Source organism: Peribacillus simplex (assembly GCF_001542915.1).
GTDB classification, from domain to species: Bacteria; Bacillota; Bacilli; order Bacillales; family DSM-1321; genus Peribacillus; species Peribacillus simplex_B.
On record NZ_LNNH01000027.1, the window covers coordinates 57,672 to 115,342 of the forward strand.

At 43.9% G+C, this 57,671-nt stretch carries 54 protein-coding genes, 1 pseudogene and 1 riboswitch (1 of these 56 only partly in view); of the genes and pseudogenes, 40 read left to right on the forward strand and 15 right to left on the reverse strand.

Annotated elements, in window-relative coordinates:
• Positions 1–344 precede the first annotated feature (344 nt).
• Complete coding sequence (locus AS888_RS13695) at positions 345–1,082, reverse strand: pentapeptide repeat-containing protein (protein WP_061142717.1); 738 nt, start codon at positions 1,080–1,082, stop codon at positions 345–347.
• A gap of 16 nt (positions 1,083–1,098) precedes the next feature.
• Positions 1,099–1,377, reverse strand: coding sequence for a PadR family transcriptional regulator (locus AS888_RS13700; protein ID WP_373921359.1), 279 nt, complete (start codon positions 1,375–1,377; stop codon positions 1,099–1,101).
• 266 nt (positions 1,378–1,643) lie between these two features.
• Between AS888_RS13700 and AS888_RS13705 the strand changes: the two genes are divergently transcribed.
• The 4 genes from AS888_RS13705 to AS888_RS13720 all read left to right on the forward strand — a co-directional run bounded on the left by AS888_RS13705 (position 1,644) and on the right by AS888_RS13720 (position 4,198).
• Positions 1,644–2,048 (forward strand): PH domain-containing protein, encoded by a 405-nt coding sequence (locus AS888_RS13705; protein WP_061142719.1) that lies wholly within the window; start codon positions 1,644–1,646, stop codon positions 2,046–2,048.
• A 57-nt stretch (positions 2,049–2,105) separates the two neighbouring features.
• A complete protein-coding gene (locus AS888_RS13710) occupies positions 2,106–2,348 on the forward strand; it encodes a hypothetical protein (protein WP_061142720.1) in 243 nt (80 codons plus the stop codon).
• 18 nt (positions 2,349–2,366) lie between these two features.
• Complete coding sequence (locus tag AS888_RS13715; protein ID WP_061142721.1) at positions 2,367–3,062, forward strand: class I SAM-dependent methyltransferase; 696 nt, start codon at positions 2,367–2,369, stop codon at positions 3,060–3,062.
• Between the two features lie 302 nt (positions 3,063–3,364).
• The gene (locus AS888_RS13720) at positions 3,365–4,198 is read left to right on the forward strand and encodes an STAS domain-containing protein (RefSeq protein WP_061142722.1); all 834 of its coding nucleotides are present in this window, start codon (positions 3,365–3,367) and stop codon (positions 4,196–4,198) included.
• 187 nt (positions 4,199–4,385) lie between these two features.
• Here the strand turns inward: AS888_RS13720 and AS888_RS13725 are convergent, their stop codons facing one another.
• Positions 4,386–5,042, reverse strand: coding sequence for a potassium channel family protein (locus AS888_RS13725; protein ID WP_061142723.1), 657 nt, complete (start codon positions 5,040–5,042; stop codon positions 4,386–4,388).
• A gap of 23 nt (positions 5,043–5,065) precedes the next feature.
• On the reverse strand, positions 5,066–6,403 hold the full coding sequence (locus AS888_RS13730; RefSeq protein ID WP_061142724.1) for a TrkH family potassium uptake protein: 1,338 nt from the start codon (positions 6,401–6,403) through the stop codon (positions 5,066–5,068).
• 172 nt (positions 6,404–6,575) lie between these two features.
• Positions 6,576–6,718: riboswitch (cyclic di-AMP (ydaO/yuaA leader) on the reverse strand.
• A 256-nt stretch (positions 6,719–6,974) separates the two neighbouring features.
• Here AS888_RS13730 and AS888_RS13735 point away from each other — a divergent pair.
• A complete protein-coding gene (locus AS888_RS13735; RefSeq protein ID WP_061142725.1) occupies positions 6,975–7,166 on the forward strand; it encodes a hypothetical protein in 192 nt (63 codons plus the stop codon).
• A 218-nt stretch (positions 7,167–7,384) separates the two neighbouring features.
• Positions 7,385–8,634, forward strand: a pseudogene (locus tag AS888_RS13740) (MFS transporter).
• 46 nt (positions 8,635–8,680) lie between these two features.
• On the opposite strand, the gene AS888_RS13745 reads toward AS888_RS13740, so the two are convergent.
• The gene (locus tag AS888_RS13745) at positions 8,681–9,280 is read right to left on the reverse strand and encodes a TetR/AcrR family transcriptional regulator (RefSeq protein WP_061142726.1); all 600 of its coding nucleotides are present in this window, start codon (positions 9,278–9,280) and stop codon (positions 8,681–8,683) included.
• A 125-nt stretch (positions 9,281–9,405) separates the two neighbouring features.
• Between AS888_RS13745 and AS888_RS13750 the strand changes: the two genes are divergently transcribed.
• Together AS888_RS13750 and AS888_RS13755 are read left to right on the forward strand one after the other, a co-directional pair.
• Positions 9,406–10,128: an ABC transporter ATP-binding protein gene (locus AS888_RS13750; protein ID WP_061142727.1), complete on the forward strand. Its 723-nt coding sequence runs from the start codon at positions 9,406–9,408 to the stop codon at positions 10,126–10,128.
• Positions 10,128–11,144: an ABC transporter permease gene (locus AS888_RS13755; protein ID WP_061142728.1), complete on the forward strand. Its 1,017-nt coding sequence runs from the start codon at positions 10,128–10,130 to the stop codon at positions 11,142–11,144. Before AS888_RS13750 ends, AS888_RS13755 begins: the two co-directional genes overlap by 1 nt.
• A gap of 162 nt (positions 11,145–11,306) precedes the next feature.
• Here AS888_RS13755 and AS888_RS25770 read toward each other — a convergent pair whose 3' ends face one another.
• Entirely contained in the window at positions 11,307–11,489 is a 183-nt protein-coding gene (locus AS888_RS25770; RefSeq protein WP_100532893.1) for a hypothetical protein, read from the reverse strand.
• A 151-nt stretch (positions 11,490–11,640) separates the two neighbouring features.
• Between AS888_RS25770 and AS888_RS25775 the strand changes: the two genes are divergently transcribed.
• Positions 11,641–12,210 (forward strand): hypothetical protein, encoded by a 570-nt coding sequence (locus AS888_RS25775; protein ID WP_155645494.1) that lies wholly within the window; start codon positions 11,641–11,643, stop codon positions 12,208–12,210.
• Positions 12,211–12,346: 136 nt separating this feature from the next.
• Here the strand turns inward: AS888_RS25775 and AS888_RS13765 are convergent, their stop codons facing one another.
• Positions 12,347–12,796 carry a GNAT family N-acetyltransferase gene (locus AS888_RS13765; protein ID WP_061142730.1) on the reverse strand — a complete coding sequence of 150 codons (450 nt, stop codon included), beginning with the start codon at positions 12,794–12,796 and terminating at the stop codon, positions 12,347–12,349.
• A 103-nt stretch (positions 12,797–12,899) separates the two neighbouring features.
• On the opposite strand from AS888_RS13765, the gene AS888_RS13770 reads away from it, so the two are divergent.
• From AS888_RS13770 to AS888_RS13790, 5 genes are all read left to right on the forward strand, one after another.
• Positions 12,900–13,724 (forward strand): MerR family transcriptional regulator, encoded by an 825-nt coding sequence (locus AS888_RS13770; protein ID WP_061142731.1) that lies wholly within the window; start codon positions 12,900–12,902, stop codon positions 13,722–13,724.
• A 108-nt stretch (positions 13,725–13,832) separates the two neighbouring features.
• Entirely contained in the window at positions 13,833–14,444 is a 612-nt protein-coding gene (locus AS888_RS13775) for a VanZ family protein (protein ID WP_061142732.1), read from the forward strand.
• Positions 14,445–14,492: 48 nt separating this feature from the next.
• Positions 14,493–15,956: an aminoacyl-histidine dipeptidase gene (locus tag AS888_RS13780; protein ID WP_061142733.1), complete on the forward strand. Its 1,464-nt coding sequence runs from the start codon at positions 14,493–14,495 to the stop codon at positions 15,954–15,956.
• 34 nt (positions 15,957–15,990) lie between these two features.
• Complete coding sequence (locus AS888_RS13785) at positions 15,991–16,890, forward strand: DMT family transporter (RefSeq protein WP_061142734.1); 900 nt, start codon at positions 15,991–15,993, stop codon at positions 16,888–16,890.
• 157 nt (positions 16,891–17,047) lie between these two features.
• The gene (locus AS888_RS13790; RefSeq protein WP_061142735.1) at positions 17,048–17,860 is read left to right on the forward strand and encodes an ABC transporter ATP-binding protein; all 813 of its coding nucleotides are present in this window, start codon (positions 17,048–17,050) and stop codon (positions 17,858–17,860) included.
• Positions 17,861–17,919: 59 nt separating this feature from the next.
• Here AS888_RS13790 and AS888_RS13795 read toward each other — a convergent pair whose 3' ends face one another.
• Positions 17,920–18,687, reverse strand: coding sequence for an SDR family oxidoreductase (locus AS888_RS13795; protein ID WP_061142736.1), 768 nt, complete (start codon positions 18,685–18,687; stop codon positions 17,920–17,922).
• A 267-nt stretch (positions 18,688–18,954) separates the two neighbouring features.
• Positions 18,955–19,461, reverse strand: a complete 507-nt coding sequence (locus AS888_RS13800; RefSeq protein WP_155645495.1) for a hypothetical protein — start codon at positions 19,459–19,461, stop codon at positions 18,955–18,957.
• Positions 19,462–20,434: 973 nt separating this feature from the next.
• Between AS888_RS13800 and AS888_RS26815 the strand changes: the two genes are divergently transcribed.
• The 8 genes from AS888_RS26815 (at position 20,435) to AS888_RS13830 (ending at position 31,354) form a co-directional block, all read left to right on the forward strand.
• Positions 20,435–23,239: a bifunctional metallophosphatase/5'-nucleotidase gene (locus tag AS888_RS26815; protein WP_260320205.1), complete on the forward strand. Its 2,805-nt coding sequence runs from the start codon at positions 20,435–20,437 to the stop codon at positions 23,237–23,239.
• 45 nt (positions 23,240–23,284) lie between these two features.
• Positions 23,285–27,619, forward strand: a complete 4,335-nt coding sequence (locus AS888_RS13810) for an endonuclease (protein ID WP_081092447.1) — start codon at positions 23,285–23,287, stop codon at positions 27,617–27,619.
• Between the two features lie 30 nt (positions 27,620–27,649).
• The gene (locus AS888_RS25780) at positions 27,650–27,811 is read left to right on the forward strand and encodes a hypothetical protein (protein WP_155645496.1); all 162 of its coding nucleotides are present in this window, start codon (positions 27,650–27,652) and stop codon (positions 27,809–27,811) included.
• A gap of 293 nt (positions 27,812–28,104) precedes the next feature.
• A complete protein-coding gene (gene sdaAB / locus AS888_RS13815) occupies positions 28,105–28,767 on the forward strand; it encodes an L-serine ammonia-lyase, iron-sulfur-dependent subunit beta (RefSeq protein WP_061142738.1) in 663 nt (220 codons plus the stop codon).
• 41 nt (positions 28,768–28,808) lie between these two features.
• Positions 28,809–29,684: an L-serine ammonia-lyase, iron-sulfur-dependent, subunit alpha gene (gene sdaAA, locus AS888_RS13820; RefSeq protein WP_061142739.1), complete on the forward strand. Its 876-nt coding sequence runs from the start codon at positions 28,809–28,811 to the stop codon at positions 29,682–29,684.
• A gap of 302 nt (positions 29,685–29,986) precedes the next feature.
• On the forward strand, positions 29,987–30,133 hold the full coding sequence (locus AS888_RS27210) for a hypothetical protein (protein ID WP_464684209.1): 147 nt from the start codon (positions 29,987–29,989) through the stop codon (positions 30,131–30,133).
• 62 nt (positions 30,134–30,195) lie between these two features.
• Positions 30,196–30,825 carry a GNAT family N-acetyltransferase gene (locus AS888_RS13825; RefSeq protein ID WP_311316482.1) on the forward strand — a complete coding sequence of 210 codons (630 nt, stop codon included), beginning with the start codon at positions 30,196–30,198 and terminating at the stop codon, positions 30,823–30,825.
• A complete protein-coding gene (locus AS888_RS13830) occupies positions 30,791–31,354 on the forward strand; it encodes a DinB family protein (RefSeq protein ID WP_260320207.1) in 564 nt (187 codons plus the stop codon). Before AS888_RS13825 ends, AS888_RS13830 begins: the two co-directional genes overlap by 35 nt.
• A gap of 273 nt (positions 31,355–31,627) precedes the next feature.
• On the opposite strand, the gene brnQ is transcribed toward AS888_RS13830, so the two are convergent.
• Positions 31,628–32,962 carry a branched-chain amino acid transport system II carrier protein gene (gene brnQ, locus AS888_RS13835; RefSeq protein ID WP_061142740.1) on the reverse strand — a complete coding sequence of 445 codons (1,335 nt, stop codon included), beginning with the start codon at positions 32,960–32,962 and terminating at the stop codon, positions 31,628–31,630.
• A gap of 311 nt (positions 32,963–33,273) precedes the next feature.
• Between brnQ and AS888_RS13840 the strand changes: the two genes are divergently transcribed.
• A complete protein-coding gene (locus AS888_RS13840; RefSeq protein WP_061142741.1) occupies positions 33,274–33,762 on the forward strand; it encodes a hypothetical protein in 489 nt (162 codons plus the stop codon).
• Positions 33,763–33,811: 49 nt separating this feature from the next.
• Here the strand turns inward: AS888_RS13840 and AS888_RS13845 are convergent, their stop codons facing one another.
• Positions 33,812–34,678, reverse strand: coding sequence for an SDR family oxidoreductase (locus AS888_RS13845; RefSeq protein ID WP_061142742.1), 867 nt, complete (start codon positions 34,676–34,678; stop codon positions 33,812–33,814).
• 215 nt (positions 34,679–34,893) lie between these two features.
• Here AS888_RS13845 and hpaB point away from each other — a divergent pair, with 215 nt between their 5' ends.
• From hpaB to AS888_RS13870, 5 genes are all read left to right on the forward strand, one after another.
• The gene (hpaB, locus tag AS888_RS13850; RefSeq protein ID WP_061142743.1) at positions 34,894–36,351 is read left to right on the forward strand and encodes a 4-hydroxyphenylacetate 3-monooxygenase, oxygenase component; all 1,458 of its coding nucleotides are present in this window, start codon (positions 34,894–34,896) and stop codon (positions 36,349–36,351) included.
• A gap of 401 nt (positions 36,352–36,752) precedes the next feature.
• Complete coding sequence (locus AS888_RS13855; protein ID WP_061142744.1) at positions 36,753–38,024, forward strand: ABC transporter substrate-binding protein; 1,272 nt, start codon at positions 36,753–36,755, stop codon at positions 38,022–38,024.
• A gap of 81 nt (positions 38,025–38,105) precedes the next feature.
• The gene (locus tag AS888_RS13860) at positions 38,106–39,008 is read left to right on the forward strand and encodes a carbohydrate ABC transporter permease (RefSeq protein ID WP_061142745.1); all 903 of its coding nucleotides are present in this window, start codon (positions 38,106–38,108) and stop codon (positions 39,006–39,008) included.
• Positions 39,009–39,839, forward strand: coding sequence for a carbohydrate ABC transporter permease (locus AS888_RS13865; RefSeq protein WP_061142746.1), 831 nt, complete (start codon positions 39,009–39,011; stop codon positions 39,837–39,839).
• A gap of 146 nt (positions 39,840–39,985) precedes the next feature.
• Positions 39,986–40,975 carry a LacI family DNA-binding transcriptional regulator gene (locus tag AS888_RS13870; protein ID WP_061142747.1) on the forward strand — a complete coding sequence of 330 codons (990 nt, stop codon included), beginning with the start codon at positions 39,986–39,988 and terminating at the stop codon, positions 40,973–40,975.
• 423 nt (positions 40,976–41,398) lie between these two features.
• Here AS888_RS13870 and AS888_RS13875 read toward each other — a convergent pair whose 3' ends face one another.
• Positions 41,399–41,608: a hypothetical protein gene (locus AS888_RS13875; RefSeq protein WP_061142748.1), complete on the reverse strand. Its 210-nt coding sequence runs from the start codon at positions 41,606–41,608 to the stop codon at positions 41,399–41,401.
• A gap of 205 nt (positions 41,609–41,813) precedes the next feature.
• On the opposite strand from AS888_RS13875, the gene AS888_RS13880 reads away from it, so the two are divergent.
• The 4 genes from AS888_RS13880 (at position 41,814) to AS888_RS13895 (ending at position 47,534) form a co-directional block, all read left to right on the forward strand.
• A complete protein-coding gene (locus tag AS888_RS13880) occupies positions 41,814–43,616 on the forward strand; it encodes a glycoside hydrolase family 2 protein (protein ID WP_061142749.1) in 1,803 nt (600 codons plus the stop codon).
• Between the two features lie 79 nt (positions 43,617–43,695).
• Positions 43,696–44,868 carry a galactokinase gene (locus AS888_RS13885; RefSeq protein WP_061142750.1) on the forward strand — a complete coding sequence of 391 codons (1,173 nt, stop codon included), beginning with the start codon at positions 43,696–43,698 and terminating at the stop codon, positions 44,866–44,868.
• A 111-nt stretch (positions 44,869–44,979) separates the two neighbouring features.
• Positions 44,980–46,467, forward strand: a complete 1,488-nt coding sequence (gene galT, locus AS888_RS13890) for a UDP-glucose--hexose-1-phosphate uridylyltransferase (protein WP_061142751.1) — start codon at positions 44,980–44,982, stop codon at positions 46,465–46,467.
• Between the two features lie 17 nt (positions 46,468–46,484).
• Positions 46,485–47,534 carry an aldose epimerase family protein gene (locus tag AS888_RS13895; RefSeq protein WP_061142752.1) on the forward strand — a complete coding sequence of 350 codons (1,050 nt, stop codon included), beginning with the start codon at positions 46,485–46,487 and terminating at the stop codon, positions 47,532–47,534.
• Between the two features lie 274 nt (positions 47,535–47,808).
• Here AS888_RS13895 and AS888_RS13900 read toward each other — a convergent pair whose 3' ends face one another.
• Positions 47,809–48,258: a YfmQ family protein gene (locus AS888_RS13900; RefSeq protein WP_061142753.1), complete on the reverse strand. Its 450-nt coding sequence runs from the start codon at positions 48,256–48,258 to the stop codon at positions 47,809–47,811.
• A gap of 269 nt (positions 48,259–48,527) precedes the next feature.
• On the opposite strand from AS888_RS13900, the gene AS888_RS13905 reads away from it, so the two are divergent.
• From AS888_RS13905 to AS888_RS13915, 3 genes are read left to right on the forward strand one after another with little or no spacing between them, the layout of a single operon-like run.
• The gene (locus tag AS888_RS13905; RefSeq protein ID WP_061142754.1) at positions 48,528–49,535 is read left to right on the forward strand and encodes a phosphotransferase enzyme family protein; all 1,008 of its coding nucleotides are present in this window, start codon (positions 48,528–48,530) and stop codon (positions 49,533–49,535) included.
• Positions 49,536–49,554: 19 nt separating this feature from the next.
• Positions 49,555–49,929, forward strand: a complete 375-nt coding sequence (locus AS888_RS13910; protein WP_260320208.1) for a bleomycin resistance protein — start codon at positions 49,555–49,557, stop codon at positions 49,927–49,929.
• Positions 49,930–49,985: 56 nt separating this feature from the next.
• On the forward strand, positions 49,986–50,507 hold the full coding sequence (locus AS888_RS13915; protein WP_061142755.1) for a GNAT family N-acetyltransferase: 522 nt from the start codon (positions 49,986–49,988) through the stop codon (positions 50,505–50,507).
• A gap of 94 nt (positions 50,508–50,601) precedes the next feature.
• On the opposite strand, the gene AS888_RS13920 is transcribed toward AS888_RS13915, so the two are convergent.
• Entirely contained in the window at positions 50,602–51,399 is a 798-nt protein-coding gene (locus AS888_RS13920; protein ID WP_061142756.1) for a peptidoglycan-binding protein, read from the reverse strand.
• A 336-nt stretch (positions 51,400–51,735) separates the two neighbouring features.
• On the opposite strand from AS888_RS13920, the gene AS888_RS13925 reads away from it, so the two are divergent.
• From AS888_RS13925 to AS888_RS13945, 4 genes are all read left to right on the forward strand, one after another.
• Positions 51,736–52,389 carry an HAD family hydrolase gene (locus AS888_RS13925; protein ID WP_061142757.1) on the forward strand — a complete coding sequence of 218 codons (654 nt, stop codon included), beginning with the start codon at positions 51,736–51,738 and terminating at the stop codon, positions 52,387–52,389.
• Positions 52,390–53,554: 1,165 nt separating this feature from the next.
• Positions 53,555–54,487 (forward strand): ABC transporter ATP-binding protein, encoded by a 933-nt coding sequence (locus AS888_RS13935; RefSeq protein ID WP_061142759.1) that lies wholly within the window; start codon positions 53,555–53,557, stop codon positions 54,485–54,487.
• Positions 54,484–55,443: an ABC transporter permease gene (locus AS888_RS13940; protein WP_061142760.1), complete on the forward strand. Its 960-nt coding sequence runs from the start codon at positions 54,484–54,486 to the stop codon at positions 55,441–55,443. The genes AS888_RS13935 and AS888_RS13940 overlap by 4 nt, the downstream gene beginning before the upstream one ends.
• Positions 55,444–55,645: 202 nt before the next feature.
• Positions 55,646–56,308, forward strand: a complete 663-nt coding sequence (locus tag AS888_RS13945; protein ID WP_061142761.1) for a lytic polysaccharide monooxygenase — start codon at positions 55,646–55,648, stop codon at positions 56,306–56,308.
• A gap of 360 nt (positions 56,309–56,668) precedes the next feature.
• Here AS888_RS13945 and AS888_RS13950 read toward each other — a convergent pair whose 3' ends face one another.
• Positions 56,669–57,049: a hypothetical protein gene (locus tag AS888_RS13950; protein WP_061142762.1), complete on the reverse strand. Its 381-nt coding sequence runs from the start codon at positions 57,047–57,049 to the stop codon at positions 56,669–56,671.
• Between the two features lie 209 nt (positions 57,050–57,258).
• On the opposite strand from AS888_RS13950, the gene AS888_RS13955 reads away from it, so the two are divergent.
• Positions 57,259–57,671: the 5' portion of a hypothetical protein gene (locus tag AS888_RS13955; RefSeq protein ID WP_185113092.1), read on the forward strand. Its footprint extends 244 nt past the window's final position; 413 of the gene's 657 nt are visible here — the first part of the coding sequence; its start codon is at positions 57,259–57,261; the stop codon falls past the right edge of the window.

Here is a 57,671-nt window from a genome sequence, read left to right on the forward strand (position 1 = left end):
CCGTGAGCCTCCCGGGCTTCCGGCTTGCCCGATCTTAGGCATTTTAGCTATATGGAAGGGAATGATCGTTCATGTAGCCGCCCTCGCGATGATGTTGTTTTTCCTTGGTCAAAACAACACATTTGGGTACTCTCCCTTACGATTGGTTATTTATCGAAGCGATGAAGAACAAGATGTCTCCTGAAATCTCTCAAATCGTAAAACCCCTGTGCCAAGAAGATTCAAGTCCTGGTACAGGGGTATAATCAATCAGTCACCCATGCTCATCCCTTTTAACACGACCGCAGTCAGAAACACGGTCACGCAAATGATTGAGGTGGAAACGACAATCGCAATCGGTAAAGTCATTGTAAATCGCTCCTTCCAATGATGGTTGCCCCGCTAAGATCAACCTTTGCCCCGTATAAAAAGTTGTAAGTGAGTTTGTCCATGGAGGCTCCAGTAAAGTCGATTTTCTTTAAATCGGACATTCTGAATTGAACACTGATGAGAGTGGCATCGCGAAATGATGCTTTTTTCAATGAAGAGCCCTCGAAAATGGTTTGGTTGAATGATTCGCCATCAAAAATGAGCCCCGATAAGTTGCAGCCTTTAAAATGGGTTTTATTATAAGTATTGTTTTTGAAGGTGACGCCTTTTAAATTGGCACTTTTAAATAAGGTACTTGTTAAGTTGACGTTTTCAAAGATGCAATGACTTAAGTTACTGCCTTTGAATGTACTGCCTGTCAGATCGGAATGGCTGAAATCAGAGCGGCTTAAATCGCAGGAATTGAATTTTCCATCATGGACGGAAACGGAGCGAAAGTCGGAATCCAATAAGCGTTGTTTAGAATAATCCATCTTTATCGCCTCTTCAAGCTCATTATATTGAAGGTTGAGGGCATCGACGAGCTCCGATACCTCACCTATGGAGTCAACGGTTAACTCATACGCCTCATCTTCGCTTGCGCCCTTCCTTTTATGATCATTATATTTTTCGAGCAGGTTTTGCAGCAGTTCTTCTTCCAACTCTTTAGCCGTTCTGGCGTTTTGATACGGTGCGAAAATGCCATGAACATGTGCATGCAGTTTTTCAATCACATTTACTCATCCTTTCTTACAGCAGGCTTTCAAGGATTCGCTTAGCCTGCTCCCAGTCATTTTTATTTTGCCGATATGTGTCTTCCCCGAGAGGAGTGATTTTATAATATTTCCTTCTGCCGCCTTGGGTGGCGTCTCCCCAATAAGAGAGGATGCATCCGTCTTTTTCCAGACGTTTTAAGCTGGAATACATCGTTGCTTCCTTTATTTCATATTGCTCATTTGAACTCACATATATCAGTTTGCTGATCTCGTAACCATACTTATCGCCACTTTGCAGGAGTTTTAGAATCATTGTATCCACATGTCCGCGAAGCAGGTCTGAGGAAAGTTTGCGTTGAATCAAATCCTCACCTCCTTTTGTATATCCTATAGCATATTACTATGACAGTCAAGGTACTTTGCGCAAAAGGCAATCCTGCATGATGGGACGCTTACAAATTAATGGAAAGGAGATGTATTGATAGGTGAAAATTATTAGGAAAAATACTATAATTGGAAAAAGATACCTAATTTAAAAATGAAGGCTAACTTGCATTTGATTTCAGAGGAGTGAAGTTCATGAAATACCCATCAAAAAAGGATTGGTGGATGTACGTCGTTTTTCTCGGGATCTTCCTGGCCATTCTTTCACCGGTGGTCATGGCTGAAGATTTTTCCAGTCTATGGGCGGCCATTCCCATCATCTGTTTACTGCTATGGATTTGGTTCACGACGTATTATGTCATTGAGGATAAGACCTTGCTCGTTCGGTCGGCATTCATCCGGAAGACGATATCCATCGATGATATCCAGGCGATTGATAGGTCGTTCAATCCGTTATCGTCACCGGCGCTTTCACTGGATCGTATAAAAATATCCTATGGCCCCCATCAGTACATTCTCATTTCCCCCTTGCATCGTGAAATGTTCATTGAAGAATTGTTGAAGCGGAATCCTTCTATACGAACCAGTCTGAAGAGGTAATCGTGAACGGATTGATCCAAGGGGAAAAGCTGGTTAGGGTTATGGAAAACGGAAGAAGTGAACCTCCATCAGCATGTCGCCCTGCAGGTCGTTAGGGTTGATATGGAGGATGCTCGAAGAAAAGGGAATGCAGATAAAAACCGCTTTTGGATTTCCACCTGTTTGCCTCATGCACCACCCGCACACGGAGCGGTTTATTTCCAAGCCCTGATGGAGTTTGATGAAGAATTCGAAAGGATGACTTTGGAAGCTTGGAAGGACCGTACGCTGCATCCATATCAAAAAAAAATATGGAGTTAACCGGGAGGAGAGCTGAAGTTGTCTGAGACGATTACAAACTATGAAGATATATTGAATATGCTCGACTCGCTTTTACGGGAGCCAACTGCATTTTGGAATGGTTTTTACGAAGATCGTGAAAAGGGAATCCCTTTTTTCGAAAACCTTCCTGATGAAAATCTAGTAACGTATTTTGATGAGGGACTGCTTGGTCCAGGGCAGGTTCTTGAGCTAGGCTGCGGCCCTGGAAGAAATGCCATTTACCTGGCTGAAAGGGGCTGTTCCGTCGATGCGGTGGACTTGTCACAAGAAGCCCTGAAATGGGGGATGGAACGAGCGGCAGAAAAGGATGTGCATGTGAACTTCATTCAAAGGAACCTATTCGACATCGAGATCGTGGAAGGAAAATATGATATCGTGTATGATTCTGGCTGTTTTCACCATATAGCCCCGCACCGAAGGCTGAAATATCTGGAGATGGTCAAGAAAGCGCTAAAACCTAAAGGGGCCTATTCGATTACCTGTTTTGTAGAAGGCGGCGAATTGGGTGGTGCCGCCATTTCGGATTGGGAGGTTTATAGGCAACGAAGCCTTATGGGAGGATTGGGCTTTACGGAAGAAAAGCTTAGGACCATTTTCAAGGATTTCGAAGTTGCGGAAATACGTAAAATGAAGAAAACGGATGAAGCATTTGGAATGCAAGGCCTCTGGACGGGTTTGTTCATGAAAAGGTGATGTTCTAAAAGAAATGGCTGCGAACGCGGGATCTGGGAGCAGATCCTTTTTTTGAGTGCAAGTGGATTTGTTAACTAAAAATAAAAATGGTAAACTATTAAAATGAATTGATGCGAACGAATAATGTCCCAAACAATAGAAAAAATTTCAATGTTCATCTTTTTTTCGAAAAAATCAGTAGTTGTATGGTTTCAAAAACAGCAGGGAAGGTATAGGGGAAGAGGACTGCCAACTCGCGGTACCAGCAGACTTGAGACCAATTGAAATGAGTTCTTATAATAAATAAATAGGTGGAGACGTTTATGCATAGAAATAGAGAACTATATTCCTTTTTATTAAATAAAGCAAAGCAACTGACTGAAGATTGGTATGCAACCTTGAATAAAAACGATACGGCGGGGGTATACAGTTCTCCTGATCCCCAAGTTATCGAAAAACTGAAGCAGCAAAACTATCAATTTCATTTACATTTCTTTCAAATCTTCACGTTAGAAGAAAGCCAGTTCTTTAATGAGCTAGACGAATGGATTGAAGATATCGGTCAGGATGAGGAACATTTAAATACGCCCATCTATTACATATTGAGGGAATTTTTCCGGACACAAAAACAATATTTGGATTATATCGAGCAGTTTGCGGCATTGCATGAAGAGGAATATACCCAAGCGGAAATCAACTCCTGGTATAAGATCGTGGTTAGGGTGTTCAGTGAAGTGATGGAAAGGTTCACTGAGGCAAACCATAGATATGCCAACAAAATCATGAAAGCCCAGCAGCAAATGATCGATGAATTGAGCTCGCCCATCATTTCTCTTAATGATCATACAGCGTTACTCCCGCTGATTGGTGATATCGACACGGCGAGGGGCATGTCCTTGCTAGAGACCACGTTACAACAGTGTGCCGAAAAAAATGTCTCAAGACTGTTCCTTGATTTATCAGGCGTCCATTCCATAGATGGTGCATCCGCACATCAGCTGTCACAATTGATCGAATCCTTGCATCTCATCGGCATCCATACGACCCTTTCAGGACTTAGGCCGGAAATAGCGATGAAAGCAGTCAAGCTTCAACTGCCTTTTGAAAAGGTGACGGTCAAATCGACTTTAGCCCAAGCGATCCATACGATAAAATGATACATACATAAGCGCGGGGATGCTAGCTTTTAAAGAAACTTCGGAGTGCCGCCAAATGGCGGTCTTTTTGAATGATAGGATGTTAATACTGAAACCACATTTGATAGATACGCGCAAGATGGGAAACAATAATAGAGGGTGAAAGCTATCATTCCTCATGGATTCCATGACATAAACAGTCAGTGGATCATTCATTATTGGCAAAGACGGCTAGATCTTCTTTATTGCCAACGACTAGAAGCATATCTTTTTCATGAATATCCTGATCCGGTGATGGTGCTATGATGATTTCTCCATTACTGACGATGGCAATGACGCTGATATTATATGTTGCACGTAAATCGAGCTCTCTGAGGCTTTTTCCCTTCATGCTCATGGGGAGGATGATTTCCTCGATATTGTATTCTTTAGAGAGCTCTATATAGTTCAGCATGTTAGGGGAGAGAAGCTGATTCGCGACCCGTTCCCCCATATCCCTCTCAGGATAGATGACCCAGTCGGCACCGATTTTCGAGAGCACCTGGCCGTGATTTTTATTAAGGGCTTTGGCAATGACTTTTTTGACCCCAAGCTCTTTTAAAAGCAAGGTAGTTAAAATGCTCGATTGCATGTCATTTCCGATGGCTACGATGACACAATCGAAATTACGGATTCCGATCGATTTCAATGTCTCTGCTTCGGTTGTATCCGCAATGACTGCATGGGTAACGCTCAATTCCGCATTCTCGACACTTTCCTCATTGATATCAATCCCCAAAACCTCTTGGCCGGCAGTATATAATCTATGTGCCACACTGGTTCCGAATCTGCCTAATCCGATTACGGCATATTGTCGTTTGCCCATCTTCTACACGCCTCCTTTTATGATTAACCAATCATGATTTTCCCTTTTGGCCGACGGAACGGATCTGGTTTGCGCCGCATGGCGATAGCAAAGGCCAAAGTCAAAGGGCCCACACGGCCTGCAAACATCGTAAAAATGATGAGCATCCGGCCAAGCGGTGATAATTCTGGGGTCAAGCCCATTGAAAGTCCCACGGTGGCGAATGCTGAAGTGGCTTCGAACAAAATCATCAAGAAGTCACTTCCGCATTCCGTGATGGCCAGCAGAATGGAGATGCTTGAAACCATGAATACGCCAATGAATGAAACGGATAATGCTTTGAAAATCGTTTCACTCACAATACGGTGACGGAATAAGACCACATCATCCTTTCCTTTAATCTGTGACCAAACCGTTCCGATAAGCGTCGCCAATGTAGTTGTTTTAATCCCGCCGCCAGTCGATCCGGGAGAAGCCCCAACGAACATCAAGAAAATGATGAGCAGCAAGGTAGGCTGAGTCAAATCAGGAATATCCAACGTATTAGAGCCTGCCGTCCTTGGTGAAACCGACTGAAATAAAGACGATAGCGTTTTACCCATCAAGGATAAAGGCTGCAATGTTTTGGCGTTGCCGAACTCGAATATAAAGATTAAAATTGCGCCGGCAATCGTAAGGATCAAGCTTGTCGTTAGAACGACCTTCGTATGTACGGATAAACGCTGGATATCACGATATTCGTATAGTTCATTCATCACGATGAAACCTATTCCGCCAAACGTGATGAGGAAGACGACCGTAAGGGTTATGAATGGATCCGATACATAGGGGGTTAAACTCCTGAATTCCCCCATTAAATCAAAGCCGGCATTATTGAAATTCGATATGGAATGAAAAACCCCATAATAAATCGCTTTGCCGATTGGCATGTCAAATGAGAAGCGAATCGATAAGATAAGGGCGCCCATGCCTTCAATGATGGCGGTGAAAATCAAAAGTCGTCTCACTAACCTGACTACACCTGCCATGGATAGATTATTTAAGGACTCCTGCAAAAGTAACCTGCCTTTTAAGGAAATTTTCTTGCCTAAAAGGAAAAAGAAAAACGTCGCAAATGACATGAATCCTAAGCCGCCTATTTGAATCAGTGTCAAGATGACCAACTCGCCAAAAGTGGTGAAAGTCGATCCCGTATCCACTACGACAAGCCCTGTTACACAAGTAGCGGATGTTGCGGTGAAAAGAGCATCCAGAAAAGAAAGACCATGCCCGCTTTCAGTGGAAATCGGCAAGGTCAATAAATAGGACCCGATCAGTATCAGGATGCCAAACCCGAGTACAAGTATTTTTGGCGGATCCAATAAATTTTTTGCTTTTATCAAATTGATCATCCCTGCCTATGATAATGTAATGTGTAACATTATATGAATATATGAACCATCAATCTTTCATTCCGAAGCTTTTAGAGCATAATAAAAAGACCTGCGAAAAACCTCGAACGGCTAATTTGACACAAATAACGTGCAAAAAAGCTTCCGAATTAGGCGGTCTTATGACCTCCTTCGCTTTAGCCGACGAAGTTAGCTGACGGGTAGGATGGCGAAAGAGCTGATCTCATCCCTTCTGCAAGGCAGAATTAACCCCAAATGATTGGGTCCTCCGTACTCAAATCCTTTGAGTTTTGGCCGAATTATATTAAATGGATAAAACGTATTCTACTCCCATCATTTAGCAGTTGTAAACCCCTAAATTGTAAAAAAATATTTCTTTAACAAAACTGAAAATTAACATTTCATTTACATTTTGAAAACGTATTGACAAATATTAGTTAGCACATTATGATAGGTTCGATTCATTCAAAAAATAAAATTCAGACAATATATATAATCGTTATTTTGGGGAAATCCTAAATAAAATCAAACACACTTTACAAAGAAGGCGGGCAAGGCAATTATGGAGAAGACGTTCAATCGATATGTTATCAATGCTACAGGCAAGGGCGGCCAGACATACTTAACACAATGCCAGGATAAAGATGCACTAAGGAAATGGATAGCCGATCATGAGGATCAAATCATCATGAATGAATTAAGAATAACCGACAAGAAAAAGAATCCTTTGTTAAAATTCTTTTCCCAAAGGTGAAAATCGTCCATTTCTTCTGCGGTAATATAACTTGAACGAGCCGAAAAATCCATATCTTGTTTCGCTTTCAAACTCATTGCCGATCAATGGGTTTTTTTGCGTTGGAATCATTTACATGTCGGAATGGATAATGTTAAAATTTAGGGAAAAAGGACTTCGTTGTAATACCGGATAGGGAGGCCATTCAGCCGGGCATGACAACCAGGGGTGGGGAATAGATGAGATTCAAACATGTAATGTCATCATGGAAGTATCCTTCCATTTTATTGTGCGGAATCGGGATTTCGAACTTCGGCGCATGGGTGTATTTCATCGCCCTTAATTTGATCGTTCTTGATTTGACCAAGTCTCCCTTAGCAGTGGTTTATATATGGTTAAACCGTTGGCGGTATTGTTGACCAATGTTTGGGCTGGCAGCGTCATCGATCGGAGAAATAAGCGGAATATGATGGTCACACTTGATCTATTCCGGGCGGCATTCATCGCTTTGCTGGCATTGACTTCCTCCATTTGGGCGATCTATTCGCTCGTATTGGTGATCAATATGGCAGAGGCCGTGTTTGGTACAACATCAAGGACGTATATAACAAAATTAATACCAATCGAACAAAGAAAACGATTCAACTCATTGCGAAGCTTGATCGATTCAGGGGCTTTTTTGATTGGACCAGCGATAGCGGGTCTCCTTTTCATAATCGGCACCCCCGTCGCTGCCATCTATATCAATGCTCTAGCCTTAGTATTATCAGGCGTGATCACGCTATTCATGCCAGATCTTGAAAAGGATGATTCCTTTAGCCTTATCGATCGCCACCTATCCTGGGCCATCGTGAAAAAGGATTGGGGCATCGTCCTCGATTACAGCCGGAAAGCCTCCTATGTGATGCTCATATATTTCTTGTTCAGCTGCATGGTCGTAATGGAAACGGCCATGGACTCCCAAGAAGCAGCATTTGCCAAAAGCGTGCTTTCTTTGTCGGACAGCGATTACGGATTCCTCGTAAGCATCGCCGGGGCGGGTATCATTGCCGGAGCAATCATAAATGCATTATTCATCAGTAAAGTGCGGATATCCTATCTGATTGGCCTGGGTTCCGTATGTGTTTCGATCGGTTATATGATTTATGCCGTGTCGACTTCGTTTTCAATCGCGGCCACGGGATTTTTCCTTATTGCCTTTTCATTGGCTTTTGCTAATACTGGCTTTCAAACTTTTTATCAGAATAATATCCCGTCAGACATCATGGGGAGGGTGGGCAGCATGTTCGGTTTGTTGGAAGCATTATTGATCATTATGACAACAGTGATTGTCGGTGCTTCTGCGCATTTCCTTTCGATTCGGTTCGTCGTGATTGCAGGTTCCGTGATGCTTCTTGCGTTTTCGATTTTATTATGTGTACTCAGTATGAAGCCAGTGAAAAGCAAGTATTATTCCAGTGAAGGGGGATTGGCAGAGGAAAAGGGGTAAGCGACCTTTCCAACAAGGCATGCGGTGAACATGCCTTATATCCATTTCATTTAATGAATGTGCGTAATTGGCTGATGAAGTTCAAGATTTGAAAATGTATCTTTGCCATTTCCTCCACTGATTGCTCCTCGCAATTCTCCAGCCACTCCTGAATCACCCCTAAAATCGCTGATGTCAAAAAGGCATGCATATATGTTCGAAATGCTTCATTTTGAGCTGCTGGATGCTGGCTGATCAAGCGGTCCAAGAGGACTTCACCGAATACTCGCTTTATTTTTTTCGCAAAAGAAGGATCACCCTGATCACCAAGTATCGCTCTCAATGCTTGGGCATGCTCACCGATGAATTGGAAAATCGCGACGAATGGCGGATATAGCTGTTGCTGATGAAGGGCAAGGAGTGCCTCTTTCGGTAAAATTGCCGTAATGCGTGCTTGAAGTTCATCCAGCAAGTCTTGCTGCAATTGATCCATCAACGCATATTTATCTGCATAATGAAGATAGAAGGTGCCTCGATTGATGTTCGCACGCTCTGCAATCTTCTTTACCGACACATGCGTGAATCCTTCTGCTTCAACGAGTGCAACGAAGTGATGCTGGATATGCGCTTTCGTTTTTTGTATCATTTCTTCATGAATCGATGCCACTCTGAATATCTCCCTCACTTCACTGAACATTTTTCAAAATCTGTTTATTGTATTGAAACTCATGCTACCTTAATATGATGATACATTCAACACCGTGTTAATTAAAGTGGAAGGGAGTGCGTCCAATGAAACATGCGATTATCATGGAAGGTATTGCCAAAGGCTTTCAACATAAAAGGGTCATTCAGCCCTTGGACCTCACGATAGAAAAAAGTGGTATATTCGGCTTGTTAGGTCCTTCAGGATGCGGAAAGACGACCTTGATCAAAATGATTGTCGGCCTGATTAAGCCGGATGCCGGGAGCGTCACGGTTCTCGATCATAAGGTGCCAAATGAAACATTATTGATGAAAATCGGCTATATGGCACAATCCGATGCTTTGTATACTGAGCTGACTGGTGCTGAAAATCTTGCGTTTTTTGCGAAGCTATATCGGTTATCGAAAAAGGAAAGAAGCGAGCGGATTCGATATGCAGCTGAAATCGTCGGATTAACGAATGATTTGAACACTCGGATTGCCCATTATTCCGGGGGGATGAAGCGCCGTTTGTCCTTGGCGATCGCCCTCATCCAAAATCCCGAAATCCTCATTTTGGATGAACCGACGGTGGGGATCGATCCTATGCTAAAACGAACCATTTGGCAGGAGCTGGAGCGGTTAAGAGATGAAGAGCACAAGACGATCGTGATAACGACGCATGTCATGGATGAGGCAGAACGATGCGATGAACTGGCGATGCTGCGTGAGGGAGCTATCATTGCATCGGGAACGCCTGCCGCTTTAAAAGGACAATTTGGGGCGGAAACGCTTGATGATGTATTTTTAAAGATTGGAGGCGGACGGTAATGCGGATTTCCTCTCTCGTGACGCGAATCATCCAGCAGCTGCGCCGTGATCGAAGGACCCTCGCTTTATTTTTCCTCGCCCCCTTGCTCATCTTAACGCTCATGTACTTCATTTTTGGCACAGAAGCGAGTGAGTTGAAAATCGTCGTAACCGGCAGTGATCAAAACACGATCGCGGGATTGAAACAGGCCGATTTTCAAGTAAAGGCAGCTGAGGAGTTTTCAAGGAAACGAATGATTGAAACCAAAACGGATGGCTGGTTGCACGTTGAACATGGAAAAATGGAGCTTACGCTGTTGAACGACGAACCAGCACGCGCAAAAGCCGTCCAAATGCAGCTGATGCTGGGACTGCAGGGACATGCAAGCAAAATGCCTTCCATTGAATCGCAATATGTGTACGGAGATGAAGATACAAAGGGCTTTGACACCTTCAGTCCGATGCTCGTGAGCTTTTTCGTTTTTTTCTTCGTGTTTTTGATCGCGGGAATCGCGCTTTTGAAGGAGCGAACAAGCGGAACGCTGGAGCGGCTGCTGGCCACGCCGATCAAGCGGCATGAAATCGTCGCCGGCTATGTGATCGGCTATGGTTTATTCGCCCTCATTCAGACGATCATCGTCGTCCTCTATGCCGTCAACGTACTGGATATCGTGCTCGTGGGCTCCTTATGGCTCGTGTTATTGACGAATATACTTGTCGCACTCGTGGCCTTATCGCTTGGCACGCTGCTGTCCAGTTTCGCCACCTCCGAATTCCAAATGGTGCAATTCATCCCGCTCGTCATCGTGCCGCAGATTTTCTTCACAGGGATATTCCCCTTGGATGCTATGACGGACTGGCTGCAAAAAATCGGCAAAATCATGCCGCTTTATTACGCATCGGATGCCATGAACGGCATCATGTATAAAGGTTTTTCTTTCGCTGATGTATTCCTGGATCTTATCGTACTCGTGGCATTTTCGGCCGTGTTCATAACGATCAATATCATTAGCTTGAAAAGATACCGTTCCTTATGAATGAGTGCAATGGTTGTCCCGAAAGGATAAAATCAGCCAAAAGAAGCAAAAAAAATTCAAGAATGCATTTAAATCAGCATTCTTGATTTTAAAGAAGGGGCGTCAAAAAGTCGAAATCGGCCTAATTGACGCCCTTTTTAGCCTAAACATTTTTATTTTCTTTCAGTCTTTGTTGTTGTTTACCATCAATGATACAAAACAAAATAAGGCTATAAAAAATAGAAGTGCGGGAAAAGTATAAAATGTTGCATTGTATTTAATAGAAGAATCAACCTTTAAACCATATAAATAAATAAATAGTATAAAAGAAACGGATAATGCTAGAGTACCGGTTAATAATTTCATTATTTTACCTCCACTTGGTTAATTTGTATTATTTTTTAAAAAATGTATAATGATATTATACAGAAAATATAGGAAAAAAGGGGAGATTTAAAAATGAGAATTTATAACCAAAAGTTTTACATTCGACTTCTTTATTTTATTAATCGGATCTTTGAACCTATCAAAAGTTTCTGCAGATAAAGGAGCCGATTCTGTTTTTGATATTGAAGAAGCCAATGTAGGATTAACAGTTGATACTCCGTATAGGTTAACAAAAGACGATGGGACTTTAGTGTTTTTTGATACAGTAGAAGATTATAATGCCTATTTAGATAACCAAATGATTAAAATTGTTCCTAGATGCGCAACGTGCAATAAAACTACAACTACTACTATTTCTACTAATACAACAAAAGAAAAATGGGTGAACTATCATCCTCTTACAAATGCTTGGATTAAAGCTAGCAGTTATACTATTTCTCGTGGGAAATCTTATACTATTTCAGGTTCTTATAGTTATAGTGGTTATAATGTGGGGGTTAGTGTATCTCATAATACATCAGTTTCTGCTACCATCCCAGCTAATTCAAAAAAATATAGTAGATTAGGTGTTTGGTCAGACATTACTTTCAAAAGATTTAAGCATGTAGTAAAAAGCCCTACTGGAAAGGTTATAAATACGTATTATTCAAATACCGCATATGCTGTAGGTGCTCCTTATATTAAAGTGAAATATAAATAAAACACGATATATTTTTATTAATCAATGGAAAATAAAACAGTATATCTATTCAGGGGCTGTCCCAAAAGTCAGGAATAAGACTTCTAGGGGGCAACCTTTTTCATTTAAGGACTTTTTTCGCATGTTTCCTCCATGCTCATATTTTCTTGACCATGACTCTTTCATTGTTGAAATCTGCTTCGCCATTGAAGGCAAAGCCGAATTTCCTATACAAGTGAGAAGCAGCCTGATTCTCTTCGACTATGCTCAAATAGACCTCGGGGCAATCATACTCCATGGTTAACCGTTCGATCAAAGCCTCGAGCAGGATTGTTCCAAGGCCCTGGCCCTGATGCTTTGCGTCAATGAAAAAACGGTCGAGCCAAACTCGGCCATGCTCCCCTTCGCCAGGGAAAAAACCATACATCGCAAAACCGACCAAGGTATCTTCCGTATAAAGACCGACTGGCCTGTAATATTTACATTCCCGTGCATCTTTCAAACATTGCTCGGTCGTTTCGATAAATGTTCTTTGCTTTTCATGGATGTGCAGCTTCAAAATCTCCGCTCTATTTTCGTTCGTGACTTCTTTAATATGGACTGTCATATAATTTCCTTCCTCAATTCGCTCCGGTTTATCCGTTTTGTTATGATGATATACTAATACCCTAAGGTATCTGGTTACCATATAGTCAAGAGGAGAGATCAAAATGTCCGAGCTAAATATAGGAAAATATTTCACAACCGGTGAATTCGCCAAATTATGCAATGTAAAGAAACAAACGCTCATCCATTATGATGAAATTGGGCTTCTGACTCCCGACATCAAAAACGACAAAGGGTATCGATATTATTCCTATCAACAATTTGAAGTTTTTTCTGTCATTTCATTATTAAAGGAATTCAATATGCCATTGAAGGAGATTAAGTGGTTTCTTACCAACCGGTCACCTCTGGAACTGATCGAGCTTTTCAAAGAAAAGTCGCTGGAATTGGAAAAAAAGATAAGAAATCTTCATCGTATGCAGAAAATCATCGAAACGAAAATCTCTCTCACTGAAAAAGCGCTATGTATGGATGACTCGCAAATCACCTTGAGACTCGAGGAGGAAGAACAGCTTTTTCTCAGTGAATCCATCCTGAACTCTTCTGATGCCGAATTCTTGAAAGCGACTTCGGACTTCATCGATTTCTGCAATGACAATGAATTTTACACCGGATTCCCTATCGGGGCGATGATAAGCAAAGAAAGAATCCTCGACGGAGATCATGATAATTATTCGTTTCTTTACACGAAAGTAAATGATACGCATCATACCCCTGCCTTCCATGCCAAACCGAAGGGACTTTATATCGTTGCCTACCATAAGGGAAGCTATGAAAATATTTCCGAAACTTATAAAAGAATCGTCCGCTTCATGGAACATGAAAACTTGAACATCAAATCGTTTGCCTACGAAGAATACATCCTGGATGAAGTCTCGGTAAAGGGATATGAAAATTACCTGACCCAGATCATGGTGGAAGTCGAATAAGGGAGCGCTTTTAACCCGGCATCACACGATTGAGACGTTTGTTGACGGTTTGTGGAAGATGCCCTAGGATAAAAAGATAGGTATGATTTGGAAGGAGGATGAACGCATATGTCGCTAAAATCGGTCCTGCTTTCCTTGTTTCTGTCGCAAGCGTTATTTTTTTGCGGTCTGCCTTTGTTTCTTAAGCTTTCCTTATATTTGAATCCTTTGGCAATCCTGGTTGTCTGGTTTTGTATCCTCATGCTCGTTTCGTTCGCCGTTGTTTATTTTCGCAGAGAAGTGATCACCGTCCGGCGTTTTTTATGGCAGGCCGCACTTGTCGGCTACAGTACATCACTATCGGTTTTGCTGTTTTTTCGGCCAAAAGGGCAGGTCTATTCCTATAATCTGATTCCATTTTCCACCATTCTATCTTATGCATCGAACGAAATGGATGGGTTTGTGTCATTTTATAACCTTAGTGCCAATGTGGGACTCTTCATTCCGTTCGGGCTGTATTTGTTGTCCAGGGAAGGGAAAGAGCCGACCGCCTTAACGAAATTTCTTCATCCGTTCACCTTGATTTTCATCATCGAGATCAGTCAGTTCGTTCTGCGGCGCGGAAGCTTGGATGTGGATGACCTTATCCTGAACATGAGCGGTGTTTACTTGGGATACCTCCTATATCCCCTTTTCTCCAGGGTGGTTAAGATCCTGCCTGGGAAGGGAAGATGCTGGTGACGAAGTGTTCCAAGTTATATAAATAGGTTGTATGAAAGGGTGTTTTTCATGTATCGCACGTTGGAAGAATTAACGGACCATCCCGTGTTTCATTATTTTGCAGAGATTTCGAAAATCCCGAGAGGTTCGGGAAATGAAAAAGCGATCAGTGATTATCTGGTTCGTTTTGCGAAGGAAAAGGGCCTAGAGGCAATCCAGGATGAAGCCCTCAATGTCATCATTAAAAAGCCGGCAGCACCTGGGTATGAAAGCGCTCCTGCCATCATCATCCAGGGACATATGGATATGGTATGCGAAAAGAATAAGGGGACCCTTCACGATTTTGAGAACGATCCCCTCCAATTACGGGTAATCGGCGACATGCTCTATGCGACGGATACCACTCTAGGTGCGGATAACGGCATTGCGGTTGCTTATGCATTAGCTCTCCTGGATGCGAATGATATCCCGCATCCTGCGCTTGAAATCGTGATAACGACCGAAGAAGAAACGACGATGAACGGGGCCCTTGCCGTTGATCCAGCTCACTTCAAGGGGAAAATGCTGATCAATATCGATTCGGAGGAAGACGGAAAGCTGCTCGTCAGCAGTGCGGGGGGAATCCGTGTCAGACAGATCCTCCCGATCACATGGGAAGCCGCCCCTAACGATGCAGTTCCCTATAGTATCAGGATTAAAGGGCTGAAGGGCGGACATTCAGGTATATCGATCGATAAGGAAAGAGGGAATGCCAATAAACTGTTGGGAAGATTATTACAAGATTTAACGATGGAATTCCCATGCTTTATTGAGCAAATGAGCGGGGGGCTAAAAGGGAATGCGATCCCTCGTGAAGCAGAGGCAATGGTACGGTTTCATGTTGAGGATGAGCAGAAGGTAAAGGAGAAAATCCAGCAATGGGACGAAACGTTTAAAAATGAAAGGCAATCCTCCGATCCTGAAGTGTCGATAAAGTTTGACCGGAGCTTCGCCGTTTCTGACACCGTTTTTTCCAAGGAGACGGCGGCTAAAGCCATTTCCTCCCTATTGATCATCCCCCATGGCGTACAAGGAATGAGCATGGGCATAAAGGGATTGGTCGAGAGCTCGACGAATCTAGGGGTCGTTACTGCCAATGAGGCCGAATTGACATTCGAAAGTGAAATCAGAAGCTCGATCAAAAGCATGAAATACCATATGGTCACCCAGGCAAAGGCCATCGCGGACATGCTCGGCTGCGACCTACTGATTGATGCGGATTATCCGGAATGGCCTTATAATCCTGATTCGAAACTCAAGAAATTATTTGAAGCAGCATATCAAGACAAATATGATGCGGAGATTGAAATCATCGCTGTCCATGCAGGAATTGAATGCGGGGTGTTCATCGATAAGATACCAGGATTGGATGCCGTTGCGATCGGGCCGGATATATTTTCCGTCCATACACCTGATGAACATCTCAGCATCCCCTCGACGATAAATAACTGGGAATACTTCCTATACACATTAAAAAGGATGAAGGACCTTTAGGGTTGTATATAAAAAAAGGAATGGAGATCTGGTTATGAATCTGAAGATATTCATGATAGCGGCGGTAGCCATCATCTTATGGGGATCTGCTTTTGCGGCCATTCGTGCAAGCCTCCATGGCGGTTACTCCGCAGGGCATTTAGTGCTGATTCGTTTTCTTATAGCATCAGGCGTTTTCATCCTTTATGCTCTATGGCCTGCGAGCAAATTCCGTTTACCGCGAAAAGAGGACGCGATAAAAATAGTGATCTTGGGCTGGATCGGCATCAGTCTCTATCAATTGGGTGTAACATTCGGTGAAGAAACCGTTTCAGCGGGGACGGCAGCGATGCTCGTTGCCTCTGCCCCCATTTTTACGGCGGTAATCGCTGCCATGGTCTTAAAGGAGCGTCTAGGTTTGTTTGGCTGTGCCGGGTTAGTGATAGGTTTTGTCGGAATCTTCCTTATTACGTTGGGAACGGCCCGTTCAAGCTTCCATATTTCTAACGGAGCTTTTTTAGTATTATTCGCATCCGTTGCCACTTCGGTTTTTTTTGTTTTTCAAAAACCATTATTGCTTCGTTACAAGCCGATTGAATTGACGGCGTATTTTACATGGGCAGGTACATTGCCTTTTTTCATCTTTTCTCCAGGCCTTATACATACAGTTCAAGAAGCGACACTGGAAGCGAATGTCTCTGCTCTCTATATCGGCATTTTTCCGGGAGCCGTCGCTTATGTCTCTTGGGCCATCGCCCTATCATTAGGGAAAGCCAGCTCCGTTTCGAGCATGATGTATATTGAACCGGCATTTGCTATTATCGTTGCTTGGATCTGGCTCCAGGAGCTTCCGAGTGTCCTTTCCACAATAGGCGGACTGGTTGCGGTTTCGAGTGTCGTCATCATCAATGGATTTGGAAAAAAGACAGACCAAGCACTAAAAAATAGTGCCTGAAAAACAGGTCATGGATTTTTGGAAACATGTACGGTGTGAATATTCACACCGTTTTTTTGCCTTTCATGAAATACCTGAAGATTTTGAGAGGTAATGGTAGAATGGAACAATAAACATATTATTCAGACAATGGGTGTTCCGATAAGGAGGAAAAACGATGGACCAAGTCACTAGCATCATTACGCTTAACAACATTAACTGGCGGAGAAAAGGGACAACGATTTTGAATGAAGTGTCGTGGGAGGTTCGGCCAGGAGAGCATTGGGCCCTTCTAGGACTTAATGGATCAGGGAAAACATCCCTGCTGAAGATGATTATAGGGTATCAATGGCCAAGCAGCGGTCAAGTGTCCGTGTTGGGACATATTTTTGGCAAAACGAATATACCCGAGCTGCGGAAGTCCATTGGCTGGGTAAGTTCTTCCCTGGATCAAGAGTATCAAGCAAGGGCAAATGATTCGGCCCTCGAAGTCGTCATAAGCGGCAAGTTCGCTTCGATCGGAATATATGACAAGATCACGGACGTTGATCGCAACAAGGCGATGGAACTGCTCGAGCAATTCAGGATCAAGCCTTTGGCCGATCAACTCATCCATACGCTCTCTCAAGGTGAAAAAAGAAAAGTGATGCTTGCAAGGGCCCTAATGTCTTCACCGAAGCTGCTGGTGCTGGATGAACCATGCAATGGACTGGATATTCACGCTAAGGAAGAATTATTGGCAGCGATCGAAAAAATGGCGAACTCCCCAGTCGCTCCAACGATCCTATATGTTACCCACCATATTGAAGAAATCGTCCCATCGCTCACACATGCGTTATTGATCAATTCCGGCACCGTAGTGGCTAAAGGTGAAAAAATGGAGGTCTTAACGGAGCCTATATTGGAAAGGACCTTTCAAGTCCCCGTCACGGTGAAATGGGAGAACGAGCGTCCCTGGATCCGGATCAAATCCTTATTAACCCAAGGCTGAGCTTGCAGTTTCAAGAGTACTAGTGTCCAAGTTTTAGAGAGTATGTGCAGGCATCTTTATTATTTAATCGTATTGCCACCATCCATTACGATATTTTCACCAGTAATTAGATTTGTCGCCTCGCTGGCTAGGAATAAGGCAATGGCTGCCACTTCTTCGGGATATCCAAAGCGTCCAAGCGGAATTTCTTTTTTCGCTTGTTCCCCTTTTTCTCCAGCCCAAGCCTTTTTCCCTAATTCAGTCAAAATAACGGTAGGTGAAATAGCGTTTACTTTAATGTCAAATTGAGCCCATTCATAAGCAAGCACTTTCGTCATTCCAAGAATGGCCGCTTTACTTGCAGCATAAGCTACATGATTATCCAATGCAATAAGTGCTGCCTGAGAAGCTAAGTTGATTATCTTCCCGCCTTTTCCTCGTTCAATCATTAAATGGCCGACCTTCTGGCACATTTTAAATGAACCAGTTAAGTTAACCTCCATCGTTTTTTGCCAGTACTCATCAGAAATATTTTCGGCATCATCGAGTAAAGCAATACCAGCACAATTGACTAGAATATCAATCTTGCCGAAGTGTGCTTTAACTTTCTGAATGGCTTGGTCCATACTTTCGTTACTAGTGATATCGCATTGCACGCCGATGGAATCTTTCACACTCCATTCCTTAGCTATATCTGCCACAAAATCTTTTTGATCAAAAATAGCGACTTTTGCCCCCTTTTCTATGTATAATTCCGCTATAGCTTTTCCAATTCCGCTTGCTCCGCCTGTAACAATAGCAACTTTGTCTGTAATATTGAAGTTTTTATCATATCCTTGAAAATCCATAAAATAGAGCTCCCTTTCATCGTATATTTTTGACAACGCTTTCATTATTGAATGCTGAATTAACTGTTTTCAGTTTATTACAAATGCAATTGATTATTCAATAGTTTTTTTCATTTATTTTTATATTTTTTCATTTTTTATCGTTTGTTATTGGATTTGATGGCCCGTAAATAAGACAGAAAAAAACTTGGTAATGATCCCACCCCAAGCTCATGCATGTAGCTCTCATTTTTTATTTAAAGCCCTCGTTATTTCTGTAAGGCCTTATTATAGCCCGCCATCTAAACCGTCAATTTTCACGCCTCTACTCCATTCACGGTCGATTTTCAATCCCTTATTTGTAATGGATATGGTTAATTCTCCTTCCTTCTCATAAACCTTAGATGAGTTCCCGTCATAAACTTTAAATTTCGTTGTATAAAAATAATCTATTGTGCCATCATCATTTTTGCTTTGTTCTTCAAGGGTCACATCTTTTACTTCAATACTTTTGTTAAGCTGCTTGGATACCAATTCCGGTATCTGATATTTACGGTTATCGATCTCCGCCTTATATTGTTCGTCTGTTAAAAATACTTTCATATTTTTTGCAATTTCATCAAAAGTAGGGGGATCGGATGCATCTTTAATGGTATATAGCTCTGTACTATACCCTTTAAATAATTTTTCTGCATCCTCCAGACTGACCTTTTCCCCCTCATTAATAGGTATCCCTTCCTTCACCGCATCCTTGCTACAAGCAACTACACCATTAAACAAAACAAATAAAAACAATAAACTGAGAATTTTCTTTATGATAGCCACCTCATTTCCTTTCAATGTCCTTACACTCTACATATTGAAGCAAATCGTTTCATTGAACGTTCATTATCATTAATTTTAACATAAATATCCATCTTGTATTTACACTACATATCAGGGAACAACCCCATCACCTCTTTGAAAATAACAGTGCTTGTGACAGCGGGTGAAGCTGAACCCTTGTTGAACCTAGCCGCACCTGATCAAGGAATCGGTGCTCATGTTTCCAAAAGCTATTTTTTAAAAAAAGTGTCATTATTTAACACATTTATACTAGAACGCTTGTTCTGTATGTGTTATTATAATAAAAACAAAAGATCTTATCGCTGCAAATGACTAGATTCGCATTGATAATGAAAGGTCGGTTGTATCCGCGGGCCTCACACGGTTGTACCGCTGAGCCGAACCAATCAAAATCCTTCATTTAACAAAGGGTTCTTACAGCCCCCTCTTCAGTTCATTAAGTAAAACCATCAGCTTCAGCCAGCATCCACATGACAAAAGTAAAACTCTGTCGCTTTAGAAGAAGCCCTTCCATCATTGATCCCCAATCAACAAGTGGGTCAATAGAACGCCAAACAGAAATTCATCTTGTCGATTATTTGCGAATTCAGGGGTAAAGTCCAACGGTCAAATGAATCAATCTTCATACTATTAGCCTGTTTAATAATTTTATTGGGATAACTTCAGCCGAAGAATAGGTATGATGTATGAAAAGTAATGATAATATTCTGTTAATATTTCGTGTGATATTGTAAATTTGTTTTAAAATTGGATTATTTTGTTGTAATATAGGATATACACGAATCTTTACAGGAAAAAAGTAGGGGGATTTGTGTAAATGATGAAGTTTTTTCAGATATAATTTTTTGAAAAGCGTGCCAATTCAAGGGCCGTGTTAACAAATTATTATGTCAGTATAGAACTTATGGGAGGATATACTCTAATGGGGAAAAAGAAAATCGTGAAAATCGCATCTGCTGCGATGATGGCTGCGACAACGATCGTGGCAGTAGCACCGGCACCATCAGACGCCGCCACTAGCCTGAATGCAAAAATCAAAGCAGCTAAGGCCACCATCAAAAAACCATTCGATACCTATTTCTACTCTTCTAAACTCGCTTCCGTGTCCACTGTCGAGAAACAAATCAAGTCAGCCAAGCAAGCTAAAAAAGACATCAACTCTTCAATTAAAAAATCACTATTAAGCAAAAAAGAAAAAGAAGCCAAATACAAAGAAATCGAAGCTTATGATAAATATATCACCCGATCAGAGGGCTATGTAAAAGGATATAAAGACGCTGAAAAAGCGAAAGCGGCTCATGATAAGACGATCAATTCCCTTACGAACGCGGTCATTGCCAAGAAATCCAATGATATCAGAGATCAATACAACGCACTTGATAAAGCCGTGAAAAAGGCAGACAAGGCCATAAAGGATACGGTGTACGGTGCGAAGATCGAAAAGCTTTTATACGATAAATTCACAAAGTCGGCAAAAACGGCTTTGGATGGTGACCTTAAAGTGCCGTTTTACTATGAAAAAGCTGAGTACTGGGTGAAAAAAGGCGATTTGAAAACGGCAGACCAACGGATGAAAACCGTTTCGGCACAGCTGAAAAAGGTCAGTAAAACATCCAAACTCGGCAAGGGCATCCATGCTTACGTAAAAGAAGTAACCGCTAAGTATGATGCTGCGGTATACGCAGAAAAGAAAAAGGAAGTCGCCAAAAAAGTGAATGCCTATATAACTCTTGCCAACGGGGAGCTTAAAACGAAAGAACAGATAGACGCGGCTAAAAAAGCCAAGGCCGCCATCAATTTAAGTGGAATCAAGGATGCCGATCGCAAGGAATTCGAGGCGAAGATCACCCTGGCGGATAAAAAGGTTGCGGCTGCCGAAGAGGCTTTAAAGCCGAAGGCGATCACGCTTTCCTTGATGCACACGAATGACACGCATGCCCACTTGGACAATGTGGCCAAAAGGGTGACGGCTGTTAAGGAAGTGCGTCAAGAAAAACCCCAAGCGTTGTTGGTGGATGCCGGGGACGTATTTTCGGGAACTCTCTATTTCAATGAATTCAAGGGACAAGCAGATCTTCAATTCATGAATCTCATGAAATATGACATCATGACCTTTGGAAATCACGAATTTGACTTGGGTTCAAGTGCGGAAGGGCATCAAGCTTTGGCCGATTTCGTCAAAGGGGCACAATTCCCATTTGTCAGTTCGAATGTGGATTTCTCCAAAGATAATAAATTTAAGGGACTCTTCTCTGACTTGATTTCAAGTAAACCGGAGCAAGGGAAGATTTACAATGGAATCGTGAAGGAAGTGGACGGTCAAAAGGTCGGGTTCTTCGGGCTTACAACGGAAGAAACGAAAGATATTTCAAGTCCTGGAAGCATCCAGTTCGAAAACTATCTAGAAGAAGCCGAAAAAGCGGTCAAGGCATTCGAGGGCATGGGTGTGAATAAAATCGTCGCCATCTCCCATATTGGCTATGACGACAATGCAGCTTACGACAACGATCTTACATTGGCCGCAAGCGTAAAAGGGATCGATGTGATCGTGGGCGGCCATAGCCATACGCAATTGGATAACCCTGTCGTTATCGACAAGGATGCAAAAGGGAACGAGAAGGATCCTACTGTCATCGTTCAGGGCTATCAGTATAGTGACTTTTTGGGAACGGTCGATGTGAACTTCGATAAGGACGGCAAGATTGACGGCCATGCAGGCAAGCTGATCAAGCTTGCCGATAAACAGGAAGATGCCGAAGCGGCTAAAGTGCTTGAAACATACTCCTCGAAGATTAAGGAGCTGAAGGAAACGAAGACAGGGGCAACCGCCGTGAATGCTTTGGAAACCCCTCGTGATGGAGGCGTCGAAACGAAGCCGAGTGTACGTAAAAATGAAACGGAACTAGGTAACTTGATTACGGATGGCATGCTTAGCAAAGCGAAAGAATTCAATAATGCTGCAGTCATCGCGTTCCAAAATGGGGGAGGGATCCGGGCCGGCATCGATCAAGGCGATATCACGCTAGGGGAAATCCTGACCGTTTTACCATTTGGCAATACGCTGGCGACGATGAAGCTGACTGGTGCCGAAATCACGGAGGCATTAGAGCATAGTGTCAGCCTTGCACCTAAGGAAAATGGTGGTTTCCTCCATGTAGCCGGAATGAAATTCAGCTACGACAGCTCGAAGCCGGCAGGCAGCCGTGTGAACAAGGTTGAGGTATTGGGCCAAGATGGAACATACTCCGAATTGGAGGCAGCGAAGCAATATGTCGTGGCGACCAACGCTTTTACAGCCAAGGGCGGAGATGGCTTCACCGTTTTCAAGAAGGCTTATGAAGAAGGACGGGTGACGGATATCGGGCTCGCCGATTGGGAAAATTTACGCGATTATGTAAGCGGACTGAAAAACATCTCTCCAAGCATGGAAGGACGGATTAAAGACGTGGCTGGAAACCCTGCTGATCCAACCGTAGTATCTGCTAAGGACTTTGGGGGAAGTGCTGATGCACCGAAGATCCATAACGGCGATGTGGTTGTGGACATTACGGATATCGACTCTTTGAAGGATGCGGAAGTTAAAGGCAATCTTACATTGACGGGTACTCCTGCGGATGACTTCACTTTTTCGAATGTTACGGTCGAGGGCGATCTGGACGTAGCAGTTGTTCAAGGTAAAAACGTGAACATGAGCGGCATCACCGTGAAGGGCGAAATCATTTTTTAATTCGCATGAAACAGATATACGTAAAAAGTCGGAGGGGTTGAGATCTTGAAGAAGAGTGGGATGAGCAAGCTTTTCCTTGCCATATTGTTTGTGCTATCAACGGTTTTGCCATACGCCGCCGTTGCAAACGCGGAAGGGACGACGATAACGGTGGCGGAAGCCATTACCAATAACAGCGGGACGGCAACCGTGAAGGGATACATTGTCGGAGTCGCAAAAAACGGGACAAGCTATCAGCAGGCACCGCCTTTTACTGAAGGGACGAATATTGGGATAGCGGACAGCCGGGATGAAACGGATGTAAAGAAAATCATGCCCGTTCAGCTTCCAGCCGGAAGCATCCGCACGGCATTGAATCTAGTCGATCATCCGGAATTGTTGAAGGCACAAGTGACGATTACCGGGAAATTGGAAAAATATTTTTCCGTACCTGGTCTGAAATCGCCGACCGCATACACCATCATCACGGATGGCGGAACTCCTCCTGAACAGCCAGATGTGAAGGTTCTGGATTCCATTGCCGAAGCCCGCACGAATACCGAAGATGTTGTGCAGGTGGATGGCGTGGTGACCACAGGGCTGGGATATTGGGGTGGTAAAGGATTTTATATCCAAGATGAGACCGCTGGGCTATATGTGTATGGTTCTTCATGGCCTAAGGATGTGAAGCAAGGGGATAAGGTTCGTTTAATTGGCAAGGTTTCGGCTTATAATAAGGAATTGCAAATGCAGCCGACTTCCTTGGATATCATTTCTTCCGGGAATGAGCTTCCGAGGATCCAAAAGCTGGACGCAACTGGCGTCAATGGGGACACACAAGGGGAGCTGGTCACCCTTGAAAACGTGACCATTACAGGATTGGCTGCATCGGGAACATACGGAACATTCGAATTTCTGGCGAAGGATGCAAACGGAAACACGGTGATTGTCCGTCATGATAACCGCAACGGTTCGACTTATGACGATTTCCTGAAAAGCTTTAAAGACGGCGATGTCATTTCCGTTACCGGAATCGCCTCACAATTTAATGACATATACCAACTGAAGCCGCGTGGCCTTGAAGATTATGAACTACTCAACAAACCGGCCGTTTACACGGATATTTTCCCTGGAACGGTGAGTGAACATACGAAGGTAATACTTAATACCGGCTGGAAAGATGCGAAGATTCATTATACGCTCGATGGCTCAGAACCGACTTCAGCAAGCACGCTTTACACAGAGCCCATCATCTTGACGAAAGATACGGTCATAAAGGCAATGGCCGTTAACGACAAAACGTCTGAGGTTTTCTCATTTGCCTATACCGTCACGAAAACCAATGAAGTGAAAATCCGTGAAATCCAGGGGATGGATCATTATTCATCGTACGAGAATCAACTCGTCTCTGGTGTCGAGGGTGTCGTCACGTATGTAAAAGATGCGAATAACTTCTACATGCAGGATCCGAATCCGGATCAGGACGTAACGACTTCGGAGGGAATTCTTGTATACAATAAAGCGCATGGTCTGAAAGCGGGAGATCATATCAAGGTGGCAGGTAAGGTCGTTGAATGGTATATCGAGGGGTATGCCGAGATGAAAACGACAGATTTGCCAACAACGGAGTTGACGAACACGACCGTTGAAAAGCTCGGCACAGTGACTGTACCGAAACCGATCGTCATCGGCAAAGACGTCACTCCGCCTGCGGAAAACATAGATGATGATAGATTGACAGAATTCAATCCAGGCGAAGATGGCATTGATTTCTACGAGAGCTTGGAGGGTATGCTTGTCCAGGTATCCAATCCAAAAGTGGTTGCTCCACAAGACTATGGTGAATTGGTCGTGGTTCCTGGGAATATGGAAACGACGACTGCTGTTGGAGGCGTGAAAATTACGGAAACGGACTACAATCCAGAACGGATCATCTTGGATATAGATGATGAAAAATTCGTGGCCAAAACCGGTGATTCCTTTGAAGGATCGGTTACGGGTGTACTCAGTTATGGATTCAGCAACTACCGGGTGCTGACGGATAAAAATCAGCTGCCGACATTAAAGGATGGCGGCACGGCCCGGGAAGTGACAGCGTTAGAGAAGGATTCCGATAAATTATCGATTGCTTCCTATAATATCGAGAATTTCTCGACGCAAACGGCTAACGCGAAAGTGGAAACGATCGCAACATCCATCATTACAAATCTTAAGCAGCCCGATATCATCGGCGTTACCGAGATGCAGGATAATGATGGGGAAACGGACAGCGGGACAACGGATTCTGCACAAAGTGCCAAGAAGCTAACGGACAAAATCAAAGCATTGGGCGGACCGGACTATCAATTCATCGATATCGCTCCAGAAGATAGACGCGATGGCGGAGCGCCAGGCGGGAATATCCGTGTCGGCTTCTTATATAATGCCGACCGTGTCAAGTTAACGGAGGGAACGAAAGGGTCGGCGACGCAGTCGGTAGCCTTCAAGGATGGAAAGCTTACCTTGAACCCTGGACGGATCGAGCCTGCTGATCCTGCCTTCGCTTCAAGCCGGAAGCCTTTGGCCGCTCAATTCGAATTCAAAGGCGAAAGTGTCGTGGTAGTCGCCAATCATTTCAATTCAAAGGGCGGCGACCAGCCATTATTCGGAAAGAATCAGCCTCCTGTGCTTTCAAGCGAGACGCAAAGGCTTAAGATTGCTTCCATCGTCAACGGATTTGTCAGTGATATCAAGGCACAGAATGCCAAGGCGAATATCGTCTTGCTTGGCGATTTCAACGATTATGAATTTTCGGCACCGCTTAAAACATTAAAGGGTAAAGACTTAACGAATATGATCGAGAAAGTCCCTTTTGAGAAACGTTATTCATACACCTATCAAGGGAATTCCCAAGTATTGGACCATATTCTCGTCTCGAATAATATGGCCGCCGCGACGAAAGTCGATATTGTCCATATTAACTCATCCTTCATGGAAGTGCATGGACGGGCAAGCGATCATGATCCTGTATTGATTCAAACCGCTTTATCCGGATCGGGCGGAGTTGAACCGGTTACGCCAGATAAAACGTATCATCTGCAAAACGTTAAAACAAAAAAACTTACGATTGCATCCCCTAGTGTTTTGGTGGATCTGGACGAAGCATCCAAAATTGATGAAGGCATCATGTTAAAGAGTTCCTATGCAGTATTCAAAGGCTTGGGGCTCAAAAATGCAGCAGTCACGATCAAGCCGGATAAGGAAGGCGCAGTCATTGATTTTGGCGGCATGGCGGTGAAGGAAGTCATCATCGATAATGCTCATGTAAAAGAAATCCGCGGCGCTGAGAATGTCCAGAAGTGGTCAGTAACCAAAGGCGTCGACACAAAGAATATCAAGTTTTTCGATTCGAAAGGGGAAGCCATCGCTTCCCCTTTTGGGATTAAAGAAAATCAAGCGCCAGTCGTGACGAAACGTTTGGAAAACGTTAATGTGCAACTAGGGTCTAAGGTAACGATCGATCTGGATGAACATTTTACAGACCCCGATGGCGATCCACTGACCTTTTCATCGACGCTTGGTATGGTTGCCGGCTCCACGTTAACTCTCCCTACGAATGAGGCGGGGACAACCATTGTGGCAGTCAAGGCCGAAGACAAACAGTCGGAAGCGGTTGCCCGTTTCACGTTGAACGTCTCGGATGACTCGACGCTTGAAGCTTATTATGAAAAGGCGGCAGGAAAAACAGGGACGGAATTGAAGGCTGTGCTGCACTCCATCATCAAGGGACATACGATGGTGTCTTATGATCAAGTATGGAATGCTCTTAAGGAAACGGATGAAGATCCGCAAAACAGCAATCATGTCCTTTTGCTGTACTCTGGAAAATCGATTGCCAAGAACGCCAATGGCGGCAATGTTGGGCAATGGAACCGTGAACATGTTTGGGCAAAATCCCACGGTGATTTTGGAACAAGCAAAGGCCCAGGGACCGACCTGCACCATCTCCGTCCCGCCGATGTGACGGTGAATGGCAAACGGGGCCACCTCGATTTCGACGATGGCGGCCAAACGTACAATGGCTGTGAATGCAAATTCGATGCAGATTCATGGGAACCGCCAAACCATGTGAAAGGCGATATCGCCCGGATGCTGTTTTACATGGCCGTCCGTTATGAAGGGGACGGGGAGCTGGATCTGGAATTATCCGATTCGGTCAATACGTATCCGAAACCGCTCCATGGAAAGCTTTCGACACTACTGAAATGGAATCAACTCGATCCAGTCGACGATTTCGAAAGCCATCGCAATCATGTCATTTATGGCTGGCAGCATAACCGCAATCCATTCATCGATCACCCTGAATGGGCGTCCAAGATTTGGGGTGCCGTGAATTCGAAGGATGAGAAAAAGGCTAGCTAGTATTTTTAAGTTATTGGAGGAGCAGCTGGCATGTACACAGCTGCTCCTTTTGCCCTCCCATGTTCCAATGGGATAGGCTTTGATCTTCAGTATGCCAAAAAGATCAAAAGGGTATCGATCGAATCAATGGTTCTCTCCTTATTTAAAATGAGAATGGGAAGAACCGTAAAAGAGATTTTCGAGCATTGCTAAATTATGTAAAAATACTGAAAAATTAATCTTTATTTTTATTTTCTTAATAAGAAATTTTGTTAGGTATGCAGTCTAATATATGGTAAGATGAAATATGCAATGAAAGGGTTTACATTTCTAGGAAAAATAAAGATATTTTAATATAATAAAGAGGTTGTCCGTTTCGACAGCTTTATAGATGCTCGGCTTTAATGGAGGCTTTGGCAGAAGCGGTTACGCCGCCAGTCCATGAATGAAGAACAAAAAGCGGCATAAACAATGTCGGTTTAGTGCCAGAAAAGGAGCGGTACACAATGAAATACAGATCTGCATTTGATATAATCGGTCCCGTGATGATCGGACCTTCCAGTTCACATACAGCAGGAGCTGCCAGAATAGGCAGAGTGGCAAGGACATTATTCGGGAAGCAACCTAATAAAGCCATCATTTCTTTGTACGGTTCTTTTGCAAAAACCTACAGGGGACACGGCACGGATGTTGCTGTCGTTGGCGGGATATTGGATTTCGATACCGATGATGAAAGGATCCCTTCCTCCTTAACCATTGCGGAAGAAGCGGGCATGGAGGTTACCTTTACAATCGAGGATACGGTGATGGACCATCCCAATACAGTCAAGATCAGGCTATTCGATGAAGAGAAGGAATTGGAGCTTGTTGGAATCTCCATAGGCGGGGGTACAATCGAAATAACGGAGCTGAATACATTTAAGCTTAAATTGTCAGGCGAAAATCCAGCCATTCTGGTTGTGCACAACGATGTATTCGGGATCATATCCTCCGTTTCAACCGTGTTGGCCAATCACGAAATTAACATCGGTCATATGGAAGTTTCACGAAAAGAAAAAGGCCAGATGGCCCTCATGGTGATCGAAGTGGATCAGAAGATCAAGCTTGAAATCATGAAAGAGCTTGAGGGATTGGAAAACGTTTTGCAAGTCATAAAAATGGTCGAATAAAGAAAATTCAAGAATGTTGGTATAGATGTGGAGGTAGAGATATGTTCCGGAATGTAGCAGAGTTGGTTGAACTAGCTGAAAGTAAGAATGTTAAAATCGCAGAGATCATGATTTTGCAAGAAATGGAGTTCTCAGGCTTGTCGAGGGAGCAAATCATTGAAAAAATGGACAGGAATCTGACGGTCATGGAACAAGCGGTCGAAAGAGGACTTAAGGGAGTGCAATCCGTTACAGGCCTAACTGGCGGAGATGCGGTCCTGTTGCAAAATTATATGAAGACGGGCAGGGCTCTCGCAGGCAATCTGCTCTTGGATGCCGTCAGCAAGGCTGTTGCCACGAACGAGGTGAATGCAGCGATGGGAATGATTTGTGCCACTCCCACTGCGGGGTCTGCAGGTGTGGTTCCCGGTACCTTATTTGCTGTGAAGGAAAAACTGAATCCGACGAGGGCAGAAATGATCGAATTTCTCTTCACCTCGGCAGCGTTCGGTTTTGTCGTTGCGAACAACGCCTCGATTTCAGGGGCAGCTGGAGGCTGTCAAGCAGAAGTCGGTTCGGCAAGCGGAATGGCGGCAGCTGCGATTGTGGAGCTAGCCGGAGGTACGCCTAGTCAATCTGCAGAGGCGATGGCGATTACATTGAAAAATATGCTTGGCCTTGTTTGCGATCCCGTGGCTGGTTTAGTTGAGGTTCCTTGCGTGAAACGTAACGCGATGGGAGCATCTAACGCGATAACGGCAGCAGACATGGCACTGGCAGGCATAACGAGCCGCATTCCATGCGACGAAGTGATCGATGCGATGTATAAAATTGGGCAGACCATGCCAGTCGCCCTTCGCGAAACGGCAGAGGGAGGCCTTGCGGCTACTCCGACAGGCCGGAGATTGGCAGAGGAAATATTCGGGTCCTATAAATAATTATCCAACCCCCATTAACGACAGTCGTGGTTCGTGGGGGTTTTTTACATTGTTTACCTGTATAAGCCATGCATCACAAAAATCAAAAAAGGAAAATAGAGGAAATTAGAGAGATTCGGCGTTTCCATGCTCCGTGAGCTGAACTGGCGGCCGAGAATCTGGATTATCAATGAATATGAAGGCTGAGTCACTTTGTCAGTTATCGGGCGGAATGATAAGATGAAAACGAAATTTAAACTGGAAAGGATTGATTCTTCATCAATTTTCTCGAATTAACGTACACGTCGGCAATGGAAAAAGCAATGTTTCAGGCTCATGGGATCGGTTATGCACTATATGCTCAAAAATTGGAGCAACGGATAATGGTTGAACAAGAACGGGAACTGGATCATCTACTAAGCAGGCGTATATCTGAGGGAATGAGAGCCAATCTTTTTTTGGGAAATTAAGAGCGAGTGCCAAAAAGCGAATAAGCGAACGAGAGGGCAATCTGAGGATTGCTCTTTTTGTTTTGTTATGGAATAAGGAAGGAAAAGAGGAATACCCATATCCTTCAACGAATTTCACTATAAAGGATACAGATGAGGGGGTCGATATGCTGATAAGGGAGGCAACGGTCGCCGATGCAGAAGGGATAGCGATCGTACATGTAGACAGTTGGAGAACGACTTATAAAAATATCATTCCGAACGATTTTTTAGCGAAACCGTCCTACCACAAAAGAAAGGCTTCATGGATAGAGAATATATCGAATGAAGGGAATCACGTTTACGTAGCAGAAAATGGCGATGGAAGGATTGTCGGGTTCATTAATGGCGGAAAAAGGGCAAAAAATCCGGTTGCAGATTCCGGTGACTTAACCGCCATATATATCGTCGAAGAATTTCAAGGAATGGGCATAGGCAAAAAGCTTCTGAAGCAACTGTTTTTGAAATTGGAAGAGCTGGGATTTCATTCGATTTTGGTCGAAGTGCTGGATGGAAACAAATCCCGATTTTTTTATGAAGCATTTGGAGCAAAGGTGATTAAGTCGGAACCCATCAAAATCGCCGGCGAAGCATTAACGCTTTTGGTTTACGAATGGAAGGACACGGCCCTGGTATTGGATGCCAAGAATGTACGTGAAAGCGGAGGGAATTGAATTGGAGAAAAGGGAATTAAGAATCACTGCATTACCGGGATATGAAGGAGAAATTGGGCGGTGGCTCTGGTGTTTGGAAGATGTACGCCGTACGATCCTATCGCAATTAACCGGCGTCAGCCAAGCTATAATCGATACGAAGACGGCTGAACGGCAAACGATTGGCTCGCTGCTTTATCACATTGCATTGGTCGAGGCGGATTGGTTATACGAAGAAGTGCTTGTCAGGGAATGGGACCCGGAAATACTTGCGCTGTTTCCGGCAGACAGCCGTTCAGCGGATGGCTCCCTGACCCATATGGAGGGACAAACTGTAGAAGAACACGTGGACCGCCTGAACCGGGTACGCAAAGTTTTCCTCTCATATTTCCAAACAATGGACCTGGATGACTGGCGTAAACCAAGAATACTTGAAAAATATGACGTCACACCTGAATGGGTCGTTTACCATTTGATTGAACACGAATCCCATCACCGCGGACAAATCTTTCAACAACTGAGGCAATTACGGAACGAAATAAAAAGTTAACGACCGATCAAACTGGCGATAATCCGTCCGAGTGGAGTGAGAATTCGCCCCAGCTGGAGATAATTCGTCCAACCCGCATGAGAATTCGCCCCAGCGCGCGATAATTCGTCCAATCCGCGTGAGAATTCGTCCCAGCGCGGGATAATTCGTTCAACCCGCGTGAGAATCCGCCCCAGCACGCGTTAATCCGTCCCAGCATAAAAAATCCAGCCAACTGCAAAAACAAAAACAATCTGTCCAGGATCCTGGACAGATTATTTTGCTGTTTTTTTATTAGTCGATTTGATGGTTGTGGCTCGGGCGTATGAGGCTGCTGGCGTAACCGACGAGTCCTCCTACGATGGCCGGGATGATCCATCCTAGTCCTTCCCCATATAAAGGAAGGATTGCATTAAAGAAAGTATCGATGAATGAAATGTGAATGCCAGCTCCGCTTAATCCATCAAATAAGCTGACGATGAAGGTCAGCAGTAAGCTGCCTTGATACACTTCCGGTTTCCCTTTGAATAGAGAATGGAAGAATGTTAAGAAAATCAATACGATGGCCAACGGGTAAATGGCTGTCATCACAGGTACGGAAATGGCAATGAGCTGGGTCAGGCCGATATTGGCAACTATTGCACTGAAGACCGATAAGCTGATCGCAATGGTTTTGTATGGCAGATTCGGGAATAGCTTATGGAAGTATGTCGAGCAAGACGTTATCAGTCCTACACTTGTCGTTATACAGGCTACCGTAATCATTAGTCCCAATAGGATTCCGCCGTACGCCCCAAAGTAGTAATCCGATACTTTGGCCAAGACGATCCCTCCGTTGTCCAGATGTCCCAGCTTTTCTACGCTGGAAGCTCCCATATAGGAAAGGGCCGTATAAATCGTTGCAAGGATGATGGCAGCAATGGCGGTTGCTTTTCCGCAAACGATCATGATTTGTTTTTTTGTTGTGGCGCCTTTTGCTTTGATGGCATTAATGATGATGATACCAAAAACAAAGGATGCAAGTGTATCCATCGTTAAATACCCTTCTTTGAATCCATTGAAAAATGGTTGAATGGTATAGTTACTGGCAGGTGCTTGAAAGTCCCCGATTGGATGAACGAATGCGACCACCACGAGAATTCCAATGAACGTTAACTTGATCGGTGTCAAAACTTTCCCCACAATTTCGACAATTTTCGCAGGATTGAGCGAAAGAAGACACGTTACTGTGAAAAAGATGATGGTGAAAATGATTAAAGGCAGTGGTCCTGGATTTTCGGGTAAGAAAGGTTTCACACCGATTTCAAAGGATACGTTACCTGTTCGTGGTATTGCGAATAGCGGCCCGATCGCTAAATATAGAACGGTTGTGAAGACAATCCCAAACACCGGATGTACGCGACTCGCTAGCGACTGTAAATCATCTTTTCCTGAAAAGCCAAGCGCCATTACACCGAGTAAAGGCAGTCCGACTCCCGTTACCAAGAACCCGGCATTGGCAATCCAGACATTCATTCCTGCCGATTGACCAAGCATTGGCGGGAAGATTAAATTTCCTGCCCCAAAGAATAAAGCGAACAGCATGAAACCGATCACTACTATGAATGAAGATGGCACTTTATTAGACACATTAAAACCTCCATGAATTTACCCATAATTTACTATTTTAAAAAATAATTAAATTTTCTAAAAATTGTAGACAAACTAATATTTAAGACCATTTCGTATTATATCTAAATAAAATTGATATTTCAATATATTTTTTGAATTTTATTGCCAAATCTTTTGCCCAGGTCTCCGTTTCCAGCTTTCCTTATCTTATTTTGAGCATCTAAAAGCAACTCATACCATTAAGTTGCAATCAATCATGAACGATAGGTAATCATTGCACATAAATTAAAAGGATATCATTTTGGGACGTTTATTGGAGGGATTGGGTCATGATTAGTTTTAAACCGTTTCATGGAATCGTCACCATGGTCAGTGATTTTCCAACCGGGCAAAATGGTGAGCGGGAGGGCTGCTATAAATTAGTATCGGTGGAAGATAGGGGGACATCCGTGAATTTCGTCGTGTCACCCCGCACGTACTTCGTCGACCAGGCAATGGTGTCGGTAGGTGATCGGGTAACTGGATATTATGATGAAAATGCGGCTGTTCCTCTTATTTACCCGCCGCAATATCGGACACTTATCATGGTGAAGGATCGTCCATATCAAAACGTGAAGGTGGATTATTTTAACGACCAGCTGGAGAGCCGGGATGGTCAATTGAGATTGAATCTTTCCTCGTTCACGCAAATCGTTTTACAAAACGGGCAACCTTTTTCGAGATCTCCTGAAAACCGAAATCTCATTGTCATCTATGGACCTGCCACCAAAAGCATCCCTGCCCAAACCACGCCATATCGAATCATCGTTTGGTGTTAAGGAAAAAGAAACGACCGGAAGCATCAGGCTTGCGGTCGTTTGGGGCTTGTTAAGAAGACATCGTGATGCCGCCGTTGATATGGATGCACTGTCCTGTTATATACGCTCCTTCATCAGATGCGAGCAGTACATAAGCCCCGGCGTGATCTGCCGGCTGCCCAGGGCGGCCAAGCGGTGCCTCCGTGCCGAATTCAGCTACGCTTTGTTCGTCGAACGTCGCCGGTATGAGCGGGGTCCAGATTGGGCCTGGGGCCACCATATTGACGCGGATCCCTTTCTTTGCCACGTTCTGGGCGAGACTGCGTGTGAAGCCGACGATTGCCCCTTTTGTCGCCGTATAGTCCATCAATGTCGCGTGTCCTCTGTAGGGGTTGATGGAGGTCGTGTTAATGACGGAATTACCTTGCTTCATATGCGGAACCGCATGCTTGCTCATGTAGAATACGGAATATATATTGGTGCGGAACGTCTTGTCCCATTGCTCGTCCGTGATATCCTCAATATTTTCCGTCGGGTATTGCACCGCAGCGTTATTCACAAGGATATCCAGCTTGCCGAATTCGTCGACTGTTTTTTTGATCAATTCCTTGCAGGTCGCTTCCTCCGATACATCTCCTGGCAGCAAGAGGCAGCGAACGCCTTCCGCTTCAATCAGCTGCTTCGTTTCCTCTGCATCACTGTGCTCATCCAAATAATTCACCACGACATGAGCCCCTTCTTTTGCATACGCCATCGCAACCGCACGCCCGATGCCGCTATCGCCGCCAGTAATCAGTGCGACGCGGTCCTTCAGTTTATCGCTTCCTTTGTAATCTTTCGGCTGAATCGGCAGTGGATCCATCTTTGATTCGATGCCGGGCTGCCTTGGCTGTGTTTGTCCGGGCTGTCCATTTTTTTGCTGTTCATATATATTCAAGAAAATCTCCCCTTATATGATTTGATGTATGGATACTTTAGCCGTTAAGAAGGGCAGATAAACATCATGGTTGTGTAAGGGTCCCGTTTAAGGGCATACCAAACCAAGCATGAGAGGGAATGGTGCAATCATGAAAGTTTCGCCAAATCACCCCGAATTTCCGTAACAAAGAAAAATACAGCTTAATATGATATCACGAAGGAAGGGGCGGAAAAATGGCAGCTATTAACGGAAATCAGTATATTGATCGGATTGACCGGCTAAAAGCGACTGTATGGATCGATGGAGATCTTGTGACGGGAAAGATTTCGGAGCATCCTGCATTTAAGGGTGTCATGAAAAGCCAAGGAAAATTATATGATTTCCAGCTTGAAGACCGAATCAAACAAAAAATGACTTATCTATCCCCCTTAACGGGAAAACCGGTGGGAATGTCCTACTTACAGCCAAAGACAATCGATGATTTAGTCAACAGGCGCACCATGATTCAAGATTGGGCGAAGCTGAACAATGGGATGATGGGCAGAAGTCCGGATTATATGAATACGGTCATCATGGCATTTGCGTCTTCTGTAGGCTTATTGGCAGGCAAAGCGAATTGTTATCCAGAACATATAACGAATTTCTATGAATATGCACGCGAAAATGATTTATCGATCACTCATACATTTATTGATCCGCAGGTAAATCGGGCCCACTATCATTTTGAAAATGCGGAGGAGCCGATTGCAGCAAAAATCGTCGAAAGAAATGCTGAGGGAATCGTGATCAACGGTGCGAAGGTATTGGCGACACAGGGCGGGATAACGGATGAAATATTAGTATTGTCAGCAGCAGGATTCGGGGGGAAGGATCAAGGTTTTTCATTCAGCATTCCCAGCAACAGCAAGGGCTTGAAATTCATCTGCAGGGATTCCTTTGTTGGCGGGGAATCTGCATTCGATCATCCTTTGAGTTCGAGATTTGAAGAAATGGATACGATTGTTGTTTTTGACCATGTATTGGTCCCCTGGGATCGGGTATTTTATTTTGATAATCGTGAAATCTCCAATACCTTCATGAATTCCAGTTCATTTTCCGCTTTCACCATGCATCAGGTTGTAGCCAGACGGATCGTTAAAACTGAATTCATTCTAGGCATTGTGCAATCCATCATCGAGACGATAAATATTGGCGCCTACCAGCATGTCCAAGAAAAAGCGACCGAAATCATCGTTGCCCTGGAGACGATGAAAGCCTTGCTGTTTAAAGCGGAAATGGAAGCGCAAGTAGATGAATGGGGTTACATGAGGCCAGATCAATTAACGCTTCAAATTGCCTGTAATTTGTTTCCCAAAATTTATCCAAGGTTTACGGAAATCATTCAATTGCTAGGTGCAAGCGGGTTAATGACGACCCCTACAGAAAATGCGTTCCGATCCGGGATCAGAAAAGATTTAGATCGATATTTGCAAGGCGCATCCAAAAATGCAGAAGATCGCACTAAGCTTTTTCGTTTGGCATGGGATATGTGCATGAGTTCATTTGGTACAAGAGAAACGTTATACGAACGGTTTTTCTTTGGTGATCCAATCAGGATTGCAAGCCAATTGTATTCTTCCTATGATTCTACACCCTATGTAAAACGCGTGGAATCCATTTTGTCGTCCACTGACCGCTTAGCCGATGATTGATTCGGCCTTTCGTCATTTGCTTGACTATCATCCACATCAAGTAGCCCAAAACACGCAATCGCTAAGGTGTTTGATGGACTACTTTTTTTAGTGTCTTTTACATCCCAGCCAATGGCGGCGGGCGAATCTGGCATCGGCAAACCGACTCCATTGTAACGGCACCCTTTTTCAAAGTTGTCTGAATTTTAATTTTTGGTGTGGGAAAAACCGTTGACAACAAATAGGTCCAAGTATATATTTATTTTAAGTAAAAATTTTACTTAAATTTTTTTATCGGTAGTTGAAAGCGCATTCATCAAAACGGGAGGTGTGTTGCTGATAGAAGGGGAACGATGTCTTACGATCATCCATTCCTGATTGTATTCAAGTGGATCGAAATAAACATAAGGGAGTTAACCTAGATGAAAAAGAAAAAGCTAATCGGCGCTGTCTTGGCAACAGCGCTTGCGATAGGATCTTTGGCTGCTTGTTCCAATGAAGATAAAGCTTCGACCTCCGGTGATGAAGGCAACGGTAAAAAGATCACATTTTGGACACCATTTTCTGGTGCGGATGGCCCGAGAATGAAGAATATTGTCGAGAACTATAATAAATCGCAGTCTGAATATGAAGTGAATATGCAAATCGTTCCGCAATCGGATTATTATAAAACGGTCGATGTAGCATTTTCCGGTCAAAAAAATGCTCCTGATCTATTAATCATGCATACCGATCAGTTAACGAACTATGTGGAAAAGAATCTAGTGAAAGATGTTAGCGAGACAGTGGCATCTGCAGGTATCAAACAAGAGGACTATTCCGAAACGGCCTGGGGAGCCGGGACAGTGGACGGAAAGCAATATGCGATCCCGTTGGATATCCATCCCCTGCTTCTGTATTACAACAAGGACTTGTTCAAGGCTGCTGGTTTGGATCCTGAAAAGGCCCCGGTGAATCGGGACGAGTTCCTCCGTTTTGCGAAAAAGTTAACGGACAAGTCAAAGGGACAATATGGCTATGTCGTGCCGACTCTTTGGCCGAATCAGTTCATTTACCCGACGATCTTCTATCAAAATGGCGGGGAATTCTTAAAGGATGGCAAGCCTGATTACAATAGCCCGGCTGGTGTTGAAGCATTGACCTTCCTGGCGGATCTTATCCACAAGCAGAAGGTGTCCCCGGCCAATGTTCAGCAAGATGGAGAAGTGAACCTTTTCCTTCAAGGCAAAAATGCGATGCAGTTCAATGGACCGTGGATGATGGAGCAGTGGGACAAGGCAGGCATTAATTATGGGGTTGCCGAAGTGCCGCAATTGGGAACGGAAAAACAAGCGGTATATGCAAATGGTCATAATTTTGTCATACCCGCTACTGTTAAAGATAAAGAAAAGTTGGCCGCCATCAATGATTTCCTGAAATTCGCTGCCAAGAACACATTGGAATGGGCAAAATCAGGTCAAGCCCCTGCTTCCAAGGCAATCTATGAGCAAAATGAAGAATTTAAAAGCATGGTTCAACAGCCTAAGGTTGCCGCTTCGTTTGAATACGCCAAGTTTGCCCCAAGAATTGCAAACTGGGGCCAGATCTCAGATCCATTATGGGCTGAAGTGAATCTGGCGTTATTAGGGAAAAAAGATCCAAAACAGGCGTTGGATGATGCAACGAAAAAAGCCGACCAGATCTTGAATAAATGACTTGAAGGGGGCGGCAGGTGAATATCACTTGCTTCCTCCTATTATTATATCGACCGCAGAGATTAATAAGGAGAGAAACCTATGCAGCGAACATCGTGGAAATCGAAAGCCACTTCCAGTTTATTTGTCTTACCGTACTTGATCTTGTTTACTGTTTTTCTCATAGCACCGATTGGATATGGGGTCTGGATCAGTTTGCACGATTGGGATTTGCTGAATCCGGTCAAAGAGTTCGTCGGGCTTAAAAACTACCTGAATATTTTTGACTCTGAATCCTATCTGCACAATTTATTTTTTGAGGGACTGAAAAATACGTTCTTGTTCGTCCTCTTCAGTGTGCCATTACTTGTCGCCGTCGGGCTTGGTTTAGCGCTGCTGCTGAATGCCCTGCCAAAGAAACTGACAGGTCTATTCCGAACTGCTTATTTCATCCCCTACTCTGTATCCGTTTCCATCGTTGCCATCATCTGGCTTTGGATATTTGATACGAACAGTGGCTTAATCAATCAATATCTCCAGAAGGTAGGGCTTTCGGCAATCCCTTGGCTGACGGATATCCCTTGGGCCTGGGTTTCCATCATCATCGCGACGCTTTGGTGGACGATAGGATTCAATATGGTAATCTTTACCAATGCCTTGAATGAGGTATCGGAGGAATTATATGAAGCCGGTTCATTGGATGGGGCCAACAGATGGCAGACCTTCTTTCACATTACGCTGCCGACCATCAAGCCAACGATGCTATTCGTCACCCTTACCTCGACGATCGCATCCTTCAATATCTATGGCCAGCCTTATTTGATGACCAGGGGCGGTCCCGGCACATCAACGCAGGTCCTCCTGATGAATATTGTCGAGGAGGGCTTCAATCAGCGGCAATTGGGAAATGCCGCAGCGATGTCGATATTGATGGCCCTGATCATGATCATCATCTCACTCGTTCAATTTAGACTGACTAGGGAAAAGAAGGAGGCAATGAAGTAAATGAGAAATAAAGGGTTCAAGATATTTATAGTCACGATAGCGATTGTCGTTTCCATCTTCTTTATCGCTCCTCTTTTTTGGATGCTGGCTACTTCCTTTAAAACGGATCAAGAAGCCTTCACCTCTGGAATTAAATGGATACCGGAAGTATTCACGCTGGAGAATTATACGTATAGCCTTAGCGGCGGCTCGGATACGCCAGTCTTTACGTGGATGTCAAATTCGCTATTTGTCGGAATTGCAGGCACGTTGATCGTGTTAATTGTCGATACCCTTGCTGCATATGGTTTGGCGAGGCTGGACGTGCCTTTCAAAAAGCTATTGTTCGCGATGTTCATTGGCTCATTGACGATTCCATGGGTGATCACGTTTTTACCTTTATATATGGGGTTCAACCAGCTAGGTTTATTGGATACATATGCCGTGCTCATTTTGCCTTATTCCGCCAACGCATTTGGCGTGTTTCTTTTATATCAATCCTTCAAGGCTTTCCCGAAGGAATTGGAGGAGGCAGCCCATCTGGATGGAGCGAACAAATGGCAGGTGTTCACCAAGATTGCCTTACCATCTGCACGCCCCATTATTTGGACATTGGCGATTTTCACCTTCATGTCGATTTACAACGATTTCCTTTGGCCATTGCTGACGACAAGCTCGCCGGAAATGCGAACCATCACGACCGGCATTGCCATCATGCAGCAAGGAAGCTTCGTTTCTTCACCAGGAAGGCTAATGGCGTTAACGGCGATTGCCACCATTCCCGTTATCCTTATCTTCATTTTGGGTCAGCGCTCGTTCATCAAGGGAGTCACCCAAACAGGCATTAAATGAAATGATTGCAGGGGAGCGGGAAATGGGCAGGTATCCCGGAATGATTTACGATTCCCTTTAGGAATAGCCCCTTTCTTTTTTATGGATAATATGAAATTATTAAGATAAGGCACATACAGAAATTATGTAAGAATGGATTGATTAGAATGGCCACGATAAAGGATATAGCTGAAAAAGCTGGCGTTTCCATTGCGACCGTTTCAAGAGTTCTGAATTATGACGATTCCCTTTCCGTTACGGATGAGACAAGGAAAAGGATATTTGAAGCAGCAGAAACGTTATCATATAAACGGCGGGCTATACGAAAGGCAGCACCTTCCAAATTTGCGATTATCCATTGGTATACAGAAAAAGAAGAGCTTGAAGACTTATACTATATGTCGATCCGCTTTGGAATCGAAAGGCGCTGTCAGCAACTGGAGGCCCAGCTCGTAAAATATTTTTATAATGACCTGGAGGAAGTGAAGCTTGAAAATATCCAAGGGATCATTGCAATAGGGAAGTTCAGTAAGGAGCAAGTCCTTGCACTTGCGGAAATTACGGAAAACATCGTCCTCGTTGATCATAGTCTTGAAGATGATTCATTTGATTCCGTCAAAATCGATTTCGAGAAAGCCACTAAAAAGATCATTAACTATCTAATTGAAAAAGGACATACCTCGATCGGCTACATAGGAGGAAAAGAGTCCTATAAAGACAAATCCGGCGATATCAGGGATTTGCGCGAACAAACCTTCAAAATCTATGGAAATGAAAAGCAAGTGCTTGAAGAAAAGTTCATCTATATGGGGACTTTTTCCGTGGAGGACGGATACCGATTAATGAAAGCGGCCATTACCGAGCATGGTGACGAACTGCCTACGGCCTTCTTTGCCGGGAATGACTTGATTGCGATCGGTTGTTTACGTGCATTGCATGAAGAAGGCATACCGGTGCCCGAACGAGTCAATATCATTGGGCTCAATGATATCAGTGTTTCGAAATATGTCTATCCAGCGCTAACGACCCTTAAGGTGCACACGGAATTGATGGGGGAAACGGCAGCCGACTTAGTGATGGAGCAAGTGATGGGTCGCAAAATCGTCAAGCAAGTCTTGATCGGTACGGAATTGATCATCAGGAGCAGCAGCTTCTGAATGAAATGATGCAGAGTGAATCGTGATTCTTCAATTTTTTTGAGGAGTGCACATAGACCGTTACATTCCACTGCAGGTGCTCCCTTTCCGCGGGCGGTCCTTGAGCCTCCTCGGCTTTCAGCCTGCGAGGTCTCACGTAGACGCGCATTTCCCGCAGGAGTGTCGCGCCTTCCGTTTCATTCCACTCTGCGTGAAAACGGAGATGGAAACTTCATTGCCCACCGAACTGATGGTTATAGAACGAACGTTACATTCCACTACAGGCGATCCTTATCCAGAGGCGGTCCTTGAGCCTCCTCGGCTTTCAGGTGGGCACTGAAAAAGTCCGTTTAAAGAGAAAAAGAAGCTAATTACCTACTGCATATAGGTTGTTAGCTTCTTTTATTGTCAGTATATAGATGAAAATTTAAAAAGCGTTATTTTTCAGCAGCCTCTTACAGCCTGCGGTGTCTCACGTAGACGCGTATTTACCGCAAGCAGGAGTGTCGCGCCTTGTTTTTCATTCCCCTTTGTAAGAATTTGAAGATAGCATTCCATTGCCCATAGCTCTGGATTATCTGTTCTTAGCCCGTTTCTTTTCACTTCAACCGGAAGTCTTGCATCCATCGTTCCGGGATCACGATGTTTTAACAATTACCTTTAACTCCCATTACTTTTAGCTTGAAACTATGGAATCCTTCCATGGTTTTTTATTTTGGTAAGAAAAAGGATTGATAAAAATTTTACTAAAATTATTGACGTTATTTTACTGATTATATAAAATGGTGTTGTAGGCGCTTTCAATAATCGTAATGACTTTTTTTATAAGGAAATCAATCATCTATAGGGAGAGAATGCCATGACATATCGCCAGGAATATCCAAGACCTCAATTTGTTCGCAAGGATTGGCTGAATTTAAATGGGGCCTGGTCATTTGCTTTTGACGATCAAAAAATTGGTTCCGATCAAAAGTGGTATGCGCAGGATGCCGCGGTTTTTGACAAGGAAATCCAAGTCCCCTTCGCCTATCAAACGAAGCTGAGCGGCATTGAAGATAAAAGCCTTCACGATATCGTTTGGTATAAACGGCATTTCGAACTGTCCGATCTATGGAAGGGAAAACGGATCCACCTTCATTTTGGAGCGGTGGATTATCGATCATGGGTATACGTGAATGGACAGTTTGTGGGATTTCACGAAGGTGGTCACACAAACTTTAAGTATGACATAACGGAGTATTTAACTGGCGGGGAAGAAACGGTCGTTGTAAAGGCAGAGGATCCATCCACGGATGAAACGATCCCGCGCGGCAAGCAGTTTTGGCTCGAAAATTCGGAATCGATTTGGTACACGAGAACGACAGGCATCTGGCAAACGGTTTGGATCGAGCCGGTCGAGCCAGTGAGTGTGGAGAACCTTAAATGGACGCCGGATATCGATCATGGAAATATCCAAATGGAATTTGAGGTATCGGGAGACTACAGCGGAAAACATGTAGACGTCGAGATCAACTTCCAAGGGGAACGGATCGTCAAGGATAGCCTGTGCATCATGGAACGATATACGAGCCGCAGCTTCAACCTCCATAATCATAAAATTTTCAGAACGAACACGCACCATGACGGCTGGAACTGGACCCCGGAGAATCCAAACCTTTTTGATGTAACGATAAAATTGAAAGATGAGAATGGCAGGTTACTAGATGAGGTGGAAACATATTTCGGGATGAGGAAGGTCCATACGGAAAATGGCATGGTTTATTTGAATAATAAACCCTATTATCAAAAGCTTGTCCTTGATCAAGGGTATTGGGAAGATGGGCTGCTGACGGCCCCCACGGATGGAGATCTGAAAAAAGACATTGAATTGGCTAAGGAAATGGGCTTCAACGGGTGCCGTAAGCATCAAAAGACAGAGGATCCCCGTTTTTTATATTGGGCGGATAAGCTAGGCTATCTTGTTTGGGGAGAGTGTGCGGCATCCGCTTCGTTCAATAACGATTCGGTTGCCCGTTTAACGAGAGAGTGGATTGAGATGGTAGCAAGAGATTATAATCATCCCTCGATCGTCGCTTGGGTGCCTTTGAACGAAAGCTGGGGCGTGCCGCATATCAAGGATAATTCCAATCAGCAGCATCATTCGTTGGCGATGTACCACCTCCTTCACTCCTTGGATGGAACGAGGCTGGTGATATCGAATGACGGCTGGGAACTTACGAAAACGGATATTTGCGCCATCCACAACTACAATCACGGTGCGAAGGATGAAGAGGGCAAATATGAAACGTACAAAGGCGAGTTGGCGACAAAAGAGGCTGTCCTTGCGTCCATGCCAGCGAAACGAAAAATTTATGCCGATGGTTTTTCCCATCAGGGAGAACCGATCCTTTTGACCGAATTCGGCGGTATCGGCTATAAGGTCGGGGAAGAAGCTGGTTGGGGATATACATCGGCCGTAAATGAAGAAGAATTTGTAGGGGACTACCGAAGAATTATGGAAGCGATCTATGCATCCAACGTTCTTCACGGATATTGTTATACCCAACTAACGGATGTAGAGCAAGAAATCAACGGGATCCTGACCTATGATCGAAAACCGAAATGTGACTTGAAAAAGATCAAGGAAATCAATGATATGTGGCATCCGGAAACGATCTCTTAACGAAAAAGGGGCCAGTGGCAGAGGATATGAAGCTTTGCGCTGGCCTTTCATTTTATCAAGGATATATAAAGGAGGGCCCATGGACAAAAACACGTTAATAACTGAGTTTCAGCATGTATTTTCAATCGAGGCAAGTCAGGGGGTGCACACCTTCTTCTCGCCAGGACGGATTAATCTTATAGGGGAGCATACCGATTACAATGGGGGATATGTGCTGCCTTGTGCAATCACATATGGTACCTATGGCGTTGTCAAGCTAAGGGAAGATCGCCGCGTTCGTGTCTACTCAAAAAATTTCGCAAACAAAGGCATCATCGAATTCTCGCTTGATCGATTGGAATTCGATGCAAAAGATAATTGGGCTAATTATCCAAAAGGCATGATTCGTTATATACAGGAAAGAGAGGGAGCACTTCCTGTTGGCTTTGATTTATATGTGTCTGGCAATCTCCCGAATGGAGCCGGTCTTTCTTCATCCGCGTCACTCGAAATGCTGATGGGGGTCATCCTGGATGAGATTTTTGCTCTCGGGGTTGACCGTATCGAGCTTGTCAAGCTTGGACAAAAGGTCGAGAACGAATTCATTGGGGTCAACAGCGGTATCATGGATCAGTTCGCTGTCGGGATGGGGAAGGTGAATTGCGGGATATTCCTGGACTGCCAAACACTTGAATATGAGTATGCCCCGCTGAATATCGAGGGCCATAAAATCATCATCATCAACTCCAACAAAAGAAGGGAACTGGCAGACTCCAAGTATAATCAGCGCCGTTCGGAATGTGAGGAGGCATTGCGGCTTTTGCAAAGTAAGCTGGATATCCAAAGCCTGGGTGATCTTACGGAAGAGGAATTTGAAGCCAACCTTTCCTTGATTGAAGACGATATGCTAAAGAGGCGGGCCAAACATGCGGTGTATGAAAACAACCGGACAAAAAAAGCCTTGAAATCGCTGAAGGAAGGGGACTTAAGCACCTTTGGGAACCTCATGGATGAATCTCATCTTTCCATGCGCGATGATTATGAAATCACGGGAATTGAATTGGACACCCTAGTGGAAGCGGCGTGGGAACAAGCGGGAACCGTGGGAGCGAGAATGACCGGCGGCGGTTTTGGCGGATGTGCGATAGCATTGGTCGATGCGAATGAGGTGGATTCCTTTATCAAAGAAGTCGGTGGACGGTATAAGCAAGAAATTGGCTATGAAGCCGATTTTTATGTAGCAAGCATAGGGGACGGAGCCAAACGAATCTGAAGGTCCGCTCTCGTCTCTCGGTCCCCTGAGATTAAAGGCAAAAGATGCATGGAAATGGCATTGAACCGATCCACCAGGATAGGAAAAATAGATTAGCGAAGGAGTGTTTATATGGACATATATACAGCTATTCAAACACTTCTGAATCGGGCCGTTCAGCTCCATTTGATGGTGAAAGAGGATGAAATTTATTCCCGCAATCAAATGTTGGCCATCCTTCATTTGGAGGAATTCCCGCTTGCGGCAGAGGAACGGAAAAATGCAGCGATTCCTGATTTGCTTGAGGAAATGGCGGTTTATGCCAGCGAAAAGGGCATCATTGGTGATCTCGACATCGATAAAGAAATCCTCAGCAGTAAAATCATGAATGTTCTCATCAAAAAACCGTCGGAAGTGAATGGAACCTTTTATGAAAAGTATCAGCAAGACCCGAAAGCGGCGACAGAATATTTTTATCGATTGAGCCAGAACAGCAATTATATACAAATGAAGCATATCCATAAAAACATCAACTACAAATTGGAAAGTCCATTCGGTGAACTCGATATTACGATCAACCTCTCGAAGCCGGAAAAGGATCCAAGGCAAATCGCGTTGGAGAAAGAAAAACGGCAAGCCCTATCCTATCCCCGCTGCCTCCTCTGCGTCGAGAATGAAGGGTATAACGGGAGGATCGGCCATCCGGCACGTTCGAATCATCGGACGATCCGGCTTGAATTGACGGATGAACGCTGGCATTTTCAATTTTCTCCGTACGTTTATTATAATGAACATTGCATTGTTCTTTCGGAAGAGCACCGTGATATGAAAATAACCAAAGGAACATTTTCAAGGCTCTTGGAATTCGTGGAAAAGTTTCCCCACTATTTTATTGGTTCGAATGCAGATCTCCCGATTGTAGGAGGGTCGATATTGAATCATGATCATTACCAAGGCGGGAGATATGAATTTGCCATGGAAAACGCAGTGGAAGAATTCCGCTTCGACGTGGACGGTTTTCCGGAAGTGACAGCCCATACCTTGAAGTGGCCGATGTCAGTCATTCGTCTAAGAAGTGAAAACAAGGAAGAGTTGATGGAAGCGGCGGCGGACATCCTCGAGAAGTGGAGGCTATACTCGGATGAAGAGGCGGAAATAATCGCTTATTCAGGTGAGACGCCGCATAATACGATCACGCCGATTGCACGCTGGAAGGATGGTCATTTCGAGCTGGATCTTGTACTGAGGAACAATCGTACAAATGATGAGCATCCAGATGGAATCTTTCATCCCCACCGTGATGTGCATCATATAAAGAAGGAAAATATCGGCTTAATCGAAGTGATGGGTCTTGCCGTTCTTCCGGCAAGGCTGAAAGAGGAGCTGGAGGAGATCGAAGCCTATTTGTTGGGCGGAACGAAAAAAGTGCAGGGATATCATTCGTCATGGGCTAACGAAATCAAGGCACGCTATGAGGCAAGCATTTGTAAAGAAACCGTTCAAGGCATCCTGCGAAAAGAATTGGGTGTTAAATTCCTCAGGACATTGGAGGACGCCGGCGTATTCAAAAGGGATCTGCAGGGTCAACAGGCATTCCGCCGGTTTTGTCTGAGTCTATAGGATGGAGGAGAAGGGAAATGAAGGTATCTCAAGCTTTTTTAGGGGAACTGGATGGAAAGCGAATCGTGGAACATAAAATCGTCAATGATGCAGGGATGGAAGTAACATGCCTCAATTATGGCTGTACAATCACCAGCATCTTCGTTCCTGACCGACATGGGAAAACGGAAAATGTTGTACTCGGTTTTGACACCGTTGCCGAATATCAGAAGCATTCCCCCTATTTTGGCTCAGTGATCGGACGCCACGCTGGCCGGATTAAAAATGGGCTGCTTACAGTGGATGGAGAGACGTACAGACTTGCCCAAAACAATCTTGGCAACCATCTTCATGGCGGCATCAAAGGGTTTGATAAAGCGGTTTGGGATGTATCCATCACCGAAGAGGCCGACTCAATAAGCCTTCGCTATAGCCGTTTAAGCGACCATCTGGAGGAAGGCTATCCTGGAACGGTTGAACTGGCGATGATTTATACGGTGACAAACGATCATGAAATCATCCTTACGCTCGAAGGCGAAAGTGATCGACCGACCATTTTGAATCTGACCAATCATACGTACTTTAATTTGAGCGGCAATCTGAAACGGTCAATCGCATTACATCGGCTGACGTTAAAAAGCGATCAATGCCTGGAGCTTGATGATTGCTTGATACCAACAGGTCAGGCCTTGGATGTGGAGGGGACTGTATTCGATTTCCGCAAAGGCCGTGTTATCCAAGACGGAATCACATCACGGCATCCGCAAAACCTCTTGGCTGGAAACGGGTATGATCATCCTTTTCTATTACGAGGGGGCGATTCAGCGGACATCGTTTTGGAAGATGAAGAAAGCGGCCGCAGACTTATCATTGAAACCAATCAGCCCTCGGTCGTTTTATACACCGGCAATTCTTTGGAAGATGATTTTCAAATTCGCGGAAAGCAATCGGGAAAATACCTGGGCCTGTGCTTGGAAACCCAAGGTATCCCGGATGCCATCAATCATCCACAGTTCCCTACTACTCTTGTGGGCGAGGGGGAGCGGTATAAGTCTGTGACCAAGTGGCGTTTTGGCACAACCGAATAAATGACTCCTCATGGAGTGTGGACCCCATGGAGGTTTTCAGACTGCAGGCAAACTCCACAGCATTGGAATTTGTCTGTCCCGTGAGAAGATAATCCAGTAGTGCTGGAACTGATGAGCTTAGCCATGCATGACGCATATCATATTCGGCAGATTGTATGCCTAAGTAATATCCAAGGAGCTTGGGCAAGGAAATGAAGCTTTTAATGGAATAAGAAGGGGGAACGTCCAAATCGGACGTTCCCCTTGTCTATACCTGAATGACCACTTTGACCCTTTAAGCTAAATCGCTGCTTAATCGCATAGAACGTTCTTGGAGGCTATCGCAAGACAGGGTATACGCAGCTAATTTCTTCTTGTATTGTTTAACTACATCGATGTGGTCAGGGTAGATGAAGACATGTAACTTTATATCTTTTTTACCTTGTTTCGTATCAAAGATTAATGGAGTTCCCCCGTTTTCCGGATGCAAAAACAATCGTTCGTTGCCCGGGAATATATGTTTTTTCTTTAAGAATTTCGCCTCATTATAATGATTTATAACATGCAGCTTGTCTTCGCCCTCCAAGCGTTTTCCCTGGATCGTCAAACTTGTATGAGCTTGGTTGAGTTCGAAATGAAGTTCGAATTTCTTAAGGATCCAATTCACTGTACTCGTTGGAAGACAGGAAACCAGTAGCTTAATGATACTAAAGAAAATGGTTAAAATTAAAGCGGTCGTTGTCACCTATCATCATCTCCGTAATATTTAATAATATATTATTGAATTGATGATAACATGCTAAAGCAGCTCAGGGCATAATAGCTCTCAAAGTTAATAAATTGTCCACATTTGTTACCGAGTCTTGAAAATAAAAAGTAACGGTCATCCCACCCTTCAGGTTTCCTGGAGTTTTTTTTCATGAGTAAAAAAAGCTGAGACAAAAAAAGGAGAAAGGCGAATGGATATCGTATAACCAAGTAGGACTTTTTGCGTCATTAAAGGGAGTGAAGAAAATGGAAGCGTCAATAGAGAGGATTTTCACCGCTGAAATGGTGGAGTTGGCCGGGCGTTATTTTCAAGTGAACACAGGGAATCCGGTCAAATTGGGCGATGCCGAGAACTATGTATTTGAGGTTTATCGCGACGGGACACCATATATTCTGAGGTTGACCCATCAATCACATCGTGCAAAAGCTCAAGTGCTGGCTGAGCTAAAATGGATGGAGTATCTGCACAATGACGGATGCGCGGTTCCGAAGGTTATTCCTTCAAGGGACCATAACCTGGTTGAAATGGTAAAGGGGCTTGATGGGTCGGAGTTTCATTGCTGCCTGTTTGAAAAGGCCCCTGGTGCAAGAGTGAAGCTAACGGATGTTAATCATGACGGGGATTTATTTTATGTATGGGGGAAAACGATAGGTCAGCTGCATAAAAAAACAAAAGACTACATTCCTGAAAAAGTTTATCAAAGGATGGATTGGCATGAAGAAGAATTATTGGATGCTGCACACTATCAAGCCGATGCTCCGGAACAAGTGTTGCGGCAGCAAGAAGTAATCACCAGCAAACTAAAGGCGCTTCCAGTCCACCGCGATAACTTCGGCTTGATTCATTCCGATATTCACCACGGGAATTTCCATTACCATGAAGGCAGGATTCACATCTTTGACTTTGATGACTGCTCCAATCACTGGTTCGCCAGCGACTTGGCCATCCCTTTATATTATTTGATCGGGAGCTTGGAACGCGAAGGCGTGGAAGACCTGGATGGATATGCCGCCCAATTCATGAGGGCATTCATGAAGGGCTATGAAACGGAAAATAAACTGGCACGTGAAGATTACGAGACAATTCCTTTATTTTTGAAGGTAAGAGATCTTACATTATATAATTTTTTTCATAAAAAATATGATTTGGAAAATTCGGATCGTGAATGGAACAAAACGGTTCGAACGATCGAAAAAAGAATCATCGAAAACCGTCCGATCGTTCACTTCGATTTGGACGTGGCATCACGATGACACGGGGGATCGAGCAGGCATGATATACAAGGCACTAATACCTGAATTATCCGTAACGAATATTAGTGAATCGAAAAAATTTTATCTTGATATTTTGGGATTTCATTTGGAATATGAACGTGTGGAAGATAAATTCGCCTTTCTTTCATTAGGCGAAGCACAAATGATGATAGAAGAAATGAACGGGAGCTGGAATACAGCTGAATGGATGTATCCACTGGGTAGAGGAGTTAACTTTCAAATGGAAACGGATGATGTAGAAGGAATGGCGGCTGCTTTAAAAGGGCATGGAATAAAATTATTCAGGGATGTAATGGTCAATCATTACGAAAGCGCTGACGGGGGTGTCACCGTGAAGGAGATCTTAGTGCAAGATCCGATGGGTATTTACTAAGGTTTTCACAGATGATATCAGCTGGCAGCATATGAAAAATGGGGGAGGGAAGAAGGATGTCCGAGACGCTTTCATATAAAATCAGGACTGCTGAAGGGAAAGATGCAGAAGCGGTTTTGGCCATACAGCAAGCCGTTATTTCCGAAGGCGAGTATTTCATTGCCGTATCGGACGAGTTCAATAAAACGGAGCAGCAGCAAAGGGAATGGATACAAGGACTATTGGAAAATGACAGGGAAACGATCATTGTCGCCGAAGTGAAGGGGGAAGTCATCGGCTGGATAGTGTTTCAATCTGAAAAACGAAAAAGGATGTCGCACAAGGGCTCATTCGGCCTCATGATCAGCGACAGTTACCGTGGGCTGGGAATCGGAGAAAAGCTGCTTCGTGCATTATTGGATTGGGCAGAAGCGAACCCGCTCATCGAGAAGGTGAGTTTGGGCGTGTTCTCCACCAATCACCGGGCCATTTCCTTATACAAAAGGATGGGGTTCGTTGAAGAAGGCCGTAAAATCCAGGAATATAAGCTGAATGATCATGTATACGTGGATGACATTTTGATGTATAAGTTGGTTTGATGATCGAAAGAAAAAAGGGCAGGTATGGAAACAGTTGCCTCCATGCCTGCCCTTTCCGTTATGTAATGGATTTATATGATGAATCAGCAATCGGTCATTTGATGACCTTGACCTTCACTTGCTTTCTTCCCCATGTTAACGCATCATCTTCCTTTGGTATGAATACATCGATTCTGTTTCCTTTGATGGCGCTGCCCGTGTCTGCCGCGATGGCTTGTCCGTACCCCTCGACTTCGACGATGGAGCCTAACGGAATGACATTGGGGTCGACGGCTATCAGTTTCGCATCATCATACTTTTTCAGGTCGACGCCCATTCTGGTGGTACCTGAGCATCCCTGGCAGCTCGCTGTATAAGCTGTGCTTGTGACCGTAAGCTCTTTGGCGGATGAACTCGCTACACTAGCTTTTTCCTTCAATTTACTGAAGGTCCGTGCACCGGCCATTCCATCGGCCGATAATCCCTGTTGTTTTTGAAAATTGATAACGGCTTGCTTCGTGCCTTTGCCATAGATGCCATCAATCGTCGATGTGTAGGCATCCTTTGCTTTCAATAACCTTTGCAGCTCTGCTACTGGTCGTCCCATATCCCCGCTGCGCAACACCTGTATTTTTTGATTCGTTTTCGCTCCCGCTATTCCATCGGCTTTCAATCCCGATTTCACCTGGAACTTCTTAACCGATGCTTTTGTAATCGGCCCATAATACCCTGTTTCTTCATGATAAGGGAAGACCCCTTTGGTCATTAATAATTCTTGGAGCTCTTTTACATCACTATTACTCATTCCGAATGAAAGGGTGCGATTCCCGGCTGCGGCTTCGCTGTCTGTTGGCGTGCAAACGCCTAGAATGAATACGGAAGCCGTCAGGATCGTTAATATTATCTTCTTCATGTTTATCCTCCTCGTTGTTTCCTGCAGTTAAACGATTCGTTAACCCATCCCCTTTTTTAGCGCAGGTAAGGAAAAACACCGCGAAGGCACTAAGGAACTGTTAAAACATGTAACGGCAAAGGAAAGAAATGAGGCGGAGATAGGGCTACGATATCCTTAGTCATCGCGGATTTTGCATTCGAACGATGCAAGAAGGAAAAGATAGCTTAGAATCCTTATCCTTTTTAATGGAACGAAAATGAGAGGTCGGTTCAGTTGAATAAGGATAGGCATTCATGTACGTTTAGGGAAGGAGCCTGGGCTTTGTCCTCAAGCAATCCAAGGGGAGGGAATAGGATGATAAAAGCAGTTATTTTCGACTTTGACGGTTTAATTTTAGACACGGAAACGGCTTGGTATGAAGCGTATAAAGAAACGATGGTTTTTTATGAAGCGGACTTGCCTCTCGAACGTTTTGTTACATGCATCGGAACGGATAATACGGAACTGAATGCATTTTTCAAATCCCAGTTAGGTGACAGATACAATAGTGAGGAGATTGAAACGAAAGCGAAAAGCCTGCATGAAGGAAAGATGAAGACACCAAAGGCACGTGAAGGTGTAAAGGAATATTTGGAGGAAGCAAAGAATGCAGGTTATAAAATTGCCCTTGCATCAAGTTCATCGAAAGAGTGGGTCACTCTTTATTTGGAAAAACTCGGTCTGTTACACTATTTCGAGGCCATTATCACGGGTGATGATGTGGATAAGGTTAAACCAGCGCCTGATTTATATATAAAGGCAATTGAAGTGTTGAAGATTGATCCGACGGAAGCCGTCGCCTTTGAAGATTCATTAAATGGACTTCAAGCGGCCCTTAAAGCTGGATTAAAATGTGTGATCGTCCCAAATCCCGTGACGGAGGCTTTAGCGTTTGAACACCATCATTTGCGCCTGCAGTCCATGCGGGAAAAAAGCTTGGCTGATGTCATAAGGCAGATTGAGCAATGATCTGGACCGAGTGCTAACGTATTGCCCATAACCAACGCCGAAGATATAAAGAGTCTTCGGTTTTTTCGTTTCTTCCTTTCCTGCAGGCGTGACCATACAAGCTGAATTTGCTTCCACAAGTAAACATCTTATCCAGATTGCCTTCAGTTTTGATAATTGTACTTAGACCGTTTTCATTGCACTGCAGGTGCTCCCTTTCCGCGGGCGGTCCTTGAGCCGCCTTGGCTTTTAGCCTGCGGGGTCTCAAGTGGACGCGCATTTCCCGCAGGAGTGTCGCCCCTTCCGTTTCATTCCACTTTGATTGAAAACGAATGTGGAATCTTGATTGCCCACAGTTTTGGAGGATCTGTACCTAGACCGTTTCATTGCACTGCAGGTGCTTAGCTTTTCAGAGGCGGTCGTTCCTCTGCCACGCGCTGCTAAGCATCTACAGCCTTGCCTCTTTATAAGCTTGGTTAACCATTGGTAGGGCGATTTTTTAACCATTTATTTATCATTACGCATTCTCCGATTAAAAAACCTCCTAGAAAACATGTAATAGCTATGAGATTATCGGGGTTTATAAATAAAATTTTAGAGAGAATTGCACCGATAAGAAAACCTGAAAAAATAATAATATAAGATTTATACCTAAATTTCAGGTAGTCAATCATAGAAAAACCCCTCCCTTTTTACTATTATTATAGGTTAATGTTTTACTCACTGAAATAAAAAACCTGATCCTTATAGTTGCAGTGTCATTCTTTTTTCAATATTTTCAAGCGGTACTTTAGCACTTTCTTCTCAGAAATAGGAAAACCCATAAGGAATAGTGCTTGAAGGAACGAGTGATGAGCTACATTTTAATAGTGTCGAGGGTGACAGATGCAGAAGGGAATCTTGTTAGTGAAGTGTTTCGGGAGAAAATGAGGAGTCAGATTTGAAACGTTCTCCGCAATTGCGGTCAACAAAATGTTTCCTTTTGTTTTTGCTTATCCTTTGCGTTGGCTTCCCTATATTTGACTTTTTATCGAAAAACTGAAACTTAATTCTATTAGTAACGTAAGAAAAGGAGACGGATATTGGGAGATGTTACTGGAAGAATATCAATATAGTAATGATATGCATAATATGGTAATGTTGAGAATGTGTGATTTTGGAAAATACTAAAAAAGGAAGGTACTATATGTCTGATGCAGTTCTTAAGGTTCAATCCTTAACCAAAAAAATTGGCAATGCGACCATTGTAGACAATGTTAGCTTCGAGATAAAAAGCAATGAAATATTCGGTTTACTCGGTCCGAACGGAGCTGGTAAAACGACGATCATCCGGATGATCACAGGTCTTATCAACCGTACCGGCGGCTCCGTCATGATCAATGGCAGCGATCTTGATAAAGACTTCGAGGGCGCGATGAATCAATTGGGGGCCATCGTTGAAAACCCCGAGTTTTATAAGTACATGACAGGCAGGAAGAATATCCTCCATTATGCTCGTATGTCTTCCAATGACATATCGAATGAGCGAATTGAAGAGGTCATCAAGCTAGTGAAATTGGACCATGCCATCGACAAGAAGGTCAAGACCTATTCATTGGGAATGCGTCAGCGCCTTGGTGTGGCACAGGCCATCCTGCATAAACCGTCGTTATTGATCTTCGATGAACCGACGAACGGCTTGGATCCGCAAGGGATTCGCGAGTTTCGCGATTATTTGAAGGTACTGGCAAGTGAGGGCGTCGGGATATTGATATCCTCCCATTTGCTATCGGAAATGCAATTGATGTGTGATAGTTTCGCCGTCATCGAAAAAGGAAAACTGATACATACGAAAGAGCATATGATCGATGAAAAAACGGAAACGATCCATCAAGTTTCCTTTGCTGTCAATGATGGGGCGCTAGCCAATAAGATTCTTCAGGAACAGTTCGCCGAAATTACGATTCTTACATTCGATGCGAGTACCATTTCGGTGTCCGCGACACGTGAACAAACGGCCCAGATAAACAGGCTATTTAATGGAAATGAACTGGATGTCTATGAAATTGGCATCACGAGAAAATCATTGGAAGATAAATTCTTTGAAATTACCGAGCAGGAAATGAGGGAGTCTGTATGATATCCTTAGTGAAAAATGAATGGATGAAAATCTTTTCTAAAGTATCGACTTATATATTCATCGCTTTTCTTTTGGTGGCAGCTCTCGGAACGGCAATCATCGACTTGAAGCTTAGTCCGGATGAATCCGGCAACGATTGGAAGCAAGAGGTAAAAGCAGATATACAAGAACAGGAACAAGCATTGAAAGCCAAAGATATCAGTGAAGATGAAAAGGCCGCAATCATGGAAGAAATGGACACCAATAAGCAATATTTAGCTGAAAATATCAACCCTGATTTAAGCACGAACTGGACCTATATGGCAGAGTATACAGTATCGCTGACATCATTCGTAACATTATTCGTCGTGATCGTTTGCAGCTCGATGGTTTCCTCTGAATTTTCGGATGGCACCATTAAACAACTGCTCATCAGGCCTTATAAGCGCTGGAAGATCCTTCTTTCCAAATATATCACTTCCCTGTTATTTGCCGCGTTATTGCTTGTGAGCCTAGTGCTTTTCAGTTACCTGATCGGAATCTTATTCTTTGGCAATGGTTCCTATTCAGACAAGATGCTCGACCCGACAGCATTCGGAAGCTTCAGTACAGTGGTGGTCGGCTCCTATTTCTTCGATATGATCGTTTACTGGATACCGGGCTTCCTGGTCATCACGACGATCGCGTTCATGTTAAGCACGTTATTTAAGAACCAAGCGCTTGCAGTAGGGATATCGATCTTCATCTTATTTGCATCTTCGACATTGAATATGATCATTCAGTCTTTCATCGGGAAATACGAATGGTTAAAATTCGTCTTATTCCCTCACCTTGATTTAAGAGGGTACATTTCGGGAACGATGGAAATGTTCGATGGTGCTACACTCGGATTTTCAATGGGTGTACTCGTCATCTATTACCTTATCTTTTTGGCGCTGACATTCTTCTTCTTCCAGAAAAAAGATATTACGAATTAATTGAGGCTACCGGAATCCAATGGGGTTCCGGTTTTTTATTATGGGAACTGTAGTTTCACGGGGATTGTTTTTATAAAAAATAGAATATTTGTAATAATTTGTAATAACAGGACAAAATACCCTTAAAAAATAAAAGTATAAACATTATAATGTTTATATACTACATATCATGTAGGAAAATGATGAAGGAGATGTTGAAAGGATGAAATGTTCGAAAGGTTTAAAGCGCTTTCTTTTCAGTACTTCGTTAGTTCTTGGGTTATCCGTTGTCGGTGCAAATGATTTCGCTTCTGCGCATGGGTATGTCGAATCGCCAAAATCACGGTCGTTGCTTTGCAAAGAGCAGGTGAATAAGAATTGTGGATCGATCATGTATGAACCGCAAAGCTTGGAAGGCCACAAAGGATTTCCGGGTGCGAGCATCCCGGATGGCAAGCTTGCATCGGCAGGCGGCTTATTTGGCGGCGTCCTTGATGAACAAACAGCGACACGCTGGAGCAAAAATGCCATTCAAAGCGGTCCCCAAACCTTCACCTGGAATTTAACCGCCATGCATTCGACAGCGAAATGGCATTATTATATCACGAAACAAAATTGGGATCCGAATAAACCGCTCACAAGAGATCAATTGGAATTGGTCCCATTCTATGAGAAAAATGATAATGGAGCAAGACCGTCCAATAAAGTGAGCCATCAAGTCGTCGTGCCGCAGCGGACTGGCTATCATGTCATTTATGCCGTATGGGATGTCGCGGATACGGTCAATGCCTTCTATAATGCGATAGATGTTCAGTTTAGCGGGATGAATGTGGGAGGAACGTCGATTTCGGCTGTCAATTATCATTCGTCCTTTAAGACCTATTAATTTAACGGGAAAGCAATAGGGAGATATTCGTGTAAGTTATATCTCTTGAAATAATGAATATTCCATTCGAGATAAAGGCTGCTCAGCAGTCTTTTTTCGTTTGCAAGAATAGTATTCTAACAGTATGGGAGGGGGGATTCGTACTGGACCCTCAAATCCGGCCTAGCGTAGGGAAATGCGTCCGCCCCGAGTGAAAATCCGACCTAGCGCGCGACATAATCCGACCTAGCGCGAGATAATCCGACCGCCCCGAGTAATAATCCGTCCTAGCGCGCGGATAATCCGTCCGAACCATGGAATAATTCGACCTAGCGTGGGATAATCCGTCCCGGAAATTCATTATGTTGATTATTTGCAAATTCAGGAATAAAGTCCAACGGTCAATTGATCACCGGTTTTGGCCACGAATTTGTCATCATCTATATCCAGGATGATTCGTTCAGAATTGAAATCCGTTTCCGTAATTTTTACGCCACCAACAGCAGTCGTCGTTTCCATATTTCCTGGAATCACGACCAATTTACCATAATCTTGTGGCCGACCGCTTTTGGTAATTGAATTGGCTACTTGGACGAGCATTCCTTCCAAGCTCTCGTAAAAATCAAAGCCATCTTCTCTCGGATTAAAGTCTGTCAATCTATCATCATCTAAGTTTTCCGACGGCGGAGTGACGTCTTTGCCGATGACGATCGGTTTCGGTACCGCTGCTATGCCCATCTTTTCAATGGTCGTATTCGTCAATGAGGCTAAAGGTCTCTTTTTATAATGTAAAATCATACATAATTTGGATTAAAGTGAAACTTAAACCAGTACAAATCGTATAGGTAAGGACAAGGATATTTTAGGGAGGCAATTGGGCCGGTGATAATTTTCGGAATTATTTCATTACTGAGGAATTCAGTAACAGGGGGGGCTGGATTGTTCCAAGAAGAGAGAAAGAAGTGGTTCAATTGATAAAAAAAATAAAACATCTATATATTGCACTCATCCTTTTTGTGCTCTCGTTTATATTGAATTTCCCTTTTCCGCACCAAGTTCCATACGGCGCTGCAATTGCATTTAGATTAGGCATACCGATCGAGTCCGAACATGGAATCCAATATGTAGGGGTGCTGGCGGTCATTCTATTGCTGATCAGTCTGTTTTTTCTTGTCCAAGCAGTGGGAATGCATCCTGCCCGTTTTTTCACCCTGGCCGTCATCATAGCCTGGTTTGCACCGCACTTCTTGGCGAATACGTATCAGAAGCATTTTGCCTCGGACATTTACGCCGTTTCCTATGATCGCGGATCCAGTACCTGCCGCTTTGATATGGAAGACAAAACAACGCTTCATGGCGTATGTGAGCTTCCTTTTGAGAATTA

Bases quoted from the DNA above. Each gene is read 5' to 3' on its own strand.
- AS888_RS13775 (WP_061142732.1), top strand. From the start codon at position 13,833: ATGTCGCTAAAATCGGTCCTGCTTTCCTTGTTTCTGTCGCAAGCGTTA.
- galT (WP_061142751.1), top strand. From the start codon at position 44,980: ATGGACATATATACAGCTATTCAAACACTTCTGAATCGGGCCGTTCAG.
- AS888_RS25770 (WP_100532893.1), bottom strand. From the start codon at position 11,489: ATGAAATTATTAACCGGTACTCTAGCATTATCCGTTTCTTTTATACTA.
- AS888_RS13870 (WP_061142747.1), top strand. From the start codon at position 39,986: ATGGCCACGATAAAGGATATAGCTGAAAAAGCTGGCGTTTCCATTGCG.
- AS888_RS13785 (WP_061142734.1), top strand. From the start codon at position 15,991: ATGAATCTGAAGATATTCATGATAGCGGCGGTAGCCATCATCTTATGG.
- AS888_RS26815 (WP_260320205.1), top strand. From the start codon at position 20,435: ATGGGGAAAAAGAAAATCGTGAAAATCGCATCTGCTGCGATGATGGCT.
- AS888_RS13725 (WP_061142723.1), bottom strand. From the start codon at position 5,042: ATGGGCAAACGACAATATGCCGTAATCGGATTAGGCAGATTCGGAACC.
- AS888_RS13910 (WP_260320208.1), top strand. From the start codon at position 49,555: ATGATATACAAGGCACTAATACCTGAATTATCCGTAACGAATATTAGT.
- sdaAB (WP_061142738.1), top strand. From the start codon at position 28,105: ATGAAATACAGATCTGCATTTGATATAATCGGTCCCGTGATGATCGGA.
- AS888_RS13765 (WP_061142730.1), bottom strand. From the start codon at position 12,796: ATGACAGTCCATATTAAAGAAGTCACGAACGAAAATAGAGCGGAGATT.
- AS888_RS13885 (WP_061142750.1), top strand. From the start codon at position 43,696: ATGGACAAAAACACGTTAATAACTGAGTTTCAGCATGTATTTTCAATC.
- AS888_RS27210 (WP_464684209.1), top strand. From the start codon at position 29,987: ATGTTTCAGGCTCATGGGATCGGTTATGCACTATATGCTCAAAAATTG.
- AS888_RS13705 (WP_061142719.1), top strand. From the start codon at position 1,644: ATGAAATACCCATCAAAAAAGGATTGGTGGATGTACGTCGTTTTTCTC.
- AS888_RS13780 (WP_061142733.1), top strand. From the start codon at position 14,493: ATGTATCGCACGTTGGAAGAATTAACGGACCATCCCGTGTTTCATTAT.
- AS888_RS13700 (WP_373921359.1), bottom strand. From the start codon at position 1,377: ATGATTCTAAAACTCCTGCAAAGTGGCGATAAGTATGGTTACGAGATC.
- sdaAA (WP_061142739.1), top strand. From the start codon at position 28,809: ATGTTCCGGAATGTAGCAGAGTTGGTTGAACTAGCTGAAAGTAAGAAT.
- AS888_RS13925 (WP_061142757.1), top strand. From the start codon at position 51,736: ATGATAAAAGCAGTTATTTTCGACTTTGACGGTTTAATTTTAGACACG.
- AS888_RS13880 (WP_061142749.1), top strand. From the start codon at position 41,814: ATGACATATCGCCAGGAATATCCAAGACCTCAATTTGTTCGCAAGGAT.
- AS888_RS13895 (WP_061142752.1), top strand. From the start codon at position 46,485: ATGAAGGTATCTCAAGCTTTTTTAGGGGAACTGGATGGAAAGCGAATC.
- AS888_RS13935 (WP_061142759.1), top strand. From the start codon at position 53,555: ATGTCTGATGCAGTTCTTAAGGTTCAATCCTTAACCAAAAAAATTGGC.
- AS888_RS13945 (WP_061142761.1), top strand. From the start codon at position 55,646: ATGAAATGTTCGAAAGGTTTAAAGCGCTTTCTTTTCAGTACTTCGTTA.
- AS888_RS13860 (WP_061142745.1), top strand. From the start codon at position 38,106: ATGCAGCGAACATCGTGGAAATCGAAAGCCACTTCCAGTTTATTTGTC.
- AS888_RS13915 (WP_061142755.1), top strand. From the start codon at position 49,986: ATGTCCGAGACGCTTTCATATAAAATCAGGACTGCTGAAGGGAAAGAT.
- AS888_RS13905 (WP_061142754.1), top strand. From the start codon at position 48,528: ATGGAAGCGTCAATAGAGAGGATTTTCACCGCTGAAATGGTGGAGTTG.
- AS888_RS13770 (WP_061142731.1), top strand. From the start codon at position 12,900: ATGTCCGAGCTAAATATAGGAAAATATTTCACAACCGGTGAATTCGCC.
- AS888_RS13755 (WP_061142728.1), top strand. From the start codon at position 10,128: ATGCGGATTTCCTCTCTCGTGACGCGAATCATCCAGCAGCTGCGCCGT.
- AS888_RS13795 (WP_061142736.1), bottom strand. From the start codon at position 18,687: ATGGATTTTCAAGGATATGATAAAAACTTCAATATTACAGACAAAGTT.
- hpaB (WP_061142743.1), top strand. From the start codon at position 34,894: ATGGCAGCTATTAACGGAAATCAGTATATTGATCGGATTGACCGGCTA.
- AS888_RS25780 (WP_155645496.1), top strand. From the start codon at position 27,650: ATGTACACAGCTGCTCCTTTTGCCCTCCCATGTTCCAATGGGATAGGC.
- AS888_RS13830 (WP_260320207.1), top strand. From the start codon at position 30,791: ATGCCAAGAATGTACGTGAAAGCGGAGGGAATTGAATTGGAGAAAAGG.
- AS888_RS13720 (WP_061142722.1), top strand. From the start codon at position 3,365: ATGCATAGAAATAGAGAACTATATTCCTTTTTATTAAATAAAGCAAAG.
- AS888_RS13855 (WP_061142744.1), top strand. From the start codon at position 36,753: ATGAAAAAGAAAAAGCTAATCGGCGCTGTCTTGGCAACAGCGCTTGCG.
- AS888_RS13940 (WP_061142760.1), top strand. From the start codon at position 54,484: ATGATATCCTTAGTGAAAAATGAATGGATGAAAATCTTTTCTAAAGTA.
- AS888_RS13750 (WP_061142727.1), top strand. From the start codon at position 9,406: ATGAAACATGCGATTATCATGGAAGGTATTGCCAAAGGCTTTCAACAT.
- AS888_RS13840 (WP_061142741.1), top strand. From the start codon at position 33,274: ATGATTAGTTTTAAACCGTTTCATGGAATCGTCACCATGGTCAGTGAT.
- AS888_RS13920 (WP_061142756.1), bottom strand. From the start codon at position 51,399: ATGAAGAAGATAATATTAACGATCCTGACGGCTTCCGTATTCATTCTA.
- AS888_RS13735 (WP_061142725.1), top strand. From the start codon at position 6,975: ATGGAGAAGACGTTCAATCGATATGTTATCAATGCTACAGGCAAGGGC.
- AS888_RS13865 (WP_061142746.1), top strand. From the start codon at position 39,009: ATGAGAAATAAAGGGTTCAAGATATTTATAGTCACGATAGCGATTGTC.
- AS888_RS13790 (WP_061142735.1), top strand. From the start codon at position 17,048: ATGGACCAAGTCACTAGCATCATTACGCTTAACAACATTAACTGGCGG.